Here is a 57,671-nt window from a genome sequence, read left to right as displayed (position 1 = left end):
CCAGCACCTGGTGTAGTCGCGAACCGGTAGACGCCCGCGAAGCCGCACAAATCCGCGAGCGGGTTGATCTGGCACGTCGTCAGCGCGAAGCCGAGCAACAGCGGCGCCAGCAGCAGGCCGCCGAGAAGGCCAACCACTGGTGGCGCAATGCGCGCCGCGCCTCACCCGACCACCCGTATCTGGTAGCCAAGGCGGTTCGCTCCTACGGCCTTCGCCAGCGTGGCACTGACCTGCTGATCCCGCTGTATCTGGATGGGCGCTTGGTCAACCTGCAACGAATTGCTCCGGACGGCGACAAGCGCTTCCTGTTCGGCGGCCGGATCAAGGGCACCTATTCGCCGCTGGGCATCATCGAGCCAGGTTCTGTGCTTTGCATCTGCGAAGGGTGGGCGACGGCCGCCAGCCTCCACCAGCACGGCGGCTATGTCGTTGCCGCTGCCATGAACGCGGGCAACCTGCTCCCGGCGGCGATGGCCCTTCGCGCTCGCTACCCAGGCCAGCCAATCGTCATCGCCGGCGACGACGACCGGCTCACCGATGGCAACCCGGGACGCGTAGCTGCAAACGCGGCGGCGGCGGCCGTGGGTGGCCAAGTGGCGTTCCCTGAATGGCCAGAAGGCGCTCCCGACGACCTCACCGACTTCAACGACCTCGCAAACTGGAAACTCGCCCATGTCCAAGCCTGACACCAACGTGATCAACCTTCGGCCGGACGCCGCGACCATTGCGCCAGATCGCCCCTGCTGGGCGGTGTATGAGCATTGGGTGATCAATGAGAAGGGCCGCAAGCTGCGCCCCGGAGTCTACTGGCACAGTTTCAAGCGCGCAGCCGCTGATCAGGACGATGCCGAGGGCGATACCGGCGACCGGCCTATCACCGATGAGTGGATCTCCAGCCCCGTCACCGTCGTCGCCCGCACCACCAACAGCGACGATGGCAGCGAGGGCCGGTTGCTGCGCCTGGTCACAGAGGGCGGCATCAAGGAATGGATCATCGCCATGGAAGTGTTCGGCGGCAGCGGCGAGGACGCCCGGCGTGCATTGTTCGGGATGGGCGTCATCATTGCCCTCAAGAAGCGCGGCACGTTCATGGAGTACCTGCTCGACCAGCATCCTGCAGAAGTGTTTGCCACCACCAGCCGGCCTGGCTGGCATGAGTCGGGCGCGTTCGTGCTGCCTGGGCGAACCATCGGCAGCGCCAATGTGCGGTACCAGGCCAGCAATAAGGCTCAGGTACTTTTCAGCCGGCGCGGCGAGCTGGCGCTGTGGCAATCGGAGGTGGCCGCCAAGTGCGCGGGCAACCCGGTGCTGACACTGGCGATCGGCTGCTCACTGGCTGGCCCATTGCTGAGTTTGGTGGGAGTGCTGGGCGGTGGTGTTCACCTGGTGGGCGATAGCTCAAGCGGTAAGTCGCTGGCGCAACTGATCGGATCGTCGGTATGGGGCGACCCGGGCGTGTTCGCCGCCAGTTGGGACATGACCAAAGGCGGCCTGGAGATCGAAGCGTCGAGCCGCAATGACACCATCCTCCCGCTGGATGAGATCAAGCGTGCTGATCCCAAGCGCGTACAGGAAATGGCCTACTCACTCGCCAACGGCCAGGGCAAAGGCACCATGACCCGTGAGCGCGAAGGCCGCGCCAAATTGAGCTGGCGCCTGCTGACACTCTCCAGCGGCGAGCGCTCACTCTCTGAACACGCGGCCATATCCGGCAATGCCGCCCACGCTGGCGCCGAGTTGCGCATGGTCGACGTGAACGCCGGTACCCGCACACACCGGGCCTTCGACGAATTGCACGGGCTTGAGGGCGCGGACTTTCACCGACAGCTCACCGTGGCGGTCGGCGCCCACCACGGCCACCTTGGACCAGCCTTTGTCGAGAAACTGCTCGAGAGCGACGACCGGGCCGGCCTACTGGAAGACTTCGCCGGGGTACGCGCCAGCTTTGTGGAAGACAACGCCCAGGCAGGCAGGGTGGCTGATCGGTTCGCCGTGATCGCGCTTGCCGGCGAGATGGCCATCGCCTACGGCCTGCTGCCATGGGTGCCGGGTACCGCCCTAGCTGACTGCCGCTTGCTGTACGGCGAATGGCTCAGCAGGGTGGGCAGCGGCAACGCAGAAGACCGACAGATCCTGGCTGGCATCCTGGACTTTATCGACCGCCACGGTAGCAGCCGCTTTTCAGATGTCGACGATCAAACGCCTGACACCAAGGTTTTCAACCGGGCCGGTTACTGGGAGCTGGTGGGCACCAATCGCCTGTACCTGTTCAACAAGCCGGCGCTCATCGAGGCGGCGCACGGCTATGGCCTGTCTCGCATCATCAAGGCTCTGGAGAGCGCTAACGTCCTCGCGCGCCGGGACAACGAGCGCAAAACCAAAAACTACCGACTCCCTGGTGGTGGCCAGGCTCGTCTCTATGTGATCGATCCAGACATCATGGATCGTGAAGGCGGTGGCGTATGAACGTCACTCAAAGAACAGCAATCCAGATTGCCCAAGTTCACAGGAACCTAGAATCACTGGCAACAGTGGCAACACCGGCAACGGCCTTGTGTGGCGTGGCTTACAGCCGTTGCCACCCTATAAAAAAAGTGGCAACAACTGGCAACGCACACCTCATTTTCAACATAAGAAACCCGCACTTTCCCTTCATTTGGTTATCACTGTTGCCGGTAAAAAACCGGTGGCAACAGTTTGGCAGCATCGGCAACGCCTGGAGGCCACGGTTTACGGGGCTGTTGCCATTGTTGCCGCTGTTGCCGGTGTTTTTGAAATCACAGGAACATTGGATTAAAAGCGATCAGGCCGAGGTGACGGTATGAGCCTCCTTTCCGCCCTGCTCGATCACATGCCGCCAGCCATTGCCAGTGCCGACACGCCAAAAATGGATAGCCAGCCTCGACCGCGCCTGGTGCTGGCCAGACCTGTCGAGCGCGCTCCCCGACTCATCACAAGCCCACACGTAAGCGCCGCCACTGCCACACCCGAATGGCGACACGCCCGTGACCAGTACCTCAACCACATCATGGTTTGTCGGAGCTGCTACGCGCCCACCAGCCGCTATTGCACGGCTGGTGCTCACCTGCGCACCAGCTACGACAACACACCTATGGAGGCGCACCAATGACGCCCAGCCTTATCACCCGCCTGTGCAACATCGGTATGAAACCCGGTATCAGCGCCGCCACGCAGCTCATCACTACCCGGCGAATCTGTCGCGCCATTGCTGACCAGCTCGACGTTATCCGCAGTGAGCGGCGAGCCCTTCTCCGGCTGGCGGGCAAGTTGAAAGCATTCCTCCCATTCACCCGGCAGGCCATTGCTGAATTGGAGGAGCGAGCCCAGGAACACCAAGAGGCCACCCGCAGTGGAGCGTGGAGCGCACTTGCTGGGTTTGGCCAATCACTGATGTTCGACCGTGAGGGGCTGGCGCAGGCGCTGGGCTTCGACCAGATGTGCGACCTGCTTGGCGTCAACCCAGTACATCGCGATCGGGCCAGCACAGACGGTGACATCAGCCTTCGCGGAGTGGCCTACCTATCCCAACTGGAGGACAGCGCCGACCGCAAGAGCGACGAATGGGGCGCCGGTGGCCCGCTGTATCGCGCCTGCCACGCCGCCATGATCAGGTTCATCAGGGAATGCCCAGAAGACCAACTACCCGACCCATTCGCCCCTGGCGCACCGTTCGGCCCAAAGCTGCCGCCCGTCCTGAGCATCGTCAGCAAATGACCATTTTCCGCGCCACGTTTTGCGAGTCACGAAAACGTGGCGCGACACAGAGCAACAACAACGGGCGCCAGCCCATGACCAGCGCCAGCGGCGTACAGAGGAAACCATGACAGATCAAGACACCACCACGGCGGGCCATACGCCCACCTATCAGGAGCGATTCACCGACGCATGCAACACGCAGAAATTCAAACCCTACGAACTGATTCAGGGGCCAAGCGCAGGCTACTTGGTGTGGGAGGTCCAGCACGTCCGCAATGGTCAGCAAGTGACCATCGATGGCCCCTACTTCACCGAGGAAGAGGCCCGGGTTTCGGCGGACCTGATGCGGGGAACATTCCGCGGCGCCAGGGCAAGCGAAACGATCTACAACCGGGTGTGGAACTACGACCCGCGCCAGGAACAACTGACCATCGACCAGGCGCATATGTCGCGCGCAGTGCTCGCCATTCGCCTTGGGCTATCGGCCCCGTCGATCACCGTATAGGAGGCCCTATGGCCGCTACAGCATTCGATAACTCCCCTATGACCACCATCAAACTTTACGGGCAGCTCCGGCAGTTCGGCAGGTCCTACGACCTTGCTGTGCGGACGCCAGCGGAAGCCTTGAAAGCGCTGTGCGTGCAGATTCCCGGCCTTGAGCGATTCATCTCAAACGCCAGGTCGCGCGGACTTGTGTTCGCCGTTTTTAGAGGAAAGAAAAACATCGGAGAGAGTGAGCTCAACTATCAAGGCGATGGCGACATCATTATCGCCCCCGTGATCGTCGGCAGTAAGCGGGCCGGTATCTTGCAAACGATCATAGGGGCTGTACTGATCGTTATGAGCCCTTTCACAAATGGTGCAACTCTTGCGCCGGGTATCGCCTTGGCCGCCGGCGGCGTAATTCAGATGTTGAGCCCGCAAGCCCAGGGTTTGAAGTCCAGCGCCGCGCCCGAGAACACACCTGGCTATGCTTTTGGTAGTGCGAAAAACACCGTCGCGTCGGGCTTACCCGTGCCTCTTTGCATAGGCCGCCGCCGATGGGGTGGCGCAATCATCAGCGCCGCTATCTATGCAGAGGACCGGGTATGACTGCCATCGAATATTCACCGCGCACAACCATTCTGCTCAGTGGTTCACTGGCCAAAAAGTACGGCCGTAGACACACCTATGCCCTATCCGCTCATGGCGACACCAGGGAGGCGCTTAGGGCAATAGATGTGAATCACCCAGGGTTCCTGAGCGATATCGCGCGAGCACGCTCCATCGGTCTGGAGTTCGCAATTTTCCGCAACAGGAAGAATGTTGGCGAATCCGAGCTGACACTCGGCGGAGCCAAGGAGATACGGGTCGTCCCCGTGATCACAGGTAGCAAGCGTGCTGGGATACTTCAGACCATCATCGGAATTGTGTTGATCGTGGCCAGTCCGTTCACCAACGGCGCTACGCTTGCCCCAGGGATTGCTCTCGCTGCTGGTGGTGTTATCCAAATGCTGAGCCCCCAGGCCGGCGGCCTCAAGACCAGCGCCGCACCAGAGAATACCCCCGGGTACGCCTTCGGCAGCGCCAAGAACACCACCGCCAGTGGCAACCCGGTGCCGCTCTGTTACGGCAAACGGCGGGTAGGAGGAGCGATCATCAGTGCTGCCATTTACGCCGAAGACCAGATGTAGGGGTGCTGGTGTAAAGTGAACCATCAACCCCGGAGGAAGAAATATGCACAGGATTTTGCTCGCCACCGTCACCTTCGCACTACTGACTGGATGTTCAAGCACACCAGTAGCGCCTGGCTCTGCAAAGCGGGTGCCTGCCGACAGGGTCTACGCCTATCAGTCAGACGTTCCTGGTGGTGCGACACTGGCAGTTAGTCGAGACAACGGTTTTTGGGCGTCTGGCGGCTGCTTGGCCACCGTGCTCATCGACGGAAAAAAGGTCGCCCGCATCGACACCGGCGAAATTGTGAAATTCAAGGTCAAGCCAGGTCGGCATATCGTTGGCATTGCCGGCGATGACGAAGGCAACGGCCTCTGTGCAATGCAGATCGGTCAGCCCGTGAAGGAAACGGCAGCCGAGGTCAGCTCAGGAGAAACCCAAAAAATGAGGATTTCCGGTACTCAAAATGGAACGGACATACGCCCGAGCTCCATTTAACTGACTGATCGAGACAGACGATATGGTCTCACTCAGACCAAATCGTCTGTTTCACCCCCGTCTCACTGGGCCGCTGGTAACCACTCCGGTAACCACCAAAAGTAACCATTCAAGGACGTTGAAAATGAGTGCGGATGAACGGAGCGTAAAGCTCCACCAAAGCGCGAGCACTGAATCTGCAAACTTTGATCGCTTCGTCCTCGGAGCCTCAATGGCGGCTTGCGCCTATCTCGCGCAGACAATGCCCTTCGGCCCCATTGGCCTTAACGTGTCCACGATGTACCTGGCGACCTTGTTCATGATGGCGCTGAGCGCAGTATTCGGATTCCTCCGTATTGAGTCGACGATCTCAACCATGAACGCCAACTCTGGCTACTTGCACATGATTGAAATGAGCCAGTTAAATGACTTCTCAATGCGGCAAATTGCGAGGAATGCAGTCGACAAGGTGGCCGAGCGCACGAAGACGATGTATGTGCTGCGAAATTACACGATGCTGTTTTCCTTTTTCGGTTACGTCGTAACAAAGGTGTATGCCACGTACCCCGCGTGACGCCTCGTGTTCCCAAGCTGACCACTTTTTGTACGCCGTCAGCCTAATCTCCAGCGTCTATAAGCTCGTGACGTAGCCCAACTTCAAGCCAACCAATGAGAACAGAATGCGTACAGGAACCCATACATCAATCCGCTTAACACTCTTCAAACATAGCTCAGGATCATTCCTGGCAGCATTAGATGCGGCCCAAATCCCGCATGAACCCATCCATATGTTTTCGACTAACCCCCAAGGCTCGGGACTGGTTGAAGCGATCACTGCCCTATCAGAAGCAATGCCCTGGAATGCCATAGCGAAGGTGGTGGTTGCATGGATTGAGGCAAGGAAAAGCCGTGAAGTAATCATCCATACAGAGACTGGGCAGTCGATCCAAGCAAAAGGCTATTCGGCTTCTGAAATTCAAAAGCTCCTGCAAAAATCCACGAACGTTATAGTTATTGATACGAAGCCCAACGATGAACCATAGGGCTTACTCGAAAAAAATTGAAAGGAACCACATTTGAAAATCAAGCCGGCTTCAGTGCTTCATTCACTCGCAGAACACTATCACCACGACGCCTCTGATTTTCTAGATAGATTCGATGTCCTCTGGGAGAGCCAGACCCATAAAACGGGACGTATAAAGACCTTTGTGGATCTATTGATGGGGTGCGAGTGCGAGTTAAAGGCGCATGCCATATTAAGCCGCCTACAAGATGATGCAGTCGAAACCTACAAAGCGGTGAAAGCTGCGGGCCATCGCATTGATCGAATCGCCGACATGGCCACGTTCATGACAGATCGCACCCATTACGACTACCTTAAAGACCACCTAAGTGGGCTGTCGGTGTTCATTCGGTATTCATTTGACGCTTATGGGACTTTTTTTCCATTTGATTACGATCACGCCGATATCAATTACTCAAAAACTATAGGTAACAGCTCCTGGGCATTGCAGATTCGGGATCACCTAAGGCGGATGATAGAAGCTTCAAACGACGAGTTTACAGGTATGGTCTCAGATGACATTTCCCAGATCTTCGACCAAGAGGACCAAATGACGTCTTTCATGGAAAAAATACGAAATAAATCGCCCAAACGTTAAGATCGTTTAGAAAACCGCCGGTATCCAAGTATGCATCTAGATGCTATGGCCAATCTTTTTCGGAAAATATGAGCGGTAACTACTCCGCCTGGTTACATCTATAAAAGGCTTTCTGTTACGGAGTCGCCCGAGACCAGCCAACCTCGACAATTGTTACTAGGGTGGTGGGTTGGCCAATCTCTCACGAAACTAACTTTTGCTAACAGGCGACGAACATGGTCACCGGCTCCAGGTCGATCTTATGTCAACATTTGTAAACATCGCGCCACCCCCTTCACTCGAACCGAGGTTAGGTTGCTCCAGCTGACTAGCAGAAATCGATCAATAGCTGCCTTTCGCCTATTCGCCGATAAAGTAAATTGACATATAGTTGGGCTCAATTTCATTTTTTGCGCACCAGAGATCAAAACGCTCAATTTCCGACGCAACGAACCCTGTGTCATCGTCATTAGTGATCACATACGTATGTGGATGTATTGGTCTTATATATTCACCGTCACGCATAAACTGTCGAGTCAAGACTAAAATTTCCGCAACCTCCTCAATAGTCACGCCGTAATCTCGGATTAAATATTCACTCATGCTTTCATTCAGGGGAAGATACCCCCCTTGCATCGCCATGATATTTATTGCAGAAATTTCAGCTTTGCCTATTTCCGAAGGCGACCACAAATTATCATCGCCTCGCACCATGTATTTTTCCTTAAATTCCTGTGTTCTATACACCCAGCCCGCAGCACCATCAATCTCCCTAGCTTCTGCAATCAATAAAGGCTGCACACTATCCATATGCAATCCATCATCCCAGGGCATTTTGGCATTAAAATACTCGCCAATTTTTGACCAAATCAACTCTAAAATCAGCTTCGCTGAATTGTGCCTAGTAGAAAATACAGAGACCCACTCATTTCTGTTCTGAACAACTAAAAAAGGAATACCGCTACCTTTAACAAGGCAAAAATTATTAGCCGTAACAAGTGTAGGAATGCTTGGGATTCCCCAGCCACTTCCACTCTCCCAAGCCTCTTCAAGAATATCTGAAAACGCAGTTCTAAGACCATTCTCAGTTTTATAACCTCCGTAACCATGGATTATGGTAATCGGCGACAACGACTCTTGAACAAGCGTATAAAACAATATGCCGTCGGCTTTCGATAGCTGGTGTATATCAAGATATTCCTCAGGCGCCACTTTACCAGTCAACTGAGAGAACCGTAGGCGTGCATGGGATATATCCGGCCTACACCCTTCATTAATCAGTCGATCCTCGAAATTATCAGCAAATTTCCTCCGGATTTTGGCCAAATGCTGCATGGCATCGACGTACTCGGCTTTCCTTAAGGTCTTTTTAACTTCAAAAATGCAAAGAACACTATTAATATCGTACTTATACTCCTGCGTAAGACCGTACCTCTCTCCATCGCCGTGGACAAGCATGCAATCTATTTGCTCACCCAGCATTTCACCTCCAATAGAGATAAAACCCGAAACAACCCGAAGATCTAAGCTTTTGGGAATGACAAAATCTTGATATATACCTTGCCTGGTGATTTCTTCATAGGCCGTCCCAAGAGTCGGCATGTGGGGCATATCAAAACCATCGAGCTTTTTTTTCTCGGCCTCAATAAATTTTCCAAGAAGCTCCGATGCTTTGAGAATCATACAACCTCCATTGGCAACACTTAATTTAACGCGCAGTGAAAATGATTCATCATATCCCCAGTTACAATGACTGTGTGCGACTCGACTTATCCTTGATCTTACTCATGAATTGATAGCTGCCCAAATCGCATAATACCCGCCGGAAAAGGACAGCCATACGCCAATTTCTTTCTGGCATCAACGGCAGTTATGGATCTAAACCTGCCGGTACCTACCGCCTGCCAATCATCCGACTAATGCGGTAACCGACCGAGTAACAACGAAAAGTAACCACCTCGCATGGTTATCATGCATCAAAGGGCTCTCCATCACAGAGGCGCCCGCCAACATTGGCAATTGTTAACAGGGTGAGACGCTGACCAACCTGCCGCGCGACTAACTTTAGCTAACAGGCGGCGAGCGTTGCCAATGGCCCCAGACCGGCCTGACCTTAACATTTCTCAACATCGAGCCAGACCCCACACTCGATCCAATGTCAGGTTTTGTCAGGTTCTGGTGCGCGCTCGATGACAGGTTGCCGCGCCGCTCCGATGTCAAGTTTTGACAAGTAGCTTCGGCACGCCAGCGGCAGATTCTGACCAGAAAAAAGGCTAAGTTTTGTTAGGCCCCTGGCGCTGAGCCGATCGGGCGGTATCCACTCTGGTATCCACGGTTTGGCGTTGATTTACGCCGGAGCCAGGGTGGTGACCAAGCGCGGTAACAACCATCAGTGACCACTACTGGCAGGCCAACTGCTCGTCCAATTCCTCCCGGAGAGACACACCATGGGGGAGCCAAATGCTGGCCGAGCCACGCGGTATAGCAGTCCCGCCTGCTATATTGCCGGCCACCTGACAAGATCAACCCAATACAAGGAATGTGAATGTGAAGCTCGCCCCTGTCTTATTGCTCGCCCTACTGACGTCTGGCTGTGCTACCGGCCCTGCTGTCGAATGGGTGACTGTCCGCAACACTGACAAATTCACTGATAAATCCAGCTGCGCGGTCACGGTGGGCAGCTACTACACAAGGGGTGGGATATACACCGTCAGCAATCAATACTACCCATACATTGAGGTGGTAAATGGCGACCTAAGAGTGGGCGTGAAAAGCGGAGGCCGCTTCCTGATCCCGGTCGGCGACGTCCAGCTCAGAGTCGATCAGAACAAAGCATGGACGATCAGCACCAGCGAAACCCCGCTGGACTATGTGCCCGAGGGCCAGCTCAAAGCTATGCAAGCCTACGCACCGAAAGATCCCCAGCAGCAACAGATAGTGGAAAACGCCTACAAGACTGCCATGGAAGCTACAGCACGGTCCATGTCGCCGTTTACCGCATCAACAGGCGAGAAAGCTCAGTCAATTCTCAAAGAGATGCGATCCGGCAAGACGCTTATCTATCGCACTGTAGGCCTGAATCAAGCGGCGTCTACGACCGGGGAATATGTACTGGACCAGTCGCTGGAGGTCGCATTGCGTCAATGCGGCATCCAATAGGCGCAGGCGTCCGCGGTTCTCGCGCATTGTTTCGCGCACGCCCATCGCGCACCTGGCCTGCGCGAAGCTGTGCCCTGGCAACGTTCACGCCCCCGTCACGCAGCATATTCACGCACTGAGGCCTTGTAACAGCCGGTGTAACAGCAGATCGAGTTGTTTCAGATTGGGACCACATGATGCCAGGCGCTCCTATGGCAGCAATGGCCCACCGGTTTACTGCGTTGCAATTGCGCAAATTGCGCACCGCTAACACGTATGCCGAGTGCGCACCGGAGGTAGGTTCGCACTGAGGTTCGCAACAGCCAACGCGCGAACCAGCCCCACTCGCGAGGAGATGCTTAGCCTCACATCTCTGGCTTGTCAGCAGCAGGCCTGAAAAGCTTTCGCTTTCAAACCTCCGCTGCAATCAAAGAAATGCTGGATAGGCGAGAGCACGGTGATCATCAACAACAAAGCTCTGGATTGCTCGCAACTCAACAGCGACTCGGTAAGTTTCGGATGATCTTTGACACAAAAGCGAAGTGGCCGACCTGATGGCAAGCAGCTACCATCCAACGCTATGTCGGTCCTTTACGGTAGCGTCAGGAATACAGGGAGTAATTGAAGGTATGACTGCTGAAATAGCAATAATGAGCCGTACAGCTGTCGTCTTGGCAGCTGATAGTGCAACTACGGTTACATCGTGGAAAGATGGTGTACAGGAACGACGATACTTTAAAGGGGCAAATAAGCTATTTGAGCTTTCCAGATCTGCTCCTGTTGGACTAATGATTTACGGGTCAGCCGCTCTACAGGGAGTACCTTGGGAGCTTGCAATAAAGTCGTTTAGGGAAGACCTCGGTACCGAGCAACATGATCGCCTCGAAGCGTACCCAAGCCGTTTTTTTGATTTCATAGAACATCATGACAAGCTCTTTTCGGATCAAGCCAAAAGCCAGTCGTTGTTCAATCTGATTGGCTCTGCCGCTTACCGAATGCAGAGGTCGATGGCTCAGATTCAAGGCTTTGATAACGTTGAAGATCTAGCGAACCTTTCTGTAGAGGAGTTAGATGAAAATCTAACCACCATAGAACAAATTGTGGAAGACACAGAGCTACATGATCTGCTCACAGAAGTTGATATCGCAAATGCAATTGCAAAGACCTCAGCTTCTTTTGTTGAAATAGTTCCAGACTCACTAGTGACCTTTAAAGGGATTCCGGAAAGACAGCCTCTCGTTGGTAAATTTGTAAATACACTTATAAAGTACGCGATAAAAGATTTTATAAATTTTGCCGATCTAACCGGAGTTGTGATTGCCGGATACGGCAAAGATGATTACTACCCGACATTGGAGGTCTTCGAGTGTTACGGTTTCTTAGGTGATCGTCTGATCTACTCCCGACAGCCTCCTAGAGAAATGGATGCGGAGTCTCCGGCAATCATTCAGCCTTTCGCGACGACCAGCATGATTGACACATTCCGAATGGGTGTAGCACCAGACGTTTTTGGAGCCGTTTCCGACTCCACAGGTCTAGCTCTAGCTGATTTCGGACGAAAGGTCATGGAAGAGTGTGGAGTCGAGGAGGTGCTTTCCGATGAACGCCTTGCGGCGCTTGTAGCTGACGCTCGAGATGGGCATACAGACAAGTGGTTCCACAAAATTCGCAGCCAGCATTTCTTTCCCCTCTCGAACATTATACATTCGCTACCCTTACCGGACATGGCTGGATTGGCAAAGAGCCTAATTGAGCTAGAATCGCTTAAAGAAAGGGTAACGAAGCCTAGCGAATCAGTTTCAGGCCCGATTGACGTTGCCATCATTAGCAAGCATGACGGGTTCGTTTGGATCGACCGGAAGCACTATTTCAAGGCAGAATTGAATCCACGTTTTTTTAGAAGGGCAGAATGATGGAGAAGGCGATGAGTTTTCTATCTCAGACTCAAACACATGATGAATTGCTTTCAAGCGCTCGCGCGGCGCTTAAGTTTGAGAATCAGCAGATATCACCTGCACCCCAAGAAAAAGCTCAGCAGTACGATACGCTGCTAAAACGTTTGGAATCAAAACCAAGCGCACAGGAGCTTATGTCCGCCTATTGCGCATAAGTCCTCCAGATAAGAACCCGCATTTTGCGGGTTTTTTTTGATCTTTTTTCTTACTCCTACCACGGGACACTGGTTTCCACTTTCGTTTCCCGTATTTTGCAGTGGTTTCCACTGGCAGCCGGGCCAGACGCAGTCCAAACCTACGGTTCGGGGTCGAATGGCCGGCACGCACGATCCGCGCCAGCATTGAGTGATGAATTCAACTCACCGTGTAGATTCCAACACGCTGGCGCCGGATATTACTTTGACCACGCTTTGACGGATTGCGAGACAGGCATCAGACCAAAACCATGCCGGGTGGGCGTCTGAGGCTTATCGCGTGGACAGCCCGTCAAACAAGCGCACCGCGGCCGCTGATACCCCTGACAGACCCCAGACGAACGCCGCCCTTTCGTCCCTTCTATCTTTTACCTGCCCTTTACCGAATCGCTGCCCAATGTGAGACAGGCATGAGACGGATTCGGCGAGCGTGGCCGACTGAGAACGCGCATCGGCCCGGGCGGGCGGGGCTCACGCATTAGATGCGGGGAAATCCCGTATCACATTGCCAGGGCACTTTGCCGCCGGCAGACGCACACCACGTAAAGGTGATTCCAGGCGTTCACGGCGCCGGTGCTACGCTTCCTCGAAACACGGAGAGCCACCATGACGGACACCAAACTGATCGCTAACCTGTTCGACCGCCTGAATAAAAACCAGCTCGCCCTGGGCGCCGCGGTAGAGGAGCTTTCCAACTGGGTAGAGCAGCGCGGATCGGCAGACATTGCCAACAACGTGCGCGGCGCTCTCGAAACGCTCGATGAGAACCTGGTGTTCATTCGTCAGGGCATTGCTGAGCTGGCCGTGGCGGGCAGTCTGGGCCAATAGTGAGGAGGCAAATAATTCTGGACAGTTCTGGACGGATCGCGCCGCGGAACGCGACCAGACACAGCCCGGGAGCCACAGCAATCAAGGGCTCCGACCGATCGGCATAGCAGGCCAGATAGTCACCACGTCCAGAATTAGGGGTGTGTCCCGCCGCGGGCGGTTCCGAGAGCCACATCAGAAGTCCAGAGATGGATATACGGCCCTCAAATCCTTGACCATCCTTGACGGAGCCTTGACCAAATTCTTGACAGGTCTTGACGGATTTATCTGGTGCCACCCGCAGTTTGATCGCTGAAAGCCACGCAGGACAAAGCTTTGCGGGCATTCGCGCAGATTGGCCAGCGTTAGCCTCGTCAAGAATTCTAGAGGTATCCGTCAAGGTAATTGCTCGATCAATATCAAGGCCCTGCTGGCAGGATGGGGTGGTGAAATACCGGGCTACACAAATGCTCAGCGCGCCAGGCAATACTAGACAGGCCCTAGACGGATTTTCGCCGACAGACCACGGGCAAACTGCCCGCAGCCCGCGCAGCACGCCGCCGACAGCGTGAAATGAGGTGTCCTGGCGCTTGATGCTCGTCAAGTATTTACCGAGACTTCCATCAGACTGAAATCAGAACAAAACGACTAGGCTCAGCCGAGAGCGTAATCACGACGCAGCCAATGATAATGATGGGGGCGAAATGAACATTGAAGACCCGGAAATTGCAGCGCTGAGAGAAAAGTTTGTTCACTTTCGAGAAGAGTGTATTTGGCTCACTAACTGCTACAACCTTTACAAAACTTTGTATGAGGGTGGCCCCGAGACGGACGCCTTGCTACATCGTGTAGCGCCGGCGCTTTTTCTTGACCTGAATCGGATTGTGATCGATCACATACTCCTTCAAATTTGCAAAATCACAGATCCGGCACAAACAGGGGCTCAGCAGAATCTAACCTTGGCCAACCTGAACAAACATCTGAAGGCCGTCAACCTGTATTCATCCGAGATAGAGTTGGTGTCGGATAAGCTGAGCGCCTATCGCGAAGTGATAAAGCCAGCAAGGAATAAACTGATCTCCCACTTGGACTGGAAAACCGTGCGTGATGGTCAGTCTTTGGCAGCGCACGCGGCAGAGGAAGTAAGTCACTTCTTCGCCGGCCTTTTCCGTTACACAGATCTTGTGGGAGAGGCTTGCGGGATAGGACCTTTAGACTATCGAGTCTCCGCCTCTGCAGGCGACGCGATCGACTTACTTCGCTTCCTGCGCCAAGCCGCACCGGCGCCAACACCAACCGCACACCGAGGACAGAGCCGTGTCCGTTATTGACTGTGATTATCTACCCGCCGACAAGATGGTGTTTCCGCCGGAGCTGGCGCTGCTGATTGTCAGGAAGGCCAGAGCAATGGCGGCAGCATTCGAGGAGCAAGCGCTCGACCAGCTCACCAAGGACGCACGGCGAGCCCTCTCCCAGGGCGCGGAGCCTCGGCGGGTTATCAGGGAAATGCGTCTATAGGCGGCCCGCTGGAACTACTGGGATCTCGGTAGATTTCCAGCACCTGCCCTACCGAAATGGGAGCCCAGAAACTGCGCCCCCTCCGCAAGCAAAACTCAACCGAACTTTTGTTCCAGGTCTTTAAGTTTTCTTCGCAACAAATTCGCCTCTACCGTCACCGGTTCGTTCAGATCTGCAACTTTGCTACTCCAGACAATGATGCCCTCTGGCGAATTCACGTAACCCGGTTTGTCTGTGAAGTGATAGAGCAACAACACCCGCGTTCTCATGAACTCGCATAGGTTCGAGAGCTCGACACCGTTTCGAGCTGCCACGACATCAACAGCAGCGCAGGATTCTTTCAAATATCTGAATAGCTGCTCGGTAATCAAGCGATCTTCAGCGACCGCCTTTGTGAAATGCTCGTTGTGATCGGTTTCAAAACGGAAGAACAAATTTAGACCCGAGAGCGACAGGTGCGATTCAAGGCGTTGTAACGCCACCATCGCCTCCCAAATCAGAGTGAGATACTTCCCATGCGTGATTTGGCGCTTCCAGACGTTAAACCCCAGTAGCGCTATCCCGGCAGCAGTTAGGCCAGCCACGCCACCAAGAAATGAGCCAAAATGATCCAGTGCCTCGAGCCCTTCTTTCCACCCGTTGCCAAGAAAAATGAGCGTCAGTTGTAGAACAATGACCACGCCGAGCAAAGCCGTATTGGCCATCCCTGAAATTTTATCGCGCACGGCACCCATCCCTGGTCAAATCGAGGTGTCCATATTGATTCAGCGGCGCGTTGGTGAACACCCTTAAAACGATCAGCAACCATATGAGCGCGATGCCATAAATGACCACTACCCCGATGCGGGGTGGTGCTGGCGCAGGGGAATGGCAAAAACGCCTCTGTGTGGTGGAACTGCCACACGGCGCCAGCACCATCGCCGCAAAAGTGTGGCGATGGCTCCTCAAAAGTGAGGAACGAAAAGGAGGGCCACCTATCGGCTGATCCATCAAAGAGTGGTGGTGATGACCACACCTTTGCACTTGCGGCGGGCGCATCACGGTGCCGTTCGTCGGGGATGGAGCAACGAGCCTCGGCGCTTTTCTTGGCGTGCGCAAAACCGGCCGAAAACACCCCAGCAGCCAGCGCCATGTATCCCCAGGTGTATCCCTTAAAAACGCAAAGCATACCAAACCCTTTAAAAACGGTAACTTTACCCACAGGTTCAAACGGCGCCGGGGCACCAGATGTGAAATGGAAAAGCCTCAGGTCGGGAGATCTGGGGCTTTTTTTTGGGTGGTGATTTAGTGCTTATGCAACAGCTCAAACCGCGCTGATAAGACCTCGCTCGGAAAGCGCTTTTGAAGCACCAGGAGCTTCTCATCGACTTACGAAATGTTTCCCTCCTTAGCGGCTTCACGACGGTTTGAAAATAAATCTGTCCTTTTTTGTCAAAAATAAATCTGTCGCCTGTTGACGCAGTGTGTTGCAGGCAGGCGGAGTCAGTCATACTGTTTGGGCACTGTCCCAGTGACTACTCTTTACCCATCACACAAATGCACGCCTCGGACGTTGGTCAATCATTAAATGGACTTAAGAAAAACGCCTTCTTTGTACTTCGAACTTAAATTTGGTTCGCCGCCCGCCCCAAAATTCGAAAAATTCGATCCCACTATAGGTGTTGACGGTTACTGCGCCGCCATACGCAAGTACCTAATACCCGATTCGATGCCCGACACATTCAGTTCCGGGGTATTGCCCTTGGAATTACGTACTTACTGTAAAGGGTCAATTTTTTCAAGGGTTCGCAGAGTACGAGATGAAAAGCTGAGAACACTATTAAAAAACCCTCTAACGGTTAGCGATTTTTTCCCTCCAGAGGGCGAAGTTGCACAAACCCGTATTGGCCGCTTCAATGCCGCAGGAGAACGCACGCTGTATTTGGCCGACCATGCATTTGTGGCACTGAAAGAGTGTGGAATAGAGCCCGGCGAGCATTTTCTTTATAGTTATTTTATACTCAAAACCGATACGCATTTTATATACACCCCACCTAACACCTCAAAATACACAAAACTAATAAATTCATTACTCAAAAGTAAAGATGAAAACTTTTACCCCGTCATAACCCGCATATACAATGAATACCTCAAGTATGATGCGCATCATGGAATCGCGTATGACTCCGTAAGGGTCATGGAAAAACACAACGACGCAACATGGGGAGAAATTAGCTCTATAACAAACCTCGCGATGGATGAGGAAAAACTACCTGCCGCATACCTGCAAGTCGGTTGGCTTGCACGATGCGATGAGCATTATCGGCCTTACCATTTGAAAATACTTTTACCTAACATAAAGAAAAAAAAACGGCTCACGACGCTGGTGTACCACGATAATAAATCACGATTCATGGCTGAACACAACAAGGTAGAACAGAGGATCGCTCAGCTTAGAAAAATAACTAAAAACTCTATCAAACGAAACAACTATGAACAACCCAACACAACACCATTCAAGCTACTACCCTACATATAAAACTCACAAGCTACTAAAATAACCCGGCGCACACAAAGCTTGTCACTAGAACAATGAACACTTTTTCAATGGAGGCGTAATGCAATTTGCAGTAGCGCTGATCGAGTACCTGATTTCTGGCGTCGTCGCATCGGCTTGGCTGACAGCGGTTGTTCTGAACTACTACCCACTGCTGTTACACACGATCAACGATCATAGAGAAACATTAATTCTGATCTACCTGCCCATTGCGTATATCTTGGGAATTTATGTCGACGCCACATCCTCATATATTATACGTAGAACCAGAGAACTGACGGGATGGGTTAATAAGCAGGTGAGTATTTCGCCGAAAACGCTGAACACTCTCGCATGGATATATCATTTTATTGTAGGTACTCCCAAAAGAGAGCCCTACAAGAACACCGCCGCGATCATGGCATACTCTCCTGCGGATGCTGTAAGAACAATGGAAGGCTATGTCAGCAGGGACCGAATTGCTCGCGGCACGGCATTCAATGCTTTGGCAGGTACGGTTGTCGCTTATCTTTATGCGTCGCCTGAATACAAAACTCTGACAACGACTTTCTGCTTCGTCGCATTCGTTTACTCGATCATGATGCATAGACGATTAAGCCGCCTCTCATCGAGCTTCAAGAAAGTCGTTTTGGCGAACCTGGAAAAGCGCGCGCCCGCCGAACTGCGCGAGGAAGAATGAACGTATTTATTCCCACACGTTCTGGACAAGCGATTTAATCCAGTAAAAATAAGGGGCAGACCATATTCTCAATAATGGTGGCCCGTCCCTATTTCAATAACAATCAAAGCCTTTGGAATATAACTTGATAAACGCTGACGAAAAAATCACTAACACACCTCTGTCTAGCACCGAACAAAGCAAGCTTCTGATTTTTGTACTCCTATTGCTCCCTTCATTATTTTTTATCGTCGGAATCATTCCCGCCATATTTTTGATTTTTGGCTTGGTGATGATGAAGAAGAACGGCGATTTCAGTCACATCGAAACCGCAGCGCGAATTTACAAAGGTTACCTATATCTCGCAGTAATGGGCAGCGGGCTATTCGCCTTGTATTTCGCAACAACGCTTAGCTTATCTGACAGATGGCATCGTCAGTTCGAGGAGTTTATTCTTTCGACTGCCTTGGCAGGTATCGCCTTGCTGTACATCATCTTTCTGAACATCCTCTTTCTAAGCCCGCTGCGTTGCCACGCACAATGGGTTGAAGCGAACGGTATTTCTCCGGTAAAACGAAAACACCCACTGACACCAATGAGGTTGATATTATCAAAGGCGAAAGGCTTCGTACGTTCTCTGTCGCTGACGAACTGATTAAATGGGCAAAACTAAAAGAGGACGGTCATATCACTGAGCAAGAATTTAACGATGCGAGAAAGAAGCTCCTTCAACGATGAAGCAAATGGAGAACCTATTGAACGTCCTTCGGGACTTTTTGTTATCAGTTGCACGCGCAACTCGATGGCGCTAAGCGCGGCTGAGGCTCTATATACCAATGAAGTATTGGCTGAGTATTATGAGATTCTCATGAGCTCCTGAAATTCTACTTATCCAAGCTAGAGATTTCACCGCGCAACACCCCCTCCAACACCCCAAAAAACCCCTGAATATGCCCCTGCTTCAACGCCTGCGGCCGCGTCACCAAATAAACCTCCATCGCCGGCAGTTCTATCTCCTGAAAAACCTCACTCAACCCCGTCGCCAAAATACGCGGCAACACCGCCACCCCCATCCCGCGCCTCACCGATTCAAGCTGCACCGCAAACGAACTCACCCTAATCGGCGCATGGTCCAGCCCGGCAGCTTTCGCGGCGCGCATTTGCGGTAGCAGGTCCAGCGGTGGCAGCAAGGCGATACTGGCGGCGGTGGCTGGCGTTAGCGCAGGAAACCGTTGCAGGTATTCGGCGGTTGCGAACACGCCGTAGGCGAGTTTGCCAAGCCCTCGGTAGATCAGGGAAGGTTCGCCCAGGTGTGCAGTGCGTATGGCAATGTCGGCCACGCCTCGTACGATTTTGTGGAAGTCGGTGGTGACCTGTAGTTCTACGGAGCAGCCTGGGTGCTGCGCGGTGAAGCGGCTGGCGGCTTCGAGCACGCTGGCAGAAAAGCCTTCGCCGGCGCTGACCAGTACGGTGCCGCTGAGAATTGCTGGCGCGCCGTCGACGGGGGCCTGGCGTCGCAGGCCGGATTCGGCTGCCAGGGCGACGTCTACGAGGGCTTGGCCTCGGGAGGTGAGCCGGCAGCCTTCCACGCCGCGTTCCACCAGTGGTTCGCCCAGGGCGGTTTCCAGTTGGGTGAGGCGGCGGGAGACGGTTGAGGCCGCGATACCGAGTAACTGGCCTGCCTGTAAAAAGCTGCCGCGCCGTGAGACTGCCAGCAGCAGTCGAAGATCGTCCCAATTTGCCTGCAATGCCATATCTCCGCGCTTCCCTGGTGTGCAGATGTGCAAAGCCATTATGCCGCAGGCGCTGTTTTTACGGCGCGGGCTCGCGGGTATATCTACTGGCCTTCTCAATAAATGGAATGGCCTGTATGAACACGAACCCCAATCGCTTGCGCAGCACCTTTGTGACCGGTGCCACCGGCTTGCTGGGCAATAACCTGGTACGGGAGCTGGTCGCACGGGGTTATGCGGTGAAGGCGCTGGTGCGCTCGGCGGCCAAGGGTGCGCAGCAGTTCGGCGATGTGCCGGGCGTGGAGCAGGTGGTGGGGGACATGGCGGATGTGGATGCCTTCGCGGCGGCGTTGCAAGGCTGCGATACGGTGTTTCACTGCGCGGCGTTTTTTCGCGATAACTACAAGGGCGGCAGCCATTGGGAGGAACTGGATAAGATCAATGTCGTCGGTACGCGAGCCCTGCTGCAACAGGCGTATGACGCCGGTGTGCGACGGTTTGTACATACTTCGTCGATTGCCGTGCTCGACGGTGCCCCCGGTACGCCGATCGACGAGACGTGCCTGCGGGCCGAGGCCGATGCGGACGATTACTACCGCAGCAAGATTCTGGCTGAGCGGGAGGTATTGAGGTTTCTTGAAAGCCATCCGCAGATGCACGCTTGCATGGTGTTGCCCGGTTGGATGTGGGGGCCGGGTGACCGTGGGCCGACGTCTTCGGGGCAGTTGGTCCGGGACGTTATCAACAGCAAGTTGCCGGGGCTGATTCCTGGCACCTTTTCGCTGGTCGATGCCCGCGATGTGGCCTGGGCGCACATCGCCGCCGCCCAAAGCGGGCGACGGGGCGAGCGTTATCTCGCAGCCGGTCGCAACTTGACCATGCGCCAGCTGATTCCGGCGCTGGGGCGTATTGCCGGGGTCAAGGTGCCCTCCCGCCAACTGCCGCTGCCCGCGCTGTACCTGTTGGCAGCGGTGCAAGAGGCCTACGCGTACCTGACCGGCAAGCCCATCTTGCTGAGCATGGCGACATTGCGGCTGTTGATACGCGAGGAGCACCGTACCCGCTTTGACCACCGTAAAAGTGAAGAGGAACTGGGGCTGAGCTTTCGCGGGTTGGAGCAGACCCTAGCGGACACGGTGGGCTGGTACCGAGCCTACGGCGGGTTGTAATAAAAAGCCCCAGGTCGACAGGCCTGGGGCTTTTTTCGTGGCGGCAGATTTAACGCGTTTGCAGTGCTTCTAACCGTGCCGGCAAATCCTCCTGCGGGAAGCGTTGGTACAGCGCCAGCAGTTTCTCGTCCGCCGCCTTGGTTTCCCCCGCTCGACGCAGGTTCACAATTTCCTGCAGACCCTCTTCCAACGTCGGCAGCGCCCGTTTGCTGAGTTTCAGCGCTGGCTGATCCGCCACTGCGCTTTCGGCTTGAGCTGGCGCACTTTCAACCCGTGGCGCTATCGCCATCCGGGCCATGGGCGCGGGGGCGGAGAAGGCTTGCGGCGCTGGCTGGGCGGCTTCTTCGTGGCGCGGCGCGGAGAATGTCGCTGTGGAGATTTCGGGTTGCGGCACGGGGGAGCGCATGACCACGCCGATCATCAGTGCCAACCCGGCGACGGTAGCGAATGCCATTTGCCAGCGCGGGCGTTGGCAGGCTTGCAGCCAGCGTTGCCACAGGCTGGGTTGCGGCTGCGGGGCTTCGCGGCGGGCGGCGTTGAGGATGAAGGCGTCGAGGGACGCGGGCGGTTCGCCCGTGCTGTGTTGACGGTAGTGCTGGAGCAGCGCGTCGTCTGGGGTGTGTCGGGAGTCAGTCATACGGGTACCTCCTCGGCCAGCAGGCGCCGCAATTTTTGCAGGGCGTAGCGCAAGCGGCTTTTTACGGTTTCCAGCGGGGCGCCGGTGAGGGTGGCGATTTGCGGTACTTCGAGGTCGCCGTGCAGGCGCAGCAGAAACACTTCGCGCTGGTCTTCGGGCAACGCTTGCAGGGCCGCGTCGAGGCGCGCCTGGTCGCGGCTGAGGGTCAGTTGCTGCTCGGGGCCGTCGCTGTCGTCGGCCTGGGCGTGCAGCTGTTCATCGTAGCTGTCATGCAGGGGGTTGTGGATGCCGTGCTTGCGCCAATGGTCGATCAGGCGGTTGCGGGCGATCTGGAACAACCAGGTGCGAAAACTCGCCCGGCCTTGTGGCTGGGTGGTGCTGCGGATGAGGCTGAGCCAGGTGTCCTGGTAGATTTCTTCGGCCAGTTCGGCTTTGTTGCACAGGGACACGAGGAAGCGGTACAGGCCCTGGCGGTGGCGGCTGTACAAAGCTTCGAAGGCGGCAGCGTCACCGGTTCGGTAGCGGGCCAGCAGCGATTCGTCGCTGGGTGAGTCGTCTGGAACGGCCATGTAGTGGGCGAACTCCTTTTGGTCAGCCGAAGCAGGGTTAGTGTGGGAGCTGGCTTGTCGAATCGTCGCAACGCTGCGATGGCATCCACTCGGTGTGCCTGGTGAACGAGTTGTCTGCATCGCAGGCAAGCCAGCTCCCACATTGGTTCATTGTTGTGTTCGGGATTCTGGTTTGAGGCTTTGGGCCAGCTCCACCAGTTGCACGAATTCGTTGCGCAGCCCGAACGGGTCATCGCCGCGGGCCGAGCGCGCCAGTTTGGCGGTGTCTTGCAAGCTCATGGTGCCAGTGTAGCGGCCATCGCCCTTGAGCTGTTGGGCGAAGGCGGCCACGGCAGACGAGAAACGCAGGTCGTCGCTGGCCGGGGCAGCCTGGTTGGCGATGGGGCGTTCGATCAACTGGCTGCTACCGCCCGTAGCGGGCTTGTAGCGCACCCGAAGCATCGCCAGCTCATCGGATTTGCCTTCGGTCGCAGGCGCCGCGGCGTAACGCAGAGGCTCCAACCAGCCCTTCTCGCCCTTGGGCACGATTTCATACAGCGCGGTCACCGTATGCCCTGCGCCAATCTCGCCGGCATCGACTTTGTCGTTGTTGAAATCCTCACGCTTCAGGGCGCGGTTTTCATAGCCCAGCAGGCGGTATTCGCTGACCTGGGCCGGGTTGAATTCCACCTGCAGTTTCACATCCCGCGCCACCACGGCCAGGGTAGAACTGAGTTGCTCCACCAGCACTTTGCGCGCTTCGCGCAGGTTGTCGATGTAGGCGTAGTTGCCGTCGCCCGCGTCGGCCAGTTGTTCCATCAGGTGTTCGTTGTAGTTATCCACACCAAAGCCGAGGGTGGTCAGGGATACGCCGCTTTTACGCTGAGCCACGGCCATTTGCTTGAGGCTGTCGAAATCGCTGATGCCCACATTGAAGTCGCCGTCGGTAGCCAGCAGGATGCGGTTGATGCCGTTGGCAATAAAGCCTTCGCGGGCCATCTGGTAGGCCAGTTCGATGCCGGACGCGCCCGCCGTGGAACCGCCGGCGGTGAGTTGGTCGATGGCGTTGCGGATCTTGGCTTTTTCACTGCCCGAGGTGGGCTTGAGCACCACGCGGGATTCACCGGCGTAGACCACCAGTGACACGCGGTCCTGATCACGCAGTTGATCCACCAGTAATTTCAGCGTGCTTTTGACCAGCGGCAAGCCTTCGCGACGGTCCATGGAGCCGGACACGTCCACCAGGAACACCAGGTTGGCGGGCGCCAGTTCGGCCACGGGTTTATCGGAGGCCTTGATGCCGATGCGCAGCAGTTTTGTGCGCGGGTTCCATGGCGTGGTGGCGACTTCGGTGGTGACGCCAAAGGGCGAACCATCGGTGGGCAGCGCGTAATTGTAGGGAAAGTAGTTGACCATTTCCTCCAATCGCACCGCGCCTTCGGGCGGTAGACGGCCTTGGTTGAGGAAGCGCCGTACGTTGGCGTAGCTGCCCGTGTCGACATCCACGCTGAAGGTGGAGACCGGAGTTTCGGCGACGCGGTGCACGGGGTTGTCGGGCAGGTTGGCGTATTGCTCGCGGGGTTCGCTGCGGTAGTCCATCGTCGCCATTTCCCGCACCCTCATTGGTGCCGGCATGGCCATCCGCTTGACCACTGCATTCTGGATCGGCGCGCTGTGCAGCTCGGCGAGAGGCGCCGGTTCAACCGGTTTGGAGACTTCGGGGGACGATGACAGCCCACACCCAGCCAGCGCCACCAGCAGGGTAACGGTGAAGCCTTGGGCAGCGGGACGCAGGTAAAGCAGAGGGCGGGACATGGGGCTGAACCTCGTGAATGAATGAGCCGTTCACAAGGTCAGACGCGAGGTAGATTGGGTTCGGGTTAAACCCTTGAAATTCACCCCGATCAATGTGGGAGCTGGCTTGCCTGCGATAGCGGTGGGCCAGTGCTGGAAAGGCTGCCTGACACACCGCTATCGCAGGCAAGCCAGCTCCCACAGTTGAATGGCGGTGTTCTCTTAGTCCGTGCCGTACTTGGGGTTACGCGGGCCGTACAAGATGCCGGTGCGTTGCCCTGCCGACAGCAACCGCGCACTGGTGATACCGGCAATCGGGTGCGCCGCATCGGTGGAGCTGTTGATCACTTGCTTGACCGCCGCCGTGATCAGCATGCCCACCAGGCCGCCGCCGTTGTTGTTGCCCTCCTCGCTCGACGCCCGCGCAGAACCTGTCCACAAGGTGGTGCCGGTGCGCAGGTCCACCAGTTTGGCCGAGGCCGTCACCGAGGTGTCGCTGGAGATCAGCATGTACTGGGTGCCGTACTCGCTGATGGTGATGTACAGCGCCGCGTCCGCACCAAAGATGTCATGCAGCTTGGCCGGTTGTACGGCCTGGATATCGTTGGCGGTGGTGAGGCCGTTCTGGCGGAAGGTTTCGTCCACCAGGGCAATCGGCAACACGTAGTAGCCGGCTTCGGCCAGCGGGTAGGTGACTTGCGACACCAGGCTGTAAGACGCCTGCACTTCCGGCGATTCATTGATCGGCGGCAGTACCAGGATCGACTTGGGCCGCGCCTGTTTGTACGCCGAATAATCAACCGTCTTGGGCGCGGCACAACCGCCGAGCAACGCCAGGGCCAGTAAGGCGCCGGTGAGTTTTAACAGGCTCATTTGGTGGCGACTCCGGCTTTGGCGTTTTTCAACAGAAAGTCCATGTACGCAGCAGACTCGGGGAACAGCGCCTTCTCGGTGCGAAACTCCTGCACCATCTGGTCATCCTTGCCCATGTTCATGTACAGCATGCCCAGGTGCGCGTGGTAACCCGGCGGCGCCTTGCGGCCACTGGCGTTGATCTTCTGCAGATCGCGCTCCAGTGCTTCCACCTGTGCTTCCTTGGGCTCGCCTTTGAAGTACTCGTAAACCTGCGGCTGGTAGCTCTCCCATTGATACAGGGGCTGGGGCGCCGTCTGGCACCCGGTTACCGTTGCGACTGCTGCCAGCGTCAGCGCCAATTTCACTGCCTTGCTCATCCGTGTACTGCTCCTTGTGGTGTGGCTGATCAGTTACGCGGGTTCCAGGCGCCGGCGTTGATGCCGTCGACCAGGCGGTTGATCGCTTCGCGCATGGCCAGGTCCAGCACCTTGCCATTGAGGGTGGAGTCATAGCTGGCGGTGCCGCCGAAGCCGATCACTTCACGGTTGGACAGCGCGTACTCACCGGCGCCCTGGGTGGAATACACCACTTCGGAGGTGTTGATGTTGACGATATTCAACGCGACTTTGGCGTAGGCCACTTGGGTCTTGCCACGGCCGAGGATGCCGAACAGCTGGCGGTCGCCGGTTTCTTTGCGGCCGAACTCGGTTACATCGCCAGTCACTACGTAGTCAGCGCCCTTGAGCTTCTGCACGGTGCCTTTGATTTTGGCTTCCTGGGAGATTTCACCCATGTTGTCACGGTCCAGCACGCTGAAGCGGTTGGTCTGCTGCAAGTGGGTGATGAGGATGGTCTTGGCCTGGCCGCCGAGACGGTCAACGCCATCGGAGAAGATGCCGCGCATGTAGCTGGAGCGGTTATCGAACTTACCCACGGCAATCGGCACACGCACGCCGGAATAGGCAACGTGGGCGCTGGCGACTTGCTCCACCGGCATCGCGCGGTTGCTCTCGGTGGCACAACCGGCCACGGTCAACAGCGCCGCGGCGGTGAGGCCCGACAGCAGGATTTTGGACAGTGTCTTCACAGGGTGCTCCTTGGGTGAGGAAATCAGCGTTGCTGGGTTTTCCAAGGAGAAAGGCAGCCTGAAAACGCGCTGGCCTGGATTCTTCCCTGAAAGACGGTGATGCAACGGCTGCGGCATTTTACGGGGTTGAGAGCGGTTCTCAAGTTGTTTCGGCCATAGGTGGGGGGCTTACCCTACTGCCGACCGCAATACTCAAAGCAACGAAGATCCAATGTGGGAGCTGGCTTGCCTGCGAAAGCGATAGTGCAGCAACAGATGCAGCGACTGACACACCGCCTTCGCGGGCAAGCCCAATGCCGATCGATTAAACGAACGCAATGCCCAAAGCAACGAAGATCCAATGTGGGAGCTGGCTTGCCTGCGAAAGCGATAGTGCAGCAACAGATGCAGCGACTGACACACCGCCTTCGCGGGCAAGCCCAATGCCGATCAATTAAACGAACGCAATGCCCAAAGCAACGAAGATCCAATGTGGGAGCTGGCTTGCCTGCGAAAGCGGTAGTGCAGCAACAGATGCAGCGACTGACACACCGCCTTCGCGGGCAAGCCCAATGCCGATCAATTAAACGAACGCAATGCCCAAAGCAACGAAGATCCAATGTGGGAGCTGGCTTGCCTGCGAAAGCGGTAGTGCAGCAACAGATGCAGCGACTGACACACCGCCTTCGCGGGCAAGCCCAATGCCGATCAATTAAACGAACGCAATGCCCAAAGCAACGAAGATCCAATGTGGGAGCTGGCTTGCCTGCGAAAGCGGTAGTGCAGCAACAGATGCAGCGACTGACACACCGCCTTCGCGGGCAAGCCCAATACCGATCAATTAAACGAACGCAATGCCCAAAGCAACGAAGATCCAATGTGGGAGCTGGCTTGCCTGCGAAAGCGGTAGTGCAGCAACAGATGAAGCGACTGACACACCGCCTTCGCGGGCAAGCCCAATGCCGATCAATTAAACGAACGCAATGTTCAAAGCAACGAAGATCCAATGTGGGAGCTGACTTGCCTGCGAAAGCGATAGTGCAGCAACAGATGCAGCGACTGACACACCGCCTTCGCGGGCAAGCCCAATGCCGATCAATTAAACGAACGCAATGCCCAAAGCAACGAAGATCCAATGTGGGAGCTGGCTTGCCTGCGAAAGCGGTAGTGCAGCAACAGATGCAGCGACTGACACACCGCCTTCGCGGGCAAGCCCAATACCGATCAATTAAACGAACGCAATGCCCAAAGCAACGAAGATCCAATGTGGGAGCTGGCTTGCCTGCGAAAGCGGTAGTGCAGCAACAGATGAAGCGACTGACACACCGCCTTCGCGGGCAAGCCCAATGCCGATCAATTAAACGAACGCAATGTTCAAAGCAACGAAGATCCAATGTGGGAGCTGACTTGCCTGCGAAAGCGATAGTGCAGCAACAGATGCAGCGACTGACACACCGCCTTCGCGGGCAAGCCCAATGCCGATCAATTAAACGAACGCAATGCCCAAAGCAACGAAGATCCAATGTGGGAGCTGGCTTGCCTGCGAAAGCGGTAGTGCAGCAACAGATGCAGCGACTGACACACCGCCTTCGCGGGCAAGCCCGCTCCCACAGGGGAACTGCGCTTAACCCTGACTGGTATTAGTCCAAGCCCGCCCACCAACAGCAGCCAGCCTTCGCACAGCCCTACTTGAGCTCCTTCACCAGGTACTGCGCAGAAATCTGCGTAATCCCGGTCAACGCCCGGCGCAAAGCTTCCGGGTCCGTGCGGTAGGTTAACGGTGTATAGCCATAAACGTTCTGACCATTAAACGGCGTGACCGCTTCAAAGGTGCGCCAGATCATCTCATCGCCCCGATCCATCTGCGCTAACACGTTAAGGGTCGGATAAATCACACTGCTGAAACCCTGGGTCAGGCGAAAGCCCCACTCGGACACAGTCAGCTGAATCTGCGCATCGGCGGGCTCATCATCGCCGACCACCTTGAGCGTCGACGTCTTACCCAACTCATCGACAAAGGCCTGTTTGAGCAACACGCCTACATCGAGTTTTTCCGCCTCCATCACCGTCAGAATAGCCACCGGCGTCGGCATCTCGGCCAACTGCCCAAGCTTCATGCCGCCGGCAAACCCGGCGCCACTCAACGCCGCAGTACCCAGCTTGGACGCCCCGCTGGCCATGCCAACACCCGCGCCAACCCCGGCACCCAGGGCCGCGCCCCAGGCCTGTTCGCGGCCGAAGTACACCATGTTCTTTTCCCACTTCACGGGCAGGACTTTGACGGTCTTGATCTGCGCGCGGTTTTCGGGAGTGAGGGGGTGGCTGACGCAGCCGCCGAGGATGAGGGTGGTGAGGAGAATGAAAAGGAGGTTTTTCACATCAGTCCTTTAATGTTTGCAGTGAATACGAGAAGTCGGCAGAGCCTGGACCCTGCCGACACACTGGCTCAACTCATTTGCTTTCTTTGGCAATGGTGCCCAAGGACGCATCCTTGACCAGGTAACGGCCTTCGACTTCGCTCAGCGCTTTGAGGCTGTTACGCGCCACGGCGAAGCCCATTTCGACTTCCTGCTTGAGGTAAACCACCTCACCCGCTTTGACATCAATCGGCATGTCCGCCCAGTTTTCAGCCTTGGAGCTGATCACGTGTTTGCCCGGCGTCACGAAAAAATAGATGTACTGGTTACCACGGTTGTAACCCATCTCCGAGTCGGCTTCCTTGTCATCCAGGAACACATTGAACCGCACCATCATCCCGACATTGCTAGGGCGCACGACGTACACCAAACCTTTATCGGCCACGGCAGCCTTGGGCAGCGAATAGTTCGCCACGTCAGCCTGCATCTTCTCCACCGACGGCGTCGAGGAACAGCCAAACAGCGTGGCAAGGGACAGAACGACAGCGGCTTTGCAGAACAACTTGATCATGTATTTCTTCCTTGTGGGTAAGGGTGGAGCGGTTTTGAGAGTGCCGATGATGGCGGGATCTCATTTTTATGGCATGGCCCGAAGCATTGTGCCATTGCTGTGATGCCTTGCGCGGTTTTGGGTGAGGGGCTTATAGTCCGGCCGTCGCCCATACGGCGATCAGGTTTGGCGACCTGACAACAGAGTGCAAAAGCAATCCGCTTCATGCAGGTGTTTTTGCACCCGCAAAGCTGTGCTCGTTATGGCGGCTGTGCGCGGGAGACCTTCGGGTCTGCCGGTTTACTCTGTTGCCGGTTCGCCAACCTGCGTACAGCTGCCACCCATTCGTTTGGCGACGATTGAGTGGTGGCTTCAACCACCAAAAACAGAGTGTTAAGTATGAATAGATACATGCCCCTAACCGGCCACGACTGCACCGTCCCAGCCCTGATCATCGACACCCAGGCACCTCTCGACGTCCTTCACGACGCCGCCGTGCACCGCATTCGGGCCGTCACCCAACTGCTGGAAAACCTGGCCTTCCGCGAACAACTCAGCAGCGATGCCGTAGTGCTTTCAGACTTCGCCCACTTGCTGGCCATTCCGCTGCGCGATGGGTGTGATTTGCTGGATGTCATCAGTCGCAGGCTTAATGCCGATCCGTCCTGAGTGAAAACCGGGCGGCCTTTGTGTCGCCCGCTTTGTGCTCAATTCCCTTGGCCCCTGTCTTTATAGTTAGACTCACGCTCTTTACGATTTTTCAACCAGGACTGTATCCAAACTCCTACCCCAGTAGGTATTGCGTAAATGAAAAAGGTGAAAAAGAGGACAGATTTATTTAGTGCGCCTTTAAACTCTAATTTAAGTAAATCTGCCCCCTTTTCGTTTGCAATCAAAACTGCAATACACCAACCAATTTGACTAGACAAAAAATCAAACCACTAAGCTCTTTATTCGATCACCCGCACTGAGTAGTTCGTCGGCAGAAAGCGGAGTATAACTAATTACAATCAAAACCCCCTCTTCAAACTCACACACTTCTTCTACATAACCATTCAACAAATCAACAAGTTCACGAGGCCCTTTTTCAAAGGCGCGAAAACACAACTCCTTATCGAAATAATTCGCTGCATTTATACGAAAAACGCCATCCCTACCGTTAACGTCTTTTTTTGTAGCATCACAAGCTTCCAACACTAAAGGCCAATCGCTCCTCGTAACACTCCAATCATGTAAAGCTGAGCGATAGGAGCCAAACGCCTTTATATAAACAGGAAAAACAACCTTCAACAAATACGAATAGTCGACTTTGGAGTCTGTAAATTCAATAAATAGCGTATCATCAAACTGCGCATCATCTTGGAGATACTTCTGATCTCGCAGAGCATATGAAATTCGACCTTTAACGCCGACTGGAAGTAGCTTATCCAATGACACCGAGGTCACCAACTCGCTTCCAATAGGGGGAACTTCAAAGGCATCGTTCAAACTCCACGGAACGCCCAAATCGCCTATAGCTCTCAAAAAATCTTTATGCCTCTCTTCGATAGACTCTGAAACACTAGGTCTATGCCGAAACTCAAGCTTATATTTAGTCATTACCGTGCCACCCTTACAGAAATATTTCGAACAAAAGGGGACAGATTTATTTAATATGCTTTTCAACTCTAATTTAAATAAATCTGTCTCCTTTTCTCACCTTTTCTCAAACCCTTAACCTTTCCTGATCATTCCCATCGACTTCAACTATCTGAAAATGGAGCGGCGAGCAGTACCGCCTCGATTTCATCAGACGCTTTTTTTCCCCATTCCTTATTAATCCTACTAAGTTCCGAGAGGTACTTTTCAAAAATCATTATTCTGGAGTCTTTTCCGGCAGCACGATGGGAGAGCTCGTAATCTACCGCCATATTGAAAGCTACACGACTGATTATCCAAAAGAGAAGTTCATCCAGCGAATGCGTGTGCTTTCTGAAAATCTCATAACCTCTTTCTGAGGAGACATATTCAAAACCCTCACTTTTAAACTCCACGTGAGGAGTACCATCTTCGGGGGAGCTCTCTCTAACCAACAGCATAGACTTAGGCGCTCCCAACTTAGCGCCTATCAAACTCACGGTTTTCTGCAGCTCACCGAAATTGGAAACCATACTAATTCGTTCGTCTCAACAAAAGGGGACTGATTTATTTAATGCACCTTTAAACTCTAATTTAAATAAATCCGCCCCCTTTTCTCTCTTTTCTTTACCCTTAAAACAGCAGTTAAAAGACATAACATCCTTTTTCGTTAGAAGTTTCGTATCTCCATGACTTTATTAGCCGATCCGCAGCGACAAAAACCGAATATCGGCAATCTCTAATCCAAGTTATGTAATACCGCCTGCCTCCGTTTTCATCAACAACCTTATCAAAGGTCTTATTTTTATTTACAGGCGACCAATATGAGTCGCCACATCCTCGAGTGCAGTCTTTGTAAAGGTGGGAATCGAAATGAGTACCTACCCATAGATTCATTCCATTTTCCCAATTGGAATGGGAAGGTGCGCAGCCAGCCAAGGCCGACAATAATACTACTAAAAGCCATTTATTAATTTTCACGCTTTTTCTCCGACTCAATTGCTGGGCGCTACTTATCGTACAGTGCTCCATAATTTACAAGCAGAGCAGGCGGCACGAACAAAAGGGGACAGATTTATTTAATAGGTATTTTTCAACTCTAACTTAAATAAATTCTTCCCCTTTTTTTCAGTCTCCTTTTTTCATTTCCACATTATTGCTAACACACCCTCATCTCTAACCCAAAAAAATCTATCCTACCTTTTAAAATACAACACTTGGAAATACTTTACGAAACATATGCTGTATCGCTGGCAACCGGGCTAGTTCGTCCAACATTTCGGCAGCCGAAAGCGGCATATCGTAGGGTACCGTGCCACGGAGCAGTGCTATTCCATATAAGGCATATTCCTCGTTTTTAGAGTGACTCCAATTTGGAACATAGCCAATTACTTTATAGATCTTGAAAATAGGCTCATCAAACTCAATCAAATCATATAAAAAATCTGGAGCTCCCTCCGCCCCTAAAAATCCTGCGCACCACGATTGTAACTCTGATCTATCAATAGCCTCGCAGAACAGACAGGTAATTACAAACCCTAAAAGCTCATCACTGTAACGCTCAGTTTTTTCTATAATCACTTTCCGCCCCCCATAGCTTCACCACCTATGTGTCCAATTTTGCTGTGAACAAAAGGGGACTGAACGAAAGGGGACAGATTTATTTAATATACCTTTCAACTCTAACTTAAATAAATCTGTCCCCTTTTCCTTGAGTGAAAATCGGGCGGCCTTTGTGTCGCCCGCTTTGTGCGTGAGCAATCCAACCAAAAAACCGGTCCACTTTTTTCGTCATTTCACGCAGCAAACTTGATCATCAGAAAGATAATAAAGTCCCTCCAGTTTTCCGCAAATGGAAGGAAGACCAAAAATCGGTTCTGAGGTATAAGAAATAGGCAACTCGGATCTAATCAAATCGGCGAACTCCGAACTTTCCCACGCGGGAGTTACTATACCGTTCCAAAAACTTACGGCCTCTCCCGTTCCAGACAATACAACAGGCCTCAAGTATTCAACTGCAAGATTGGAGTCCCAATACAAATAACCGCAATACACAGAGCCATTTTCACCAAAAAAATCAGCTCGAACGATAATCTGAAAGTCTGAGCACGTTTCCTGTTCGGCGAGGGGGCGTATAGTTAATTCGTCCTCCACGGTGTCGTCCATCGGAAAGAACCAAACGCTATAACTACCAAGATCATCAATCGTCAGCTCACATACTTGTTTATCCGTCATAACTCGCCGCGCCCTATGCAATTAAGCACAACAAAATAGGACAGGTTTATCTGATACACTTTCCCAGCTAAAATTTAAATAAATCTGTGCCATTTTCTCTCTATCCCTTATAGCGCCTATTGGTTTAAGTCAGCCATTAGTTTAGCTATCACTAACTCGAAAGCATTCTGCAAAGCGCTACGGAGAGCTTCAGGGTTTGTTGCGTACTCCTGAGGTGTATACGCCTGGACATTTCCCTCACTGAACGCTGTTACAGTTTCGAAATTCCTCCAAACTACTGCGTCGCCGAGCTTCATGGTCGCTACAATGCCCACTGTGGGATAAAGCTCTGCACTGTAGTTTTTCAAGGCAAAGCCCCATTCGGACACGACAAATTCTATATGCGCATCGGCCCGGCCGCCCTCCGGTTCAACTTTGAATAAATGCTCAGCACTGATCCGTGCCTCCAACAGTTGTTTGAACAACTGCCTTGGATCTATTTCGTTACGCTGCAAGTTCAACAAAATTGCCTGCCGTGGACTTGAAGCTCCACCATCAGCCACTTTCGCGCCCGCTGCCACACCCACGCCAGCCATAGCACTGGTAGCGACTTTGGACGAATCCGATGCCATTCCCACAGCCACCCCGGCACCGGCACCTAAGCCGGCCCCCCAGGCTTGATCCATGCTGGTGTACTTGAACTGCTGCTCCGAAAACGAGGCAGGCAAAATAGTGACAGTCGTGATTTTATGGCGGTTTTCAATGCTCAGGTCTTGTGTTACGCAGCCAACCAGCAGAAATAAAGTGCAAAAAACTACGAAAATTTTTTTCATACATAACACTCTTGAAAGTTAGGCGAACTTGAAAACTAAACCCAAAAGGCTTACCCCCCTAAATAAACGCAACTTCGTCCATCAAATCTTGACGCCCACCTTAGTTATAGCACGACGAAAGGCCATTTTTGTGTCAGATTCACGAATAAATCGCCTCAACACCACGACTAAACATAGCGAAACTTCCAGAGATCACCGCTCTTCATCCAATATCTCTCAGCATCTGGTATTAAAAAACTAAAATCTGAACACTTGGATGTCCAATCAGAATATGAGAGTTCCTCGTGGAATCGGTCTTGATCCATATGCATATATATTCTTCTATCAAAATTAATATAGAATACGGGCAACCTAGACGCTACACGGCCAACAAGACCGAATATATCCGCACTCAAACTCGCGCCTGACAAAAAGTAGCCCTCAACCTCTTTCAACAACCGGGGTAAACTACAGTCGTCATCCAGCTCAAAAATTTTTGAAAGGTCTTCACCCGTCAACACACCTTCACTAACACTATTTAGATACTGCGAAAAATTATCGGCTGTTAGCTTTAAAATTCCACCACGGAACACCCTACACGCTTCTTCATACTGCGCCTGGGTTATATGCCCTTTATCCAAATATGCGCGATAGTCTTTTTCCGCATCCAATGAAAAGTTATACTTATAATCCAAAACCCAATAACACTTAGCACCACTTACAAAAAAACAGATACTTTTCTCACCAGACCATAAACCATCAAGCACTTCTTTATTTAAATTCAATTCCCGAACTCCTTTAAAAATTCTTCATGAGCGTAAATGCGGGCGTTGCTTGAGTGCTTTTCAAGCAACGATTCCCACACCTTAGGAAGTTCCAGGGCTGTCCCAGGCTTGGTCGGATCTACAATTTTAGGCGCTGACGGGTCTCGGTTGACTCCTGGAATCGGACGTTGAGGAACTGCGTTAGCCATAATTTCACTATGGAGTTTAGCATCGACATCAAATACAACCACGATAGAAAAAGGGGACAGATTTATTTAATATGCTTTTCAACTCTAACATAAATAACGCCCCCCTTTTCTACTCTCGTTTAAGCACTTTAATCGCACCATAACTTTCTGGTCGAAACCCACTTGGCCAGACAGTAGCGTCATTATACGTAGCGCCCAAAAAAAACGCCTCTTCGATTCTATTTGCACAAATATCAGCGCCACATAAATTTGATCTAATAAAGCTAGCACCACCAATATCAGCACCATCAAAACTTGCACATGAAAGATTTGCACCGGCAAAATCAGCAAATGCTGCCATTGCGCCTGCGAAAGAAGTATTACTCATAACTGAATTCATAAAATTTGAATTCATCAGAGCTGCTCGATCAAATATAGCTCGATCTATAAACGCGTTAACAAATGAGGCACTTCTCAGATTCGAACCAGAAAAGTCGGCACTTCCAATATTAAGCTCATCAAATATAGCGCGATGCAACTGCAACCCTTTCAAACTTGCACCAACAAAACCATTTAAAGGTAGAGTTAATATCTCGCCCGTCTCAAAATTAATATTAATCATTTATCCCCCCAATCCACCGGATCCACCTTCACCTCAGACATTGGCTTAGTTAAGCCAGCTTTATTCGGCGGTAATGTTCCAACAAAATGGGACAGATTTATTTAATAGGCTTTTCAACTTTAATTTAAATAAATTTGTCCCATTTTTTAGTCCCCTTTTTTCATTTCCACATTATTGCTTACACACCCTCATCTCTACCCCAAAAAAATCTATCCTACCTTTTAAAATACAACACTTGGAAATACTTTACGAAACATATGCTGTATCGCTGGCAACCGGGCTAGCTCGTCCAACATTTCGGTAGCCGAAAGCGGCATATCGTAGGGTACCGTGCCACGGAGCAGTGCTATTCCATATAAAGCATATTTCTCGTTTTTAGAGCGACTCCAATTTGGAACATAGCCAATTACTTTGTAGATCTTGAAAATAGGCTCATCAAATTCAATCAAATCATATAAAAAATCTGGAGCTCCCTCCTCCCCTAAAAATCCTGCGCACCACGATTGTAACTCCAATCTATCAATAGCCTCGCAGAACAGACAGGTGATTACAAACCCTAAAAGTTCATCACTGTAACGATCAGTTCTTTCTGTAATCACTTTCCGCCCTCGAATCTCCCCTTTTTTAGGGGGGATAGATATTATCTAATAGGTCTTGTACTGCCATAACAGATCTAAATACATTTCCCCCACTCTTTTATTTTCGACAAACAAAGAACTTATCTTCACTGAGATACCCAATACCGCCTAAGCGCCAAAATTCGAAATATGAACGAAAGTCAAAATCCAGATTTATTAAAGGCTGCCCCATATACCAAGCCAAATAATAATCAGCGGCAACTCCGTAAAGGGCCTCAAACAGTGCGTACTCTTGCTCTGTTTTTAGCAACCTGCAATCCCTGACCTGATCCCCCACCAGTTCAAGTATCCAGTTGCTGGGAACGTCTAATTTATCATAATCGTTAAATTGATCTTTACTTCCATACAACAGTTTTGCACGTTGGCATATCCCGTATAACTCGTCGTCTCCAAGAGACTTACAGAAACTTGCCTGAGCTTGCAACCAGAGTTTTGCCTTTTGCATCAATTCAAAGTCGCTAGATTCAATCGTCGGGCATAGATATAACTTATCTTCAAGCGTACCAGCTTGGATCACCTCATTCACGCGCGATACCAAACTGTCAGCTTGAGGAAAATAGCTTAACGCTTCAGTAATTTCAGTTAGAGAAGAATGTACTTTGAACAGAGCTAAAAAATGCGACTTATCAAAATAAGTTCTTCCCTCACAAAAAGCGCACCAGTCATTTAAAAGGGTAGGCATTAATTTCTTCCTCTTGGTAACTCCGGCAAAAGAGAAGGATCGATTTTCCATCGATCGCGCAATGCCGTTACGCCCTTATTAAATTCGTTTAGGGACTTACTGTTATCAATAACAGCTTTTAGCTCATTATGGAAAGCACCTGAAGCATTCCCACCGTGACCGCCTGGTACCCCATCAATAGGGTTGACCCATGTCAATTCGGATGTTTTTGTTCTGAAACGCTGAATTTCACTCATCGGCACCCCCCATTGTTTGAATTCAGGAGCGCGACAAACCATACACCACTCATGCAAACCTCCTGGCTGACGAATTCTCGCCTCAATTGCCTCTCGGGTAGCCCTGTTTTCCCAAAGCACGTCTAGCTCTGCTGGCGACAGGTCGTCAAACCAACGTGTGAAAGCGCCGTTACGAACGCTAGGCACTTTGCCGTCAGGCACAAGCTCTTGAAACGTCCGGTCAGTGTGGCTTTCGCTTACAGGCGATCCGGCAGAAGGCACCTCATGAATCGAACAGCTTCCCGCATTACAGGTATAACAAGGCCCAATGTTATGTACCCAGGTACTTAGCTTGCCAACATAGAACGTATGTCCAATATCCACCGTCAGGTTGTACGTTTTACCCTGCGACTGCAGCAGCTTTATTGATACAACGGAGATCGAAGCCTCTTGAGTCGCCCCATCCCCCAACGACTGCAGTTGATCACCCGGCTTGAGCTCTATAAGTGGCACAAAGCCTTTGCGCTTAGGCACGTAGAACGGATGACCCGGCGTCACTTGCAGAGTCTCAGTGATACCTTGACCGGCACTGCCGTTCTTCACAAGCGTCAGCTGATAGATCGGTTGATCCGTGCGAATGTGGGTTGCTGAGACCTTCGACGCGAACGGCTCACCGCCTTCTTCAGGTTTAGTCCAGACGACGTCGCCCACCCTGAGCGCGTCAATGGCTCGTTCACCATCAGGGGTGGCGACCATAGTCCCGGCTGCAAAACAGCATGGGCTATAGCCTGCTAATTTGGCCTGTGCTTGGTTGGCAAACTGTTCAGTCCCCTTACCCGCCGCCGCATCCAAGCCTTTACCAGCGGCTGACTCAATGCCCTTTCCGGCAACAGTTTCTGCAGCCTTGCCAGCGATAGCCTCCGTACCTTTAACCGCTAATGCGTCGCGCGCGGCCAACTCTTTGATTGCGCTTAACAATGCTCCCTTGCCTACTCCACCTATGGGCATAAGCTCAGCAAGCAGCTTGAGATCAATATCTGAATTAATGCCACCACTTGCCAAAACACGTAGCCGGTCTATTTGCTCTGCTTGGGAGGCGGCGTCAGAACTGAGCGCGGCGATCTCAGGGAGTTTCGTGATAGCCGTACGCTCTCCGTATTGCTCGGACCACGCATCAGGCACAACACCCATGCCACCAGGTTCGTTGTTGTAGGTTGTGTTACTTGAAGGATTGAACAGCAGCGAATCCTTGTACTGCTTTTCTGTGGACTTGAACGCAACGACCTGATCCCCGTTGGCAACAATGGGGCTGCCATCTCCCCAGGTCAGCAGGACTTTCTCGTTTTGCAGCTTGGTGATAACTCCCCGCGCAACAGTCAGGTCGTCACCTAATGCTTGCCCTTCAGGGTTAGAAGGACCGTAACCGGCCAGAATCCCTTGAAGCTCATTGTTGGTTTTCTGATCGACCTCGCCTCCGGCAACAAACGTTAGGAGCGCATCCCACTCAAAACCAGATCGGCTTTGACCTTTGGTGGCATCTAAACTCTTGGCCTCTTGGGCCAGTCGTTTCTCTTCTTGAACGTGCAACTTGCGGTTGTATGACTGTGCATTCCCAGCGATTTCCGAGCCCATGGCGACATCGCCATCAACACTCGCGGCAGCGAGCAATCCCACCAGTTTCGAAGCCGCATTGACCAGACGATCGTGTTCCGCTGGATCATTGCCACTGAGCAAAGGCGACTTATCCAACGCCACAATAAGGGCTTCGTTAGCACCCGCAGCCATCGCTCCCGTTTTAAAGTCGCCGCCCATTGCTTCTGAAAGCAAACCACCTACAACAGCATGCAGTGCAGTTTTGCTCAGGTCGCTGTCTTGAAGTTTGAAGGCATTACCAAAATCACCAACGCCGGTGAACGCGGTCGCCTGCATTACATCGAAAAGGCTGCCCTTCATTGCATCCTTGAAGCTGCCTTGTCCAAGAGCTTCAGAGAGCGTTCCGCGCACGGCACCGCCAGCCAATTGGATCGTTCCAAAACGGCCAATCGCTGCGGGGTCATTCCAATGGGGTACAACGCTTGGTCCACTTACCTTGTTAGTTACAGGGTCGCTCTGCGCGCCAAACCAATTGCCACTGGCGTAATTCACAAAGCCCGCAGAAGCGCCCGCGATCAGTGACTGCTTCAAGCTGTCGCTGCTGAAGGTTTCCTTGAATGCGGCCCCCAAGTTGCCTTTATTGTTTATGGTGCTGACGACGCCGGTACTGGCAAGCGAGGTCAACGAGGCAGTCGCGATGACGTTGCCCAACCCTGCTGCAGTTCCTGCGACTGCTGCGGTGGTCGACGTCGCAGCGGTAGCGGCTGTCGCGGCAGCCATAGTGGAGCCGGCCCCTACAGCGCTACCTGCCGAAGCAGCTAGCGCACTGGCCGCTCCCGCCGTCAACACGGTGACAACGATGATAATTGCCAGCATTGCGCCTTGGCCGAGGCTGGAGTGGCTGTATTTAAAGGAGTCGTGCAACTCCTTCACATGCCGCCAATCCACATCCCCACGCTTCTCGGCTTCTTTCAACCAAGCCAACTGTGGGTCTGCTTTGACCATCACATCAATCGTCTGGCTAACCGTGTTCTGATCAATCTGTTTAATGTCGATCTTCAGCCCGTTAACCGCCTTGATCGCCAACTCACCCTGTGCCTTCAACTCACTTTGGCGCAACGTCTCGTCGGTATTCCCCTTGCCCTTCGCGCTGGTCCACGCCAGGTCACTCTTGCTCTTCTCGTGGCTCTCCTGGTGCAGGTCTTTGACCGCCTCGAAGGTCACCGCGCCGCCACTGGTGATGGCCAGGTCCTTACCGCTCTCAAGCTTGGCCCGCTGATACAGCTGATCACCGCCACTGACCAGCGACAGATCACCACCAGTCTTGATCTCAGTCCCCACATTTGTAACGTGGGTCACCTCATCACGCTTGGTCTTCTTCGCGCCCCAGCCCCCCTTCTCCTTCATGTCGTAAAGGCTGTAGGTGCTGTTCTGCGCAGCCAACAAACTCAACTTATCCCCGCTATACAGATAAGCCTCATTCCCCGCACTGATCCTGCTCGCCACGATCGTGGTGTCACGCCCCGCCTGGCTGACAAAATCCCCACCCGCCGTCAGCACGCTCGCCACTTGAGTGGTCTGGTCGTCCGAGGTCTTGATGCGTTTTTTGCCGTCCTTTTCCTTGCCCTCAACGTTGTGCATGTCGCTGACCGAGGCGACGTTGAGGTCGCGGCCGGCGGCGATGTTGAGGTCTTTGCCGGCGGTGGCGGTGCTGCCGATGATGTTGACGTCTTGCCCGGCCTGCATGTTGAGGTTGCCGCCCGCCGTGACGCTGGCGGCGAGGTTTTTGACGTCGGTGGTGATGCTGGATTTCTCGCCGCCGTTGCGGGTCTCGTGTTTGACGCTGGTGTCGCTGGCGGCGATGAGGTTGAGGTCGCGGCCGGCGGTTAAGTTAGCGTCGTTGCCCGCTACCAGTGCGCCTCGGTTGGTGAGGTCGCGGCCGGCGTCGATGGCGAGGTTTTCGCGGGCGACGATGGTGCCGGCGCTGGTGTCGGTGAGGGTGCGCATGCCGGCGCCGTCACGTACCTGGATGGCGGTGGTTTCGTTGGTGATGTCGCCTTTGAGGGCCGTGAGGCTGACTTGTTTGCCGCGGATTTCGCCGGCCATGGCGTTGCGGATGCTGTCCTGGGCGAGCAGGTTGAGGTTGTTGCCGGCTTCGACCAGGCCGCCGGTGTAGATGCTGCCGCTGCTGATGGCGGAGAGGTTGTTGCTGGCGCGCAAGGTGCCGACGTTGATCAGGTCGCCGCCGGTGACCAGGTTGAGGTCGCGGCCCTGGATGAGGCTGTTGCCGCGCACGTTGCGCGAGTCGGCCTGGGCCAGGTACAGCACCGGTACGAGGACGGTCTGGCCGTCGATGACGCGGTTTTCCATCCACACGATGTCGTGGGTCAGGGCGCCGACTTGCTGGTCGGTGAGGGCCACGCCCAGGCTCAGGCGCAGGGCGTCTTTGCTGGCAAGGCCGTTGTCCATCAGGTAGCGGAACTGGTCGGCGTCGCTGTACAGGCCGCCGGCGAGGAAGCGTTGGCCGGTTTGGGCGAGCACGGCGTCGCGGATCAGGCGGGTTTCGTACTGGCCGTCTCCGAGGCGGCGCCAGGCATTGTCGGCAGTGAAACCGAGTTTGCCGAGCATGTAGTCGGAGCTGAAGAAGCCCGACACCGAGGTGAATTCGGGGTTGGTCTCGATCAGGTAGTGGCTGGTAGGGTCGGCGTTTTTGACGAACAGACCGTACTCGCCCTTGGGCAGTTGGAAGGTGGGCGAGGTGGTGGGATCGACCGGGGCAAACGCGGTGCCGGTGTAGTCCACAGGCACGAAGCCGCCACCAGGGGCAACGCCTACCACGGGCAATACGCTGCCAGGCGCCTGGGCGCTCGGGTCGTTGGCGTGTTTGCTCAGGTTGATGTTGATGCCGCCGACGGGGATGCCGGTCTGATCGTCGCCGAGGGTGCCGGTCAACTGGGCCAGGGTGTTGTTGTGCAGCGTGCCGTTTTGCAGGGTGCGGGCGACGTTGAGGTTGACCGTGCCGCCCGCTTGCAGGGTGGCGTCGTAGCCGGGGCCGCTGTTGTTGGTCCAGGTGGTGACGTCACTTGCGTAGGCGAACGGTAGGCTATTGGGTGAGCGGCTTTTGAGTTCTTCGAAGCGCGCCTTATCGAAATTCCCGGCCGCCGTGGCCGCATTGAACGCGGGCACGTCGACATATTGCATGCGTTCAAACAAATCGTCGGAGACGTGACCTGGCGTGCCGATGACAAGCTTGCGCTGGCCCGTGCGCGTGGCAGCGCCCTGGTTGAGCAGGTCACCGGCGGTGATGCTCAAGTCGCCATTGGCGGCCATCAGGCTGTAGCGGTTCTGCACAGTGTCGCCTTGCAGCAGCATGTTTTTGCCCGCCACCAGGCGCGCCGCTACCGAGTCCTTGGTCGCCGCCTCAAGGTACGTTTCGTAGATGGTGATCTCGCCACGTTCCCAGTTGTCGCTCTCGCCGCAGTGCTGGCCACAGATCCAACTCAAGCTGCCGGTGGTCAGCGTTTGCCCGAGTTCGAATTCATCTTTGGCGTTTTCGATAAAGCCCGCATTGATGCCGATCGAGCCTTCGCTTTCCACGGTGCCGGAGCGGTTGCTGAACAGCACGGCACGCCCGCCATCGCGGGCGGCGAAGCTCAGGTTGCCTTTGCTGTAGACATCGCCATAGCTGTTGCTGAAGCCATTGCTGCGCAAGGTCATGTCGCCGCCGCTGAACAGCAGCGTGTTGGCGGCATTGGTGATGCCGTTGACTGCGGTGAGGTTCACTGCACCCTGGGCACCGAGGGTGCCACGGTTGTTGATTTGCGCGGCGGCGATGTCCAGTTGCTGGCGGGCGGTGAGGAAACCGAGGTTGTCCAGGGTGCCGCCCAGGGTCAGGCGCGCATTGGTGGCCGCCAGGCGGCCGCCGTTCTGGCTGAGGTTGTTGGCGGCGACGGTGAGTGTTTGCAGGGCCGAGACGCGGCCGCTGTTGGTGATATCGCCGGTGGTGATGCTGATGTCGCCGTCGCTGAGCAGTTCGCCGCCGTTATCCAGGCTGGCCACGTTGAGGATCAAGCCCTTGGCGCTGGCCAAGCGGTCACCGGCCTTGAGGGCCAGCCCTTGGTCGCTCTTGTAGGTGAGCACGTCGTTGAGTTGCACACGGCCCAGGCCGTCGACTTTACCGAATGCCCAGTCGGCGCTGCCCATGCCCTGGATATTGCCCTGGCTGCCTGCGAGGCTGGCGGTGTTGAGGTGGAACAGGCCGGTGCCGGCGTGTTGCAACATGCCGTTCTGGTTGTTGAGGCTGGCGGCGTCAAGGCTGAAGGCCTGGCTGCCGAATTCGAGGGTGCCGTTCTGGTTGTTCAGCGCGCCGCTGAGGTTGAGTTTGCTGCTGGCGCCGCCCAATGCACGCAGTTGCCCGCTGACGCTGTTATCCAGGTTGCCGCCGGTGAGGGCCAGGCCCTGGTTGGCTTCGATCAGGCCGCCCTGGTTGGTGAGCGTGTTGCGTGAGGTCAGGTTGATCTGATTGCCGCTGACCTGGCCGCCCGCGCTGTTGTCGAGGCTGGCGCCGCTGACGGTCACTTGTTCTTTGCCGAACAGCTTGCCGCCACGGTTGGCCAGGGCCTCTACGGTCAGTTGCAGGTTGCCGACCAGGCTGGCCATCAGGCCGCCGCTGGCGTTGTCGACGCTGTTGGCGGTGACGCTCAGGCTGTCGCCCTGCACGGTGCCGCCCTGGTTATCCAGGCGGGTGGTGTTCAGTTCGGTGAGCGCGCCGCCGCTGAGGATCAGACCCTTGCGGTTGCTCACATCCTGGCCGCTGTAGCTCAGGCCTTCGGCGCCGGCCAGCAGTTGGCCGTTGTCGTTGCTCAGGTGCTGGGCGGCGATGTCCAGGCGCTTGCCGCGCAGGGTGCCGCCGTCGTTGTTGAGGGTGGTGAGCTGCTTGACCAGCACGCTGCGTTCGCCCGCGTCGATCTGGCCGCCGACGTTGGCGAGCAGGTCGCTGACCTTGAGCACCACGTCGCCGCCGTCGCTGACCAGCGCGCCTTTGTTGCTGTTGGTGAAGGTCTGCGCGGTGACGTCGACGGTCTGGCCCAGCAGGATGCCGGCGCTGTTGTCCAAGCGCTCGCCTTGCAGTTGCAGCAGGCCCTCGCTCTGGATGCGGCCCTGGGCGTTGAGCAACTGGCCCGGGCCTTTGAGCAGCAGGCTTACGCCCTGGGCACCACCGGCCAGCAGGCCGGCGTTGCGGTTGTCGAGGCCCGAGGCGCGCACGTCGAGGTGGTCACCCAACACGCGCCCGGCGCGGTTGTCGATGTCGCCGCCGGCCACGTCGAGCAGCAGTTGCTTGCCGACGATCGTGCCGCTCTGGTTATCCAGGTTCGCGGCGTGCAGTTCGATATCGCCCTGCCCGGCCTGCAAGCGGCCCTGGGCGTTGTTGAGCTGTTGCGCGGCGGTGAGGGTGAGCTTGCCGGTGTCGGCGCTCAGTACGCCGCCTGCGTTGCTGCTGAGGGTGCCGGCAGTTACGTTCAGATCGGTGTTGGCCTGGGTAAAACCCTGATTGTTGTTGAAGGTGTTGGAAACGGCGAGGTTGAGCGCGCCACCGTCGGCCTGGATCAAGCCCTTGAGGCTGTTGTCGAGGTTGCTGGCAGTGACGGTCGCGGTTTTGGCCACCAACACGCCGTTCTGGTTGTTCAGGTTGCCGGCGTTGACGGTCAGGTCGTTGGCGATGACTTGCCCGCCGCTGTTGTTCAGGTCGGCACTGGTGAGCACCAGGCTGCCACCGGCCATTTCGATACGGCCTTGGCGGTTGTCCAGGGAGGCGCTGTTGAGCGTGGCGGCCTGGCCTTCGCCGAAGCGGATCAGGCCGCCAAGGTTGACGATGGCCGGCGAGTTGATCGCCAGGGTTTGTTCGCCAAACAGACGTGCGCTGGCGCCCTGATTGGTGAGTTTGGCGCTGCTGACCTCGACGGTCTTGGCCTGGATGATCGCGCCCTGGTTGGTCAGCGCTTGCGCGGCGGTGATCGCCAGTGCACGGCTGGCCAACAGGTTGCCGCTGGTGGTGACGGTTTGCGCGTTCACCACCAGATCGCCGGTGGTGTTGCGGCTGTTATCAGCGGCGACGCCGGCTTCGATGATGCCGGGGTTGTTCACGCTGGCCGCGTTGATCTCGATGCGCTGGCCGGCGGCGATGCTCTTGCGGTTGACCAGGGCCTGGGCGCTGGTGACCTGCACGTTGCCGTTGGCGTAGACCTTGTCGGTGAGGTCGACGTTTTGCGCGGTGACTTTGACGTTACCGGTGGCCACCGTTTGCGCCATGCTCAGGCGCCCGTTGGCGTCGAGCTGAATATCGCCACCACTGGCCGCCAGGGTGCCGTCGAGCTTCACGCCCACACCGGCCTCGGTGCCCACCAGTTTGATCGCGCCGGCATACATGCCGCCCAGGGCCGAGGAGTCGATTGCCAACTCGGGTTTGGCGCTGCCGTCATCGGCACGGGCGGTGGTTTTCAGGCTTTGCGCATCGACGTCGTTGCGCCCGGCGATCACGTTGAGTTCGCGGGCGTTGATTTGTGCGTTGATCTTGGCCGAGCGGGTGATGATATCGAAGCGTTCGACATTGCTGGCGTTCAAGCCCTGGCCGTCGATGGTCACGGCGCCGCCATCCACTTCATAGCGCTGCAATTGGCCGCTGGCGTCGAGCACCGGTTTGCCGGTGGTGAGGGTGACGTTGGGGGTGTTGATAAAGCCGCAACCGCTGCACGTCACGCCGTACGGGTTGGCGACGATGACCTTGGCCGACTGCCCCGCCACTTCGGTGTAGCCGCGCAACTGGCTGGGGCTGCCGCCGTTGACTTCGTTGAGGATGACGTTCGCCGCGCCGCCCTTGAGGTTGGGGTTGCCGACAATGATCCCGCCCAGCTGGGTGTTGACCATGGCGCCGTTGCCATTGTTGAGGATCACGCCGTTGGGGCCGACGTTGTAGTCCTTGAACTGGTTATGGGACAAGCCCGCGCCATTGGGGGTGGCGATGTTGACCACCGGCACGCCATTGCCCGCCGCGCCCACGGTGGTGCCCGGCGCACTGACCACGATGCCCTCAGCCTGGGCCAGCAGCGGCTGCCAGAACAGTGCGTTGGCAAGGATCAACGCCAGCCCGCGCTTGGGCAGGCCGAAGAACGCGTCCCTGCGCTTCAGGGCGGCAGAAGGTTGGCGGGCCAGGAAGGCGAATTGGCGAACATCCATTGTCAGGCTCTCATGCAGCGGGGCGTTGAATTACAGGAAAAAATCCATGCGGAAGTAGATCGGCGCTTCGCGCTCGGTCACCACACCGGGTCTTTCTAACGAATGGGCAAAGGTCACGCTGGTGCTGACGTGTTTGCCACGGGCGAACAGCTCCAGGGAGTTGCTGGACACCCGGCCATGAACGTTGTCGTTGTAGCGGTCGTTGCGGATCACGCCTTGGTCGTAGCCGACACTGGCGCCGTACTCGGCGAAGGCCGGGCGCATCCAGTCGAGGGTCACCGGGCGCGCCCAGCGCACTTCGTTGCGCCAGTAGCCGCCGCTGTCGCCGGTCAGCAACTGGTCCTTGAAACCGCGCACCGAGGCCGAGCCGCCAAGGCTCATGCGCTGCGGCGAAAACAGCGGGTCTTCGCTGCGTTGGCCGGTGGCCAAACTGCTGAAGCTGAACGACTCGCCCCACAGGCTGAACGGTTGCAGGTAGCTGACGGTCGCGGTGTATTTGCGGTAGCGCGAATTGGGCTGGCGCCGACCGAGCGGGTCACGCTCGTCTTGAGACTGGGCGTCGAGCAGGCCGATGCCGCTTTGCATGCCAAGGTCCAGGTTGACGAAGGCACTGCCGATGCGCCGACCGTGGTTGACGCCCAGTTGCAGTTCGCTGAGGCGGTTGCTGCTGGGCGCGGTGCGCACGTCGAGGATGTAGTTGTTGGTGCGCAGGTGCGCCAGGCCGACGTTGACCGAGGTCTTGCTGACGTCGTCGCGATGGATCACCCGCTCGGCGCGCAGTTGGTGGTTCTGGTTGTCGCCGTCCTGCTTGTATTTGAAGCCGTCGGTGACGCCGTAGGTGCGGTAGTCGCTTTCGCTGTAGGTGTAGCTGAAGTTCCACCAGCCCCAGGGCACGTTGTAGTAGAGCATGGTGTTTTTCGAGGTTTTCTGGTGGTCGCTGATGGCGTCGTGGCCGCCGCGCAGCATCAGTTGGTCACCCAGGCCGAGTGGGCTGTCCCACTCAAGGCCAGCGCCCCATTGCTGTTCGCCAGTGCTTTTCTGCCCGTCGTTGTTGCGCGACAGGCTGGCGCGCCAGGGCTTTTGCGCAGTGTTCTTGACCACCACATCGCTGCCGCCGATTTGCTTGCCGGGGGTGAGTTCCATCTGCGCTTGTTTGGACGGCAGGCGGTTGAGCTGGTCTACCAGTTGCTCGATTTCACGCAGGTTCAGCGCTTCGCCGACTTTGCCGGGAAAGGCCATGGCCAGTTCGCGGTCGGTCACTGTGCTGCCATCGGCGCTGCGCAGGGCTTCGAGCTTGCCCTCCACCACCAGCACTTGCAGATGGCCGGTGGAGAGGTCTTGCTGTGGCAGGTAGGCACGGCTGGTAACGCGGCCTTTGCCCAAGTAGTAGTCGGTGATGACCTTGAGCAGCTCGTTGAGCTGGGACACGCCCAGGCACTGGCCGATGTAGGGCTTGAGCAAGCGCTCGCGGTCGGGCGCCGGCAGGCTGTCGGCGCCTTTGAGTTCGATGGTTTTGATCGGGAAGCAACGGGTGTCGGCCGGGGTTGCCGGGGCTTGGGGCTTGTCCGCTTTGCCGGGCAGGTCCTGGAGTTCCTGGAGGCGCCGCTGTTGCTCTTCAAGCAAGCGGTTCTGCCGGTCGCGGATCAAATCCTGATCGCCAGGCGTGGGGGCGGCGGATGCACTGTTCAGGCCCATGCAACTGAGCAGGAAGGTGCAGAGCAATAACCGGGTCCATGGCAATAACGAAGACATGTTCGATCCATCGAAAATCAAGGGCCGCGAAACTAACATCGAACTTCCAGCTCGCCTAGAAACGGGCGAAGTTGGGCCGCTCGACTGATTAGCTTTCTAACCTGTTGATTATTAATAATAATTTTTCATCAAAAGGGTTTAAGTCGGGCACTTACGGTGATTATTCCGACAAGCGGCAACTGTTTTGATGGCGATTCGACGAATGACTTTCCGACTGCCATTATTTAGCCATCAGATGTTCGTCGAGTTAGGTTAGTACCGGAGAAGGGGGAAAAGTTCGCGGGGGTTTTGTGAATTGGATCCCATTTATCGGAATTCCAACAAGAGGAGTGAACCACTGCAAGCCATGGGTGGAAATACTACCTGTAGGAGCGGGCTTGCTCGCGAAGGCGGTGTGTCAGTCACTGCAACTGTTACTGCACTATCGCTTTCGCAGGCAAGCCAGCTCCCACATCGGGTCTTCATTGCTTTGGGCATTGCGTTCGCTTAGGTCTAGCCAATGCCCTTGTCTTTGTCGGGTACCAGGGTCAGGCCGGGGCGTTCGACGTCGCGGGAGACATGGGATTTCACTTCTTCGACGCCGCCTTCTTCGTCGTTGTGGATCACCAGCACGCCGGGGCGGCGCAGTTGTTCGAGGTCGCCATCGCCCAAGTTGAAACTTTCACTCAGGTGCTGGTCGCTCAGCGCATTGGCCTCGGCGCGGCGCTGGGCGAATTTGCGCCCGCGATGCTGCTGATAACGTGCCCAACTGATCAGGATCACCGCATTGAACAGCGCGATCCACAGGTAAACCTGCAAGGTGTTGAGCGCCGCAAAGATAGGCGCCTCGATGCGCGGGCCGCCATGGGTTTCAAGCATGGCGCTGATGCCTCGCGCCAGCAACCAGATCAACCCACCCCAGGCCAGCAGGGTCAGCAGCACATCGACGATCCACATCAGTGTGTTTTGGCGAGTTCTGACCAGTTTCATGATCACGCCTCCTCTTGTGCAGGTTTGATACCGCGGTCCGGGCTGACCCAGCGTGCGCGTTTCTGATGCTGGTTGAACAACACCTTGGGAAAGCTGACCAGCGTGGTGAGCAGGCTGACCAGCCAGAACACCATCGGGTACCACACGGTCCAGAACAGGGTTTTCCACAGGTCTTTTTCGTAGCGCCGGTCGATCAGGATGCTCACCGCAAACTGCAGCAGGCACACCATCGCCAGCACCAGCCCGGTGAACGCGGGCGGCACCAACGAGCTCACGGTGATCGCCGCCGGCAGCGTGACGAATTTACCCACGGCCCAGAAGATCACCGACAGCAGGAAGGTGAAGGCCCAGCCGGTGGACAGGCAGTATTCGAACAACAGCGGCCACAGGTAGCGGTGGCGCCATTGCCAGATGCCACGGATGTTCTTGAACAGCACTTCGGCGCCGCCCTGGGCCCAGCGCAGGCGTTGTTTCCACAGGCCGCCGACGGTTTCGGGCATGAGGATCCAGCACAGCGCGCGCGGCTCGTAGAAGATCGCCCAGTGATCGAGTTGCAGCTTCCAACTGACATCGATGTCCTCGGTGATCATGTCGGTGCTCCAGTAGTCGATGCGGTCCAGGGCTTTCTTGCGGAACGCCACCACCACACCAGAGACCGTGAAGATCCGGCCGAATACCCGCTGGGTACGCTTGATCAAACCGATGATCGAGGAGAACTCGCCGACCTGCACTCGGCCGATCAGGGTCGAGCGGGTACGAATGCGCGGGTTGCCGGTGACGGCGCCCAGGCGCGGGTTGTCGAGCATCGGCGCGACCATGTAGGCGGCCGCGTTTTTGTCGAGCAAGGCATCGCCGTCGATGCACACCAGGTATTCGCTGCGGGCGGCCACGGCGCCCATGCGCAGGGCCACGGCTTTGCCCTGGTTCTGCGCCAGGTGCAGCACGCGCAGGCGCGGGTGTTGCAACGCAAGGGCATCGAGTACTGCGGCGGTGTTGTCGCTGGAGCCATCGTTGACCGCGATCACTTCGATGTTCGGGTACACCTGGCCGAGGGCCGCATCAATGGTGTCGGCGACGTTATCGCCCTCGTTGTAGCAAGGGATGATGATCGAGATCAGCGGCTCGCCGGCCAGGGTCGGCGCCGGCGTGTCTTCTTCCCACGGCCAGTGGCGTTCCCAGTGCAGCCAGAAATACAGGCCACCGGCGATCCACAGCGCCGACATGAACAGCGGGTAGAAGAACACGAAGTCCATCAGGAACTGCCCGGTCACCAGAAAGATCAGGCCCAGGGGCAAGCCCAGTACCAGTGCCAACACGAATAGAGCCAGGATTCTGTCAACCATGATCAAGGGTTCCATTGGTTGGAGAGGGCCGGACGGATGGTCTTCAAGTCCGGGGAGTTTTCCAGGAAGTTGTCCGGGTAGTAGCCGAAACTGGTGACGCCCTGGCGTTTGAGTACACCCATCCACTCTGCCAATTGCTCAGCGCTGATATCCGGTGCGGCTTGGGTGCGCCAGTCTTTGGCTTGCAATTCGAAGATGGTTTTTTGCATCGCGCCGGGGCGCGTCTTGACCGTGGCGATGAGTTTTTCCAGCCAGGCGTTGGAGGTTTTCACTTCCTGGCCTTCCATCAACGGCATGGCCATCGGCGCGGTCCAGTCGTAGGCCTGGAGGAAGTCATCGAGGTTCTGCGCGAACCAGGTTTCGCTGCCGGGGTTGAGCATCGGCTCGGCGAAGATATTGCGCGCGGTGAGTACCTGCGGCCCACGGATGGCGCGAACCTTGGCGGTGAGCTCATGGGTGAAGTCGATCAGGTAGCGGCTTTTGAAACGGGTCCAGCGCTGCATCACGGCCGGGTCGGCACGCAGGGCGGCGATGCTGCTCGGCAAGCCTTGGGCGGCGTAGGCCTTGAGCGCGGCCGGGCTGGCGTCTTCGAAGTCGTTGAACACCGCATCATCGTGGTAGAGGATGCCGTCAATCGGCCCTACACGCGCCAGGTCTTGGTAGATCTCACCGATGACCTGCCGCACCTTGGGATCAAATGGCGACAGGCGTTTGTATTGATCCGGGTCGGGGCCGACCTGGCCGGTTTTCGGGTCCCAGCGGGTGACACGCGGCAGCTTGGGGTCGAGGGCAAAACTCAGCACCGGCATCCACGCGTACACACTGGCATGGGCGCGGGTGTGCAACTGCCAGGCGACCCGGTTGAACAGGTCGGCACGCATCGGCAGGTGGCGGTTGGGGAAGTACAGCGAATGCACCAGGCCGTCGCCCTTGGGGTCGGCAAAGGCTTGCAGGAAGACGGTGCCGGCGCCCATGTCCACCACGCGCTGAACCAGCACGTCGAGGTTGCGCGCCTGTTGGGCCGGGTCGGGGTCGTACACGTTGTCCAGGTCTACGTGCAGCACGCGCATCGGCGCTTTGGTCTGCACGGCCACCATGCTGTTGGCAAAATGCTCGCCGTCCGGGTCGGAGGCCACCAGAAAGCGTGGGCTGTTCATCAGGTTACCGAGGTCGTCGAGCCCGTCTTCCAGGGTCAGCGCCATCTCGTAGCCGTGCTCGCCGACTACCGCCAACGAGGTGCCATCGGCAGCCCCATACGGCCACACCCACACACGCGGTGCCTTGCCGGTGACGGTACGGATTTTGTTCGAAATCGCGGCGACGTCAGCCCGCATACGCGCCTGGAACTGCGCTTCGCTTTCGTAGCCGTTGGTCTTGGGATCAAAACTTCGCGTGGTGGCGGCCGGTTCCAGGTTGCCCTGGGGGTTGGCCAGGATGCCCTTGTGATTGGCGTCGGTGTGAGCGGCGATTTCCACCAGGCCAGACTGGGACACTTCACGAATCTGCTGCCACGTCAGGAACTCTCCCCGTGGTCGTGGCGTACCGGCAAAATCCACCGGTTGGTTCAACGGCGTGTCGATCCAGGACCCCACCGGTGCCAGCAATGCAGGCCAGTGGTAGGCACGCAGAATCGGCATCACGCGGGTGTAGAAGCTGGAATAACCGTCATCGAAGCTGAGCATCACCGCCTTGGGTGGCAATGCCGGGCCGCCGCGCCGGGCCGCCAGGATCTGATCGACGCTGACCGCCTGGTAGCCATTCTCCCGCAGCCACGCCAGCTGCTCGATCAAACGCTCGGTGCGCACCGCCACCACGGCTTGATCGGGGTCGCGATCCTCTACGTCGTGATAGGCAATGCCCAGGAAGTGGTTCTTCGGCCACGGCGCTTCGTTGGGCGCTATCGGCCGTTCGGCGGGTGGAGTGTAGGGCGCGGGTTGTTGGGCGCAGGCGGCGGCCAGCATTACACCCAGGACCAACAAGCAACGGCTGAGGACGGTCATGGTCAGGCTCTTTTAGAAACGGTAAGTGAGGTCGACGAGCAGGCGCAGATCGCGTTCGCGATCACCGTCATAAGGTCGGCTGATCAGGCTGAGGTTGGCGCCCATTTCCAGTACGTCGTTCCAGCGATAGCGTTGGCCGTAGCCAATCAGGCCGATACCGCCGGTGGAGTAGTCACGCTGGCTGTAGGTACCCGCGCCGATTTGGAACTGCTGACTCCACTGGGTTTCGTAGCGGTGATAGAGCACGTGATTGACGTTGATCATGGGCAACACCGTGAAGTCCGACTTCGGGTTGAAGTACACGGTGTCTTCCTTGCTGTTGCGACTGGCGCCCACTTCCAGGCCCAGGTCCACTTGCACATGGGGCGAGCTGTATAGGCCTTCGCGGCCGGTGAGCAAGGCTTCGAAGCGGTCGTTGCCGTCGCTGAAATGGGACGGGCTGAGGGTCAGTTTCCACTCGCGGCTTTCGTTGGCGCGCCAGCGGATAAAACCGCTGCCGCCGTTGGCTGTGACGCCGTCATTCAGGGCCCGCAACGGCGTGGTGCTGAGCAAATAGCCGAGGCTGCCGCCGTATTGCCAGTGGTCGTTGATGTCGCGGGCAATCGACACGCTGGCGCCTTGCTTGGAACCGTCGCCATAGGAATGGTTGGACACTTCGGCTTCGATGGTCATGTCACGGGTGCGACGCTCCACGCCCACGCGCTGCCAGCGATGTTGGCCAGTGCCTTCCTGGAAGTCGGCGGTGGCATAGCCGGCACCAGCGAACAGGCGCCAGTCTTCGTCGATGGGCGGCGTGTAGATCACGCTTTCAATGCCCCAGTCTCGGCTGCCGGAGACGGCACCGGCGTCGTTGTTATTGCCGCCACCGTAGCTTTTGCCGGTGTAGGCTTCGACACGCAGCTCGGCCATGTCGTGCACATCGCGCAGGCGGCTCAGGCGCTGCACCTGACGGTTGTCCGGGTTGCGGGCGAGCACGTCGTCGGTGAGCGTGTCCATCTGCCGCCACTCTTGCAAGTCCATGGCGGTATAGGCTTGGGAGACTTCCAGGCCGATGTCGCGGGGGGCCTGGGTTTCGGTTTCCTTGAGCGTGCCTTCGGCGCGGCGCGGCCAGTCGCGGGCACGGTACATGTCGGCCTGGGCCAGGCGCAGACCCACGTTGCCCGGTGCCTTGGCCACCAGCGCTTCCAGGCTGGCCTCGCTGCCAGGCAGGTCACCGCCATAGGTACCGGCCTGGGCGGATAATTGTTGGGCGTCCATCCAGTTGTCATTGGGGTTGCCAATGGGCAAGCCCTTGAGCTCAACGCGGGGGTTTTGCTCCTTGGCCAGGTTGTTGGCGACCTGGCGGGCCTCTTCGACCTTGTCGCTTTCCAACAAGGCGTAGAACAGCGCCGTGCTGTCATCGACCCGATAGCTGGCGTCTGTGTCAGGGGCGGTGAGTACCTGGCGGTACAACGGCTCGGCCTTTTCCGGCTGGCGCTGTTCCAGGTAAGAGCCGGCGACCCAACGCAAGGCGTAGGTGGGCAGTTGCACGCCTTCGCTGGTGAGGGTCTGGTAATCGCGGATCACCTCGGCATGCCGTGCTCGCGCCTTGAGCGCACCCAGGCGGTCGATGCGCCAGCGGATGACATCGTCCTTGGCTGTGGCGTCGGGAGCCCAGCGGCTGATCAGTTTGTCGTAGTCCTGCAGGGCACGGTCTGCGATGACGTAGCGTTCTTTTTCTGTACGCGTGGCGAACTCGGCCATGCGCACACGCTCGGCGGCAAGGTCGCCTTCGAGGCGGCGCTGGGTGACGGCGTCCACCAACCCCGGGCGCTTGGCCGAGAGGCGCAGTGCTGGCTCCGGCAGCCGAGCCTTTTGCAGGGCAACGATGTATTCACGGGCCACTTCGGGCTTGTCACCGGCGCGGATAAAGGCTTGGTCGAATTCGAACAGCGCGTCGTAGTTCAGGCCGGCACGTGTCAGCGCATACCCCAGGGCCATGCGGCGGTTGGGGTCATTGGGTTGGGCCGCCACCAGCGTGCGCAGGCGTTGCACCGCCTCGTTGGCTTTGCCGCCATCGGCCTGGGTGAGGGCCTGGCCCAGTTGCAGGTCGACGTTATTGGGTTCACGCAGCAGCGCCTGGCGATAGACCGCTTCGGCCTGAGCCCACTGCTTTTGATTGCGATAAGTGCGCGCCACCGTGGCGAGTGCCTGGGTGGTGAGGTTGCGATGCTTGCCTTGCGCCTCGTACACCTTAAGCACTTCTGCGTCTTGCCCGGCCCAGCCGGCGATCACCAGGTGGTCGCTGACCTGGCCTGGGGTCTGGCGTTCGGCGGAGAGTTGGCGCAGTTGGGTCAGCGCCGGCGTGAAGTGGCCGTTGCGGGCCTGGATGATCAGGGCGTCGTAGGCTGGGTCGGCAAACGCAAGGCCTGGAACCAGCAACTGGCTGCACAGGGCGGCCCCGATAAGCAGACGCAACCGGCCGGAGGCACTGTAGGGGTGGTTTCGCAGCATATCGTGAGCTTCCTTACACACGGAAAGCCTTAACGATAGGTGATCCTGAGCGAAACGCATCAGGGTGTCGGCGTCTCGGGACCCGACCTAGCTTTCCTGTAGGAACTATCTCTTAGCGAAGTAGGGGGAAGTGCAATTCAGAACAATTGTTCAGAATTGTGCGAGCGCGATTTTTTGCCCTCACACAAAACGAATGTGGGAGCCGGGTTTGTGTGGGAGCCGGGCTTGCCCGCGATGCAGGCACCGCGGTCGTTCAGCCAGACCGGGGCGATGCTATCGCAGGCAAGCCAGCTCCCATACAAGCCAGCTCCCACATTTTTTACTGCATTTTCAGCGCTTACTGGGCGCCGCTGACCGCACCGGCCTTGGACATCACAAAGCTGAGGAACTGCTCAACGGTCATTTTCTGGCCGTTGAAAGTCACTTCGTTATTGGCGTAGTGCAGCTTGGAAACCACATCGGTGCCCACCAGGGTTGCCATTTGGGTGCCGACGGCCATGCCGCTGACCATCTCGGCCGCCATCTGCGATTGCTGCTCGATGGCTTTGGGGTCAGTCACGCCGCCGACCTGGGCTTGCAGGGCGGCCACGTCGCTGATCATCGGCTTGGACAGGGTCAGGTTGGCATCGAGCAGCGCAATCATCTGCTTGCCCAGCTCAACCGGCGGCAGCTCCATCGACGTTGGCTTGGCCAGGTCGACCACCAGGTTGAACTTGCTTTCGCCGTGGGTGGTTTTCAGCGACAGGTTTTCCACCGCCAGTTGCGGCTTGGCAGCCAATACCTGGTTGACGTTGGCTTCGGCCAGGGCCTGCTCGGCTTCGGTCAATTGCAGTTCCGGTACCGGTTGGCCGGCAGCGGCAGCGGCTTGCACCGGTTGCATTTTGTCCTGGTAGAGCTTGGTCAGCACCAGCATCGCCGGGATGTCGACGTTCTTCATGCTCACAGCCATGGCCGCCGAGCCGACCGGCTTGCCCTGGTAACCGATCTCGTCGATTTTGTAGTCGACGCGACCGGCCAGGTTGTTGTCCTTGGCTTGGGTGGAATCTTTCTGCTCGAAGCCCTTGAGGGTCAGCACGGCTTTCTGCGGACCGAAGGTGACCTTGGTGTCGGTCAGCTCCACAGTGTTCTGGCCGGTGTAGAAGCCAAAGGTGGACTTTTCAAGGTTGCTGGCGACGGTCAGGCCAGCCAGTTCCGCTTCGAACGGTGCGCCATTGGCATCGATCGCCGCGACCTTGAGGCTGTTCATGAACCCATCAGCCTTGACCTTCTGGCCTTCGGCGCTGCTGTCGAATTCCAGGTTGGCGCCGGAGAAGCTCACCGAGGAGGTGTCATCCTTGAACTCCAGCGGCAGCAATTCGATGTTGCCGCTGACCGAACGGCTGTAGCCGATATTCGCCACGCCTTTGAGCGGCGACACGTCTTTGCTGGCGGCGAACCATTTTTCGGTGGTGGGGTTCTTTTCCAGTTCGTAGTGACTGGTGGCCATGACCGGCAACCACTTGAGGGTCACCAGGCGCGAGAACGGCAGCGGGCCGTGTTCGATATGGTCGACGAACAGCAATTCGGGGTTCGGGTTGTCTTCGCCGAACACGCTGCCTTGGCCCTTGAGGCGATAGTGCGCGGTGCTGCTGAACACGCCACGGTCCAGGGACACCAGCTCCAGGGTCACGCTACCATCGACGCCGGCCATGGAGGTCTGCAGTTCTTTATTGGCGCTCTGGATAGCGGTTTGCAGGACCGGCTCCAGTTGTTTACCGGTGTACCAGGCACCGCCCGCACTGACGGCGCCGACGGCGACAACAAAACCCAAGAAAACAACGGCTGGCTTATTCATGAAGTGACCTGATCAAATCCTGTGAGAAGTGGGCTGTCTTCCTTGAACCCCTGAGGGGATTGGCTCAAGCCCGCCGAAAACGGGGGAAGATTAGCACTGGCGGGCGTAAACGGCCCAGCCTTTCAGAGGGATCAGTTCAGCAGGAGTTCAGGAGTACTCTTGTTCGACTTCATCCAGTTGGTGATCAAAACTCTTCAAGCGCGCGGTCCAGGTGTACACCAACACCTCGAACTCGCGGTGTATCACGGCGTTGCCGGGGGTGTCGGCCTTGGGGTCGCAAAAATCCAGCTGGTAGCGCTCGCGGGCCATTTGCGTGGCCACGTCGGACAATTCCCGCGCGTTATCCAGCCAATGCCTACCGTCGGCAACCTGTCGGTCCAGCAGCACGCATTGTTTTTTCAGGACTTCGAGGCTTTTTTCCAGCGGCGTGCCGGTGAGGTCGCCCATGACTTCCTGGAACGTGCGCCCCGGCTGCCAGTAACTGCCCCAGAAATAGCGGTCGAACACGGTTTCGACGCGGCGCAGGGCGACCTTGGTGTCCCAGATCGCCACGCGGGTCTTGCCCTGCTCGAGGAGTTTTTTCTTCACCCGCTGGTTTTGATACGACGCCCAGGCCACCACGCCGATGGACAAAGTGCCGATCACCAGGCAGGCGCTGTCGAGGAACACCATCGCCTTGTCGAGTTGATGGGCGAGCATGACGCCGTAAAAATACGCGGCCGATAACAAAACCAGTGCGAAGAGCACGCACCAGAAAGCGGGAGCATAAGGGTTTTTCATTCTTGGAATCCCCATGAGCAAACGCGAGCTTTGTCGGGTGAGGCGCCAGCGGGCCTCACCCAAGAAAGCATAGCAATCACCTCACGGTTTGCCGGGTTTTTGCCCTTGCGTTCGTCCGCTTTCCCAACCGCCGCCCAGGGCCAGGAACAGGTCGATCTGGCTCATGGCAACCTGGGTGTTGGCCGCCGCCAATTGCGCACGCATATCGGTGTAGGTGCGCGTGGCTTGCAGGTCGGCCAGGAAGGATTCGCGGCCGGCCTGAAAGAAGCGGTGGGTCTGGCCCGCCGCTTCTCGGGCCGACTGTTCGGCGTCGGCCAGGGCGTCGCGGCGTTGCAACACGGCGGTGTATTGGGCCAGGCCGGTCTGGGTTTCGCGGATGGCGTTGAGCACCACGCCGTCGAAGTGGGCCAGGGCTCCCTGGGTCGCGGCTTCGGCTTCATGCACGCGGGCGCGGGCGCCGTTGGTCGGTACAGTCCAGCTGATCATTGGGCCAAAGCCCCAGCGATTAGTGGCAGGCGTGCCGAGGTTTTCCAGCAGGCCCACGGTGCCTACCGTGGCGCCGATGCTGATGTCCGGGTACAACGCGCCGGTCGCCACGCCGATGCGTGCGGTGGCGGCGGCCAGCTGGCGTTCGGCCTGGCGCACATCAGGGCGGCGCTTGAGCAGCGTGGCGCCATCGCCTACCGGCAGCAATTGAGCAATATGCGGCAGCTCAGCGCAGGTGCCCGTGCCGGCTGGCAGTTGGTCGACCGGTTTGGCCAGCAACATCGACAGCCGGAACAGCGCCGCCTGACGCGAGGCTTCATAGCGCGGTATGTCGGCGCGCAGGGATTTGTATTGGGTTTGCGAGCGAGTCACCTGGGTTTCGTCGCCGCGCCCGGCATCCCGCAGGCGCTGGGTCAGTTTGGTGCTCTGGGCTT

The 57,671-nt window shown here is 56.3% G+C and carries 53 protein-coding genes (2 of these 53 only partly in view); 24 read left to right on the top strand and 29 right to left on the bottom strand.

Going from position 1 to position 57,671, the window contains the following annotated elements; all coding sequences use genetic code 11:
* The 12 genes from GH769_RS25825 to GH769_RS25770 form a co-directional block, all read left to right on the top strand.
* Nucleotides 1–686 carry the 3' portion of a toprim domain-containing protein gene (locus tag GH769_RS25825; protein WP_153649920.1) on the top strand. It extends 196 nt beyond the left edge of the window, so only the last 686 of its 882 coding nucleotides appear in the window; its start codon lies off the left edge, out of view; its stop codon occupies nucleotides 684–686.
* Nucleotides 673–2,466: a DUF927 domain-containing protein gene (locus tag GH769_RS25820; protein WP_061434832.1), complete on the top strand. Its 1,794-nt coding sequence runs from the start codon at nucleotides 673–675 to the stop codon at nucleotides 2,464–2,466. Before GH769_RS25825 ends, GH769_RS25820 begins: the two co-directional genes overlap by 14 nt.
* Nucleotides 2,463–2,825, top strand: coding sequence for a hypothetical protein (locus GH769_RS25815; protein WP_153649919.1), 363 nt, complete (start codon nucleotides 2,463–2,465; stop codon nucleotides 2,823–2,825). Before GH769_RS25820 ends, GH769_RS25815 begins: the two co-directional genes overlap by 4 nt.
* Complete coding sequence (locus GH769_RS25810; protein WP_153649918.1) at nucleotides 2,822–3,130, top strand: hypothetical protein; 309 nt, start codon at nucleotides 2,822–2,824, stop codon at nucleotides 3,128–3,130. The genes GH769_RS25815 and GH769_RS25810 overlap by 4 nt, the downstream gene beginning before the upstream one ends.
* The gene (locus GH769_RS25805; protein WP_153649917.1) at nucleotides 3,127–3,735 is read left to right on the top strand and encodes a hypothetical protein; all 609 of its coding nucleotides are present in this window, start codon (nucleotides 3,127–3,129) and stop codon (nucleotides 3,733–3,735) included. Before GH769_RS25810 ends, GH769_RS25805 begins: the two co-directional genes overlap by 4 nt.
* Before the next feature lie 106 nt (nucleotides 3,736–3,841).
* Nucleotides 3,842–4,222 carry a hypothetical protein gene (locus GH769_RS25800; RefSeq protein ID WP_153649916.1) on the top strand — a complete coding sequence of 127 codons (381 nt, stop codon included), beginning with the start codon at nucleotides 3,842–3,844 and terminating at the stop codon, nucleotides 4,220–4,222.
* Nucleotides 4,223–4,230: 8 nt separating this feature from the next.
* Nucleotides 4,231–4,809 carry a tail assembly protein gene (locus GH769_RS25795; RefSeq protein ID WP_010214208.1) on the top strand — a complete coding sequence of 193 codons (579 nt, stop codon included), beginning with the start codon at nucleotides 4,231–4,233 and terminating at the stop codon, nucleotides 4,807–4,809.
* Nucleotides 4,806–5,390, top strand: a complete 585-nt coding sequence (locus tag GH769_RS25790; protein ID WP_153649915.1) for a tail assembly protein — start codon at nucleotides 4,806–4,808, stop codon at nucleotides 5,388–5,390. Before GH769_RS25795 ends, GH769_RS25790 begins: the two co-directional genes overlap by 4 nt.
* A gap of 43 nt (nucleotides 5,391–5,433) precedes the next feature.
* Nucleotides 5,434–5,868, top strand: coding sequence for a hypothetical protein (locus GH769_RS25785; RefSeq protein ID WP_153649914.1), 435 nt, complete (start codon nucleotides 5,434–5,436; stop codon nucleotides 5,866–5,868).
* Between the two features lie 124 nt (nucleotides 5,869–5,992).
* The gene (locus GH769_RS25780) at nucleotides 5,993–6,421 is read left to right on the top strand and encodes a hypothetical protein (RefSeq protein WP_153649913.1); all 429 of its coding nucleotides are present in this window, start codon (nucleotides 5,993–5,995) and stop codon (nucleotides 6,419–6,421) included.
* Nucleotides 6,422–6,527: 106 nt separating this feature from the next.
* A complete protein-coding gene (locus GH769_RS25775; RefSeq protein ID WP_153649912.1) occupies nucleotides 6,528–6,890 on the top strand; it encodes a hypothetical protein in 363 nt (120 codons plus the stop codon).
* A gap of 33 nt (nucleotides 6,891–6,923) precedes the next feature.
* Complete coding sequence (locus GH769_RS25770) at nucleotides 6,924–7,508, top strand: hypothetical protein (RefSeq protein ID WP_153649911.1); 585 nt, start codon at nucleotides 6,924–6,926, stop codon at nucleotides 7,506–7,508.
* A gap of 339 nt (nucleotides 7,509–7,847) precedes the next feature.
* Here the strand turns inward: GH769_RS25770 and GH769_RS25765 are convergent, their stop codons facing one another.
* Nucleotides 7,848–9,170: a DUF6602 domain-containing protein gene (locus tag GH769_RS25765; protein ID WP_153649910.1), complete on the bottom strand. Its 1,323-nt coding sequence runs from the start codon at nucleotides 9,168–9,170 to the stop codon at nucleotides 7,848–7,850.
* An 864-nt stretch (nucleotides 9,171–10,034) separates the two neighbouring features.
* On the opposite strand from GH769_RS25765, the gene GH769_RS25760 reads away from it, so the two are divergent.
* The 6 genes from GH769_RS25760 (at nucleotide 10,035) to GH769_RS25735 (ending at nucleotide 15,099) form a co-directional block, all read left to right on the top strand.
* Nucleotides 10,035–10,646, top strand: coding sequence for a hypothetical protein (locus GH769_RS25760; protein ID WP_153649909.1), 612 nt, complete (start codon nucleotides 10,035–10,037; stop codon nucleotides 10,644–10,646).
* Nucleotides 10,647–11,254: 608 nt separating this feature from the next.
* Nucleotides 11,255–12,538 carry a hypothetical protein gene (locus GH769_RS25755; protein ID WP_153649908.1) on the top strand — a complete coding sequence of 428 codons (1,284 nt, stop codon included), beginning with the start codon at nucleotides 11,255–11,257 and terminating at the stop codon, nucleotides 12,536–12,538.
* Between the two features lie 11 nt (nucleotides 12,539–12,549).
* On the top strand, nucleotides 12,550–12,735 hold the full coding sequence (locus tag GH769_RS25750) for a hypothetical protein (RefSeq protein WP_153649907.1): 186 nt from the start codon (nucleotides 12,550–12,552) through the stop codon (nucleotides 12,733–12,735).
* Nucleotides 12,736–13,380: 645 nt separating this feature from the next.
* The gene (locus tag GH769_RS25745; RefSeq protein WP_153649906.1) at nucleotides 13,381–13,602 is read left to right on the top strand and encodes a hypothetical protein; all 222 of its coding nucleotides are present in this window, start codon (nucleotides 13,381–13,383) and stop codon (nucleotides 13,600–13,602) included.
* A gap of 683 nt (nucleotides 13,603–14,285) precedes the next feature.
* On the top strand, nucleotides 14,286–14,912 hold the full coding sequence (locus GH769_RS25740) for a hypothetical protein (RefSeq protein ID WP_153649905.1): 627 nt from the start codon (nucleotides 14,286–14,288) through the stop codon (nucleotides 14,910–14,912).
* Nucleotides 14,899–15,099 carry a hypothetical protein gene (locus GH769_RS25735; RefSeq protein ID WP_153649904.1) on the top strand — a complete coding sequence of 67 codons (201 nt, stop codon included), beginning with the start codon at nucleotides 14,899–14,901 and terminating at the stop codon, nucleotides 15,097–15,099. Before GH769_RS25740 ends, GH769_RS25735 begins: the two co-directional genes overlap by 14 nt.
* A gap of 95 nt (nucleotides 15,100–15,194) precedes the next feature.
* On the opposite strand, the gene GH769_RS25730 is transcribed toward GH769_RS25735, so the two are convergent.
* Nucleotides 15,195–15,824 carry a hypothetical protein gene (locus GH769_RS25730; RefSeq protein WP_153649903.1) on the bottom strand — a complete coding sequence of 210 codons (630 nt, stop codon included), beginning with the start codon at nucleotides 15,822–15,824 and terminating at the stop codon, nucleotides 15,195–15,197.
* A gap of 842 nt (nucleotides 15,825–16,666) precedes the next feature.
* On the opposite strand from GH769_RS25730, the gene GH769_RS25725 reads away from it, so the two are divergent.
* From GH769_RS25725 to GH769_RS29510, 4 genes are all read left to right on the top strand, one after another.
* Nucleotides 16,667–17,617 (top strand): RES domain-containing protein, encoded by a 951-nt coding sequence (locus tag GH769_RS25725; protein WP_108538446.1) that lies wholly within the window; start codon nucleotides 16,667–16,669, stop codon nucleotides 17,615–17,617.
* A 79-nt stretch (nucleotides 17,618–17,696) separates the two neighbouring features.
* Nucleotides 17,697–18,314, top strand: coding sequence for a hypothetical protein (locus GH769_RS25720; RefSeq protein WP_032901746.1), 618 nt, complete (start codon nucleotides 17,697–17,699; stop codon nucleotides 18,312–18,314).
* A gap of 124 nt (nucleotides 18,315–18,438) precedes the next feature.
* Nucleotides 18,439–18,948, top strand: a complete 510-nt coding sequence (locus tag GH769_RS25715; protein ID WP_239688361.1) for an SHOCT domain-containing protein — start codon at nucleotides 18,439–18,441, stop codon at nucleotides 18,946–18,948.
* Nucleotides 18,900–19,031 carry an SHOCT domain-containing protein gene (locus GH769_RS29510; protein ID WP_371921755.1) on the top strand — a complete coding sequence of 44 codons (132 nt, stop codon included), beginning with the start codon at nucleotides 18,900–18,902 and terminating at the stop codon, nucleotides 19,029–19,031. Before GH769_RS25715 ends, GH769_RS29510 begins: the two co-directional genes overlap by 49 nt.
* A 146-nt stretch (nucleotides 19,032–19,177) precedes the next feature.
* Here GH769_RS29510 and GH769_RS25710 read toward each other — a convergent pair whose 3' ends face one another.
* Nucleotides 19,178–20,047 carry a LysR family transcriptional regulator gene (locus GH769_RS25710; RefSeq protein ID WP_032901745.1) on the bottom strand — a complete coding sequence of 290 codons (870 nt, stop codon included), beginning with the start codon at nucleotides 20,045–20,047 and terminating at the stop codon, nucleotides 19,178–19,180.
* A 116-nt stretch (nucleotides 20,048–20,163) separates the two neighbouring features.
* On the opposite strand from GH769_RS25710, the gene GH769_RS25705 reads away from it, so the two are divergent.
* Complete coding sequence (locus GH769_RS25705) at nucleotides 20,164–21,195, top strand: SDR family oxidoreductase (RefSeq protein ID WP_032901743.1); 1,032 nt, start codon at nucleotides 20,164–20,166, stop codon at nucleotides 21,193–21,195.
* A gap of 49 nt (nucleotides 21,196–21,244) precedes the next feature.
* On the opposite strand, the gene GH769_RS25700 is transcribed toward GH769_RS25705, so the two are convergent.
* The 8 genes from GH769_RS25700 to GH769_RS25665 form a co-directional block, all read right to left on the bottom strand.
* Nucleotides 21,245–21,832: a hypothetical protein gene (locus tag GH769_RS25700; protein WP_032901741.1), complete on the bottom strand. Its 588-nt coding sequence runs from the start codon at nucleotides 21,830–21,832 to the stop codon at nucleotides 21,245–21,247.
* Nucleotides 21,829–22,401 (bottom strand): RNA polymerase sigma factor, encoded by a 573-nt coding sequence (locus tag GH769_RS25695; RefSeq protein ID WP_032901739.1) that lies wholly within the window; start codon nucleotides 22,399–22,401, stop codon nucleotides 21,829–21,831. The genes GH769_RS25700 and GH769_RS25695 overlap by 4 nt, the downstream gene beginning before the upstream one ends.
* Before the next feature lie 147 nt (nucleotides 22,402–22,548).
* Nucleotides 22,549–24,195, bottom strand: coding sequence for a VWA domain-containing protein (locus tag GH769_RS25690; protein ID WP_032901738.1), 1,647 nt, complete (start codon nucleotides 24,193–24,195; stop codon nucleotides 22,549–22,551).
* 201 nt (nucleotides 24,196–24,396) lie between these two features.
* Entirely contained in the window at nucleotides 24,397–25,047 is a 651-nt protein-coding gene (locus GH769_RS25685) for a DUF799 domain-containing protein (RefSeq protein WP_005783625.1), read from the bottom strand.
* Entirely contained in the window at nucleotides 25,044–25,406 is a 363-nt protein-coding gene (locus GH769_RS25680; protein WP_032901737.1) for a DUF4810 domain-containing protein, read from the bottom strand. Before GH769_RS25680 ends, GH769_RS25685 begins: the two co-directional genes overlap by 4 nt.
* A 29-nt stretch (nucleotides 25,407–25,435) precedes the next feature.
* Nucleotides 25,436–26,116, bottom strand: coding sequence for a CsgG/HfaB family protein (locus GH769_RS25675; RefSeq protein ID WP_005783620.1), 681 nt, complete (start codon nucleotides 26,114–26,116; stop codon nucleotides 25,436–25,438).
* A gap of 1,664 nt (nucleotides 26,117–27,780) precedes the next feature.
* The gene (locus tag GH769_RS25670) at nucleotides 27,781–28,473 is read right to left on the bottom strand and encodes a hypothetical protein (protein WP_032901601.1); all 693 of its coding nucleotides are present in this window, start codon (nucleotides 28,471–28,473) and stop codon (nucleotides 27,781–27,783) included.
* Nucleotides 28,474–28,546: 73 nt separating this feature from the next.
* Nucleotides 28,547–28,939 carry a DUF2846 domain-containing protein gene (locus tag GH769_RS25665; protein WP_171905465.1) on the bottom strand — a complete coding sequence of 131 codons (393 nt, stop codon included), beginning with the start codon at nucleotides 28,937–28,939 and terminating at the stop codon, nucleotides 28,547–28,549.
* A 474-nt stretch (nucleotides 28,940–29,413) separates the two neighbouring features.
* On the opposite strand from GH769_RS25665, the gene GH769_RS25660 reads away from it, so the two are divergent.
* The gene (locus tag GH769_RS25660) at nucleotides 29,414–29,671 is read left to right on the top strand and encodes a hypothetical protein (RefSeq protein ID WP_005783616.1); all 258 of its coding nucleotides are present in this window, start codon (nucleotides 29,414–29,416) and stop codon (nucleotides 29,669–29,671) included.
* A gap of 264 nt (nucleotides 29,672–29,935) precedes the next feature.
* On the opposite strand, the gene GH769_RS25655 is transcribed toward GH769_RS25660, so the two are convergent.
* From GH769_RS25655 to GH769_RS25570, 18 genes are all read right to left on the bottom strand, one after another.
* Complete coding sequence (locus GH769_RS25655; protein ID WP_032901603.1) at nucleotides 29,936–30,601, bottom strand: hypothetical protein; 666 nt, start codon at nucleotides 30,599–30,601, stop codon at nucleotides 29,936–29,938.
* 143 nt (nucleotides 30,602–30,744) lie between these two features.
* Nucleotides 30,745–31,152, bottom strand: coding sequence for an Imm63 family immunity protein (locus GH769_RS25650; RefSeq protein ID WP_020302870.1), 408 nt, complete (start codon nucleotides 31,150–31,152; stop codon nucleotides 30,745–30,747).
* A 670-nt stretch (nucleotides 31,153–31,822) separates the two neighbouring features.
* Nucleotides 31,823–32,200, bottom strand: a complete 378-nt coding sequence (locus GH769_RS25645; protein ID WP_081088332.1) for a hypothetical protein — start codon at nucleotides 32,198–32,200, stop codon at nucleotides 31,823–31,825.
* Between the two features lie 210 nt (nucleotides 32,201–32,410).
* Complete coding sequence (locus GH769_RS25640) at nucleotides 32,411–32,854, bottom strand: hypothetical protein (protein WP_072435749.1); 444 nt, start codon at nucleotides 32,852–32,854, stop codon at nucleotides 32,411–32,413.
* 116 nt (nucleotides 32,855–32,970) lie between these two features.
* Nucleotides 32,971–33,666, bottom strand: coding sequence for a hypothetical protein (locus GH769_RS25635; RefSeq protein WP_019819568.1), 696 nt, complete (start codon nucleotides 33,664–33,666; stop codon nucleotides 32,971–32,973).
* A gap of 167 nt (nucleotides 33,667–33,833) precedes the next feature.
* Complete coding sequence (locus tag GH769_RS25630) at nucleotides 33,834–34,430, bottom strand: hypothetical protein (protein ID WP_019819566.1); 597 nt, start codon at nucleotides 34,428–34,430, stop codon at nucleotides 33,834–33,836.
* Nucleotides 34,431–34,727: 297 nt separating this feature from the next.
* Nucleotides 34,728–35,219: a pentapeptide repeat-containing protein gene (locus tag GH769_RS25625; protein ID WP_153649902.1), complete on the bottom strand. Its 492-nt coding sequence runs from the start codon at nucleotides 35,217–35,219 to the stop codon at nucleotides 34,728–34,730.
* Nucleotides 35,220–35,440: 221 nt separating this feature from the next.
* Nucleotides 35,441–35,818, bottom strand: coding sequence for a hypothetical protein (locus tag GH769_RS25620; protein WP_108538508.1), 378 nt, complete (start codon nucleotides 35,816–35,818; stop codon nucleotides 35,441–35,443).
* 97 nt (nucleotides 35,819–35,915) lie between these two features.
* On the bottom strand, nucleotides 35,916–36,539 hold the full coding sequence (locus GH769_RS25615) for a hypothetical protein (RefSeq protein ID WP_014716394.1): 624 nt from the start codon (nucleotides 36,537–36,539) through the stop codon (nucleotides 35,916–35,918).
* Entirely contained in the window at nucleotides 36,539–45,580 is a 9,042-nt protein-coding gene (locus GH769_RS25610) for a filamentous hemagglutinin N-terminal domain-containing protein (RefSeq protein WP_032902124.1), read from the bottom strand. Before GH769_RS25610 ends, GH769_RS25615 begins: the two co-directional genes overlap by 1 nt.
* A 30-nt stretch (nucleotides 45,581–45,610) precedes the next feature.
* Complete coding sequence (locus tag GH769_RS25605; RefSeq protein WP_032902121.1) at nucleotides 45,611–47,332, bottom strand: ShlB/FhaC/HecB family hemolysin secretion/activation protein; 1,722 nt, start codon at nucleotides 47,330–47,332, stop codon at nucleotides 45,611–45,613.
* 492 nt (nucleotides 47,333–47,824) lie between these two features.
* The gene (pgaD, locus tag GH769_RS25600; RefSeq protein ID WP_003187480.1) at nucleotides 47,825–48,301 is read right to left on the bottom strand and encodes a poly-beta-1,6-N-acetyl-D-glucosamine biosynthesis protein PgaD; all 477 of its coding nucleotides are present in this window, start codon (nucleotides 48,299–48,301) and stop codon (nucleotides 47,825–47,827) included.
* 2 nt (nucleotides 48,302–48,303) lie between these two features.
* Nucleotides 48,304–49,644 carry a poly-beta-1,6-N-acetyl-D-glucosamine synthase gene (gene pgaC, locus GH769_RS25595; protein WP_014716391.1) on the bottom strand — a complete coding sequence of 447 codons (1,341 nt, stop codon included), beginning with the start codon at nucleotides 49,642–49,644 and terminating at the stop codon, nucleotides 48,304–48,306.
* A gap of 2 nt (nucleotides 49,645–49,646) precedes the next feature.
* On the bottom strand, nucleotides 49,647–51,644 hold the full coding sequence (gene pgaB, locus GH769_RS25590; RefSeq protein WP_032902120.1) for a poly-beta-1,6-N-acetyl-D-glucosamine N-deacetylase PgaB: 1,998 nt from the start codon (nucleotides 51,642–51,644) through the stop codon (nucleotides 49,647–49,649).
* A gap of 12 nt (nucleotides 51,645–51,656) precedes the next feature.
* On the bottom strand, nucleotides 51,657–54,137 hold the full coding sequence (gene pgaA, locus GH769_RS25585; RefSeq protein WP_032902119.1) for a poly-beta-1,6 N-acetyl-D-glucosamine export porin PgaA: 2,481 nt from the start codon (nucleotides 54,135–54,137) through the stop codon (nucleotides 51,657–51,659).
* A gap of 337 nt (nucleotides 54,138–54,474) precedes the next feature.
* Nucleotides 54,475–55,971 (bottom strand): YdgA family protein, encoded by a 1,497-nt coding sequence (locus GH769_RS25580; protein WP_020302878.1) that lies wholly within the window; start codon nucleotides 55,969–55,971, stop codon nucleotides 54,475–54,477.
* Nucleotides 55,972–56,118: 147 nt separating this feature from the next.
* Entirely contained in the window at nucleotides 56,119–56,751 is a 633-nt protein-coding gene (locus GH769_RS25575; RefSeq protein ID WP_019819550.1) for a hypothetical protein, read from the bottom strand.
* Between the two features lie 81 nt (nucleotides 56,752–56,832).
* Nucleotides 56,833–57,671 carry the 3' portion of an efflux transporter outer membrane subunit gene (locus GH769_RS25570; protein ID WP_014716387.1) on the bottom strand. 604 nt of this gene lie beyond the right edge of the window, so 839 of the gene's 1,443 nt are visible here — the last part of the coding sequence; its start codon lies beyond the right edge, outside the window; its stop codon occupies nucleotides 56,833–56,835.

Origin of the sequence: Pseudomonas sp. CFSAN084952, from assembly GCF_009648855.1 — a bacterium.
Taxonomy (GTDB): domain Bacteria; phylum Pseudomonadota; class Gammaproteobacteria; order Pseudomonadales; family Pseudomonadaceae; genus Aquipseudomonas; species Aquipseudomonas paracarnis.
The sequence above is the reverse complement of the archived record's forward strand: the minus strand, read 5'-3'. Positions and strand labels throughout refer to the sequence as shown.

What these genes read in the sequence shown, in the direction of transcription:
- GH769_RS25790 (WP_153649915.1), top strand. Translation starts at nt 4,806, where the DNA reads ATGACTGCCATCGAATATTCACCGCGCACAACCATTCTGCTCAGTGGT.
- GH769_RS25580 (WP_020302878.1), bottom strand. Translation starts at nt 55,971, where the DNA reads ATGAATAAGCCAGCCGTTGTTTTCTTGGGTTTTGTTGTCGCCGTCGGC.
- GH769_RS25780 (WP_153649913.1), top strand. Translation starts at nt 5,993, where the DNA reads ATGAGTGCGGATGAACGGAGCGTAAAGCTCCACCAAAGCGCGAGCACT.
- GH769_RS25680 (WP_032901737.1), bottom strand. Translation starts at nt 25,406, where the DNA reads ATGAGCAAGGCAGTGAAATTGGCGCTGACGCTGGCAGCAGTCGCAACG.
- GH769_RS25710 (WP_032901745.1), bottom strand. Translation starts at nt 20,047, where the DNA reads ATGGCATTGCAGGCAAATTGGGACGATCTTCGACTGCTGCTGGCAGTC.
- GH769_RS25800 (WP_153649916.1), top strand. Translation starts at nt 3,842, where the DNA reads ATGACAGATCAAGACACCACCACGGCGGGCCATACGCCCACCTATCAG.
- GH769_RS25690 (WP_032901738.1), bottom strand. Translation starts at nt 24,195, where the DNA reads ATGTCCCGCCCTCTGCTTTACCTGCGTCCCGCTGCCCAAGGCTTCACC.
- GH769_RS25685 (WP_005783625.1), bottom strand. Translation starts at nt 25,047, where the DNA reads ATGAGCCTGTTAAAACTCACCGGCGCCTTACTGGCCCTGGCGTTGCTC.
- GH769_RS25785 (WP_153649914.1), top strand. Translation starts at nt 5,434, where the DNA reads ATGCACAGGATTTTGCTCGCCACCGTCACCTTCGCACTACTGACTGGA.
- GH769_RS25755 (WP_153649908.1), top strand. Translation starts at nt 11,255, where the DNA reads ATGACTGCTGAAATAGCAATAATGAGCCGTACAGCTGTCGTCTTGGCA.
- GH769_RS25700 (WP_032901741.1), bottom strand. Translation starts at nt 21,832, where the DNA reads ATGACTGACTCCCGACACACCCCAGACGACGCGCTGCTCCAGCACTAC.
- GH769_RS25795 (WP_010214208.1), top strand. Translation starts at nt 4,231, where the DNA reads ATGGCCGCTACAGCATTCGATAACTCCCCTATGACCACCATCAAACTT.
- GH769_RS25810 (WP_153649918.1), top strand. Translation starts at nt 2,822, where the DNA reads ATGAGCCTCCTTTCCGCCCTGCTCGATCACATGCCGCCAGCCATTGCC.
- GH769_RS25610 (WP_032902124.1), bottom strand. Translation starts at nt 45,580, where the DNA reads ATGGATGTTCGCCAATTCGCCTTCCTGGCCCGCCAACCTTCTGCCGCC.
- GH769_RS25655 (WP_032901603.1), bottom strand. Translation starts at nt 30,601, where the DNA reads ATGACTAAATATAAGCTTGAGTTTCGGCATAGACCTAGTGTTTCAGAG.
- GH769_RS25575 (WP_019819550.1), bottom strand. Translation starts at nt 56,751, where the DNA reads ATGAAAAACCCTTATGCTCCCGCTTTCTGGTGCGTGCTCTTCGCACTG.
- GH769_RS25650 (WP_020302870.1), bottom strand. Translation starts at nt 31,152, where the DNA reads ATGGTTTCCAATTTCGGTGAGCTGCAGAAAACCGTGAGTTTGATAGGC.
- GH769_RS25640 (WP_072435749.1), bottom strand. Translation starts at nt 32,854, where the DNA reads ATGACGGATAAACAAGTATGTGAGCTGACGATTGATGATCTTGGTAGT.
- GH769_RS25615 (WP_014716394.1), bottom strand. Translation starts at nt 36,539, where the DNA reads ATGCCTACCCTTTTAAATGACTGGTGCGCTTTTTGTGAGGGAAGAACT.
- GH769_RS25720 (WP_032901746.1), top strand. Translation starts at nt 17,697, where the DNA reads ATGCAATTTGCAGTAGCGCTGATCGAGTACCTGATTTCTGGCGTCGTC.
- GH769_RS25635 (WP_019819568.1), bottom strand. Translation starts at nt 33,666, where the DNA reads ATGAAAAAAATTTTCGTAGTTTTTTGCACTTTATTTCTGCTGGTTGGC.
- GH769_RS25625 (WP_153649902.1), bottom strand. Translation starts at nt 35,219, where the DNA reads ATGATTAATATTAATTTTGAGACGGGCGAGATATTAACTCTACCTTTA.
- pgaA (WP_032902119.1), bottom strand. Translation starts at nt 54,137, where the DNA reads ATGCTGCGAAACCACCCCTACAGTGCCTCCGGCCGGTTGCGTCTGCTT.
- GH769_RS25605 (WP_032902121.1), bottom strand. Translation starts at nt 47,332, where the DNA reads ATGTCTTCGTTATTGCCATGGACCCGGTTATTGCTCTGCACCTTCCTG.
- GH769_RS25665 (WP_171905465.1), bottom strand. Translation starts at nt 28,939, where the DNA reads ATGCAGGCTGACGTGGCGAACTATTCGCTGCCCAAGGCTGCCGTGGCC.
- GH769_RS25775 (WP_153649912.1), top strand. Translation starts at nt 6,528, where the DNA reads ATGCGTACAGGAACCCATACATCAATCCGCTTAACACTCTTCAAACAT.
- GH769_RS25705 (WP_032901743.1), top strand. Translation starts at nt 20,164, where the DNA reads ATGAACACGAACCCCAATCGCTTGCGCAGCACCTTTGTGACCGGTGCC.
- GH769_RS25660 (WP_005783616.1), top strand. Translation starts at nt 29,414, where the DNA reads ATGCCCCTAACCGGCCACGACTGCACCGTCCCAGCCCTGATCATCGAC.
- GH769_RS25815 (WP_153649919.1), top strand. Translation starts at nt 2,463, where the DNA reads ATGAACGTCACTCAAAGAACAGCAATCCAGATTGCCCAAGTTCACAGG.
- pgaD (WP_003187480.1), bottom strand. Translation starts at nt 48,301, where the DNA reads ATGAAACTGGTCAGAACTCGCCAAAACACACTGATGTGGATCGTCGAT.
- GH769_RS25745 (WP_153649906.1), top strand. Translation starts at nt 13,381, where the DNA reads ATGACGGACACCAAACTGATCGCTAACCTGTTCGACCGCCTGAATAAA.
- GH769_RS25740 (WP_153649905.1), top strand. Translation starts at nt 14,286, where the DNA reads ATGAACATTGAAGACCCGGAAATTGCAGCGCTGAGAGAAAAGTTTGTT.
- GH769_RS25695 (WP_032901739.1), bottom strand. Translation starts at nt 22,401, where the DNA reads ATGGCCGTTCCAGACGACTCACCCAGCGACGAATCGCTGCTGGCCCGC.
- GH769_RS25750 (WP_153649907.1), top strand. Translation starts at nt 12,550, where the DNA reads ATGAGTTTTCTATCTCAGACTCAAACACATGATGAATTGCTTTCAAGC.
- GH769_RS25765 (WP_153649910.1), bottom strand. Translation starts at nt 9,170, where the DNA reads ATGATTCTCAAAGCATCGGAGCTTCTTGGAAAATTTATTGAGGCCGAG.
- GH769_RS25805 (WP_153649917.1), top strand. Translation starts at nt 3,127, where the DNA reads ATGACGCCCAGCCTTATCACCCGCCTGTGCAACATCGGTATGAAACCC.
- pgaB (WP_032902120.1), bottom strand. Translation starts at nt 51,644, where the DNA reads ATGACCGTCCTCAGCCGTTGCTTGTTGGTCCTGGGTGTAATGCTGGCC.
- pgaC (WP_014716391.1), bottom strand. Translation starts at nt 49,644, where the DNA reads ATGGTTGACAGAATCCTGGCTCTATTCGTGTTGGCACTGGTACTGGGC.
- GH769_RS25725 (WP_108538446.1), top strand. Translation starts at nt 16,667, where the DNA reads ATGGACTTAAGAAAAACGCCTTCTTTGTACTTCGAACTTAAATTTGGT.
- GH769_RS25820 (WP_061434832.1), top strand. Translation starts at nt 673, where the DNA reads ATGTCCAAGCCTGACACCAACGTGATCAACCTTCGGCCGGACGCCGCG.